The 57,671-nt window shown below is 39.8% G+C and carries 46 protein-coding genes (1 of these 46 running past the window's edge); 10 read left to right on the plus strand and 36 right to left on the minus strand.

The window, feature by feature from the left end; translation table 11 throughout:
- Positions 1–338 precede the first annotated feature (338 nt).
- Positions 339–572, minus strand: coding sequence for a hypothetical protein (locus R2Q78_RS21475; RefSeq protein WP_316794662.1), 234 nt, complete (start codon positions 570–572; stop codon positions 339–341).
- A 517-nt stretch (positions 573–1,089) separates the two neighbouring features.
- Here R2Q78_RS21475 and R2Q78_RS21480 point away from each other — a divergent pair.
- On the plus strand, positions 1,090–1,287 hold the full coding sequence (locus tag R2Q78_RS21480) for a hypothetical protein (protein WP_316794663.1): 198 nt from the start codon (positions 1,090–1,092) through the stop codon (positions 1,285–1,287).
- A gap of 283 nt (positions 1,288–1,570) precedes the next feature.
- Positions 1,571–2,308, plus strand: coding sequence for a ThuA domain-containing protein (locus R2Q78_RS21485; RefSeq protein ID WP_316794664.1), 738 nt, complete (start codon positions 1,571–1,573; stop codon positions 2,306–2,308).
- 4 nt (positions 2,309–2,312) lie between these two features.
- On the opposite strand, the gene R2Q78_RS21490 is transcribed toward R2Q78_RS21485, so the two are convergent.
- From R2Q78_RS21490 to R2Q78_RS21535, 10 genes are all read right to left on the minus strand, one after another.
- Positions 2,313–2,885 (minus strand): HPP family protein, encoded by a 573-nt coding sequence (locus tag R2Q78_RS21490; RefSeq protein ID WP_316794665.1) that lies wholly within the window; start codon positions 2,883–2,885, stop codon positions 2,313–2,315.
- A 159-nt stretch (positions 2,886–3,044) separates the two neighbouring features.
- A complete protein-coding gene (locus R2Q78_RS21495; protein ID WP_316794666.1) occupies positions 3,045–4,310 on the minus strand; it encodes an amidohydrolase family protein in 1,266 nt (421 codons plus the stop codon).
- A gap of 26 nt (positions 4,311–4,336) precedes the next feature.
- On the minus strand, positions 4,337–5,476 hold the full coding sequence (locus tag R2Q78_RS21500; RefSeq protein ID WP_316794668.1) for a TlpA disulfide reductase family protein: 1,140 nt from the start codon (positions 5,474–5,476) through the stop codon (positions 4,337–4,339).
- 11 nt (positions 5,477–5,487) lie between these two features.
- Positions 5,488–6,597 (minus strand): AhpC/TSA family protein, encoded by a 1,110-nt coding sequence (locus R2Q78_RS21505; RefSeq protein WP_316794670.1) that lies wholly within the window; start codon positions 6,595–6,597, stop codon positions 5,488–5,490.
- Positions 6,597–8,084 carry a PKD-like family lipoprotein gene (locus R2Q78_RS21510; RefSeq protein WP_316794671.1) on the minus strand — a complete coding sequence of 496 codons (1,488 nt, stop codon included), beginning with the start codon at positions 8,082–8,084 and terminating at the stop codon, positions 6,597–6,599. Before R2Q78_RS21510 ends, R2Q78_RS21505 begins: the two co-directional genes overlap by 1 nt.
- An 11-nt stretch (positions 8,085–8,095) precedes the next feature.
- Positions 8,096–8,860: a DUF4843 domain-containing protein gene (locus R2Q78_RS21515; RefSeq protein WP_316794672.1), complete on the minus strand. Its 765-nt coding sequence runs from the start codon at positions 8,858–8,860 to the stop codon at positions 8,096–8,098.
- Positions 8,861–8,876: 16 nt separating this feature from the next.
- Entirely contained in the window at positions 8,877–10,298 is a 1,422-nt protein-coding gene (locus tag R2Q78_RS21520) for a RagB/SusD family nutrient uptake outer membrane protein (RefSeq protein WP_316794673.1), read from the minus strand.
- 20 nt (positions 10,299–10,318) lie between these two features.
- A complete protein-coding gene (locus tag R2Q78_RS21525; protein ID WP_316794675.1) occupies positions 10,319–13,840 on the minus strand; it encodes a SusC/RagA family TonB-linked outer membrane protein in 3,522 nt (1,173 codons plus the stop codon).
- A 173-nt stretch (positions 13,841–14,013) separates the two neighbouring features.
- Positions 14,014–15,219 (minus strand): FecR family protein, encoded by a 1,206-nt coding sequence (locus tag R2Q78_RS21530; protein ID WP_316794676.1) that lies wholly within the window; start codon positions 15,217–15,219, stop codon positions 14,014–14,016.
- A gap of 83 nt (positions 15,220–15,302) precedes the next feature.
- Entirely contained in the window at positions 15,303–15,908 is a 606-nt protein-coding gene (locus R2Q78_RS21535; RefSeq protein ID WP_316794678.1) for an RNA polymerase sigma-70 factor, read from the minus strand.
- Between the two features lie 189 nt (positions 15,909–16,097).
- Between R2Q78_RS21535 and R2Q78_RS21540 the strand changes: the two genes are divergently transcribed.
- Entirely contained in the window at positions 16,098–16,589 is a 492-nt protein-coding gene (locus tag R2Q78_RS21540; RefSeq protein WP_316794679.1) for a hypothetical protein, read from the plus strand.
- Here R2Q78_RS21540 and R2Q78_RS21545 read toward each other — a convergent pair.
- Together R2Q78_RS21545 and panB are read right to left on the minus strand one after the other, a co-directional pair.
- Positions 16,586–17,272, minus strand: coding sequence for an RluA family pseudouridine synthase (locus R2Q78_RS21545; protein WP_316794680.1), 687 nt, complete (start codon positions 17,270–17,272; stop codon positions 16,586–16,588). The genes R2Q78_RS21540 and R2Q78_RS21545 overlap by 4 nt on opposite strands.
- Complete coding sequence (gene panB / locus R2Q78_RS21550) at positions 17,272–18,087, minus strand: 3-methyl-2-oxobutanoate hydroxymethyltransferase (RefSeq protein WP_316794682.1); 816 nt, start codon at positions 18,085–18,087, stop codon at positions 17,272–17,274. The genes R2Q78_RS21545 and panB overlap by 1 nt, the downstream gene beginning before the upstream one ends.
- A gap of 282 nt (positions 18,088–18,369) precedes the next feature.
- Here panB and carA point away from each other — a divergent pair, with 282 nt between their 5' ends.
- From carA to eno, 4 genes are all read left to right on the plus strand, one after another.
- Entirely contained in the window at positions 18,370–19,482 is a 1,113-nt protein-coding gene (carA, locus tag R2Q78_RS21555) for a glutamine-hydrolyzing carbamoyl-phosphate synthase small subunit (RefSeq protein WP_316794683.1), read from the plus strand.
- A gap of 97 nt (positions 19,483–19,579) precedes the next feature.
- A complete protein-coding gene (locus R2Q78_RS21560; protein ID WP_316794684.1) occupies positions 19,580–20,347 on the plus strand; it encodes an ABC transporter ATP-binding protein in 768 nt (255 codons plus the stop codon).
- A gap of 14 nt (positions 20,348–20,361) precedes the next feature.
- Entirely contained in the window at positions 20,362–21,453 is a 1,092-nt protein-coding gene (locus R2Q78_RS21565) for an ABC transporter permease (protein WP_316794685.1), read from the plus strand.
- Between the two features lie 92 nt (positions 21,454–21,545).
- Positions 21,546–22,841: a phosphopyruvate hydratase gene (gene eno / locus R2Q78_RS21570; RefSeq protein WP_316794686.1), complete on the plus strand. Its 1,296-nt coding sequence runs from the start codon at positions 21,546–21,548 to the stop codon at positions 22,839–22,841.
- Positions 22,842–22,913: 72 nt separating this feature from the next.
- On the opposite strand, the gene R2Q78_RS21575 is transcribed toward eno, so the two are convergent.
- From R2Q78_RS21575 to R2Q78_RS21600, 6 genes are all read right to left on the minus strand, one after another.
- A complete protein-coding gene (locus R2Q78_RS21575) occupies positions 22,914–25,019 on the minus strand; it encodes an alpha-L-rhamnosidase C-terminal domain-containing protein (RefSeq protein WP_316794688.1) in 2,106 nt (701 codons plus the stop codon).
- 176 nt (positions 25,020–25,195) lie between these two features.
- On the minus strand, positions 25,196–27,358 hold the full coding sequence (locus tag R2Q78_RS21580; RefSeq protein WP_316794689.1) for an alpha-N-acetylglucosaminidase: 2,163 nt from the start codon (positions 27,356–27,358) through the stop codon (positions 25,196–25,198).
- 207 nt (positions 27,359–27,565) lie between these two features.
- Positions 27,566–29,398 (minus strand): RagB/SusD family nutrient uptake outer membrane protein, encoded by a 1,833-nt coding sequence (locus R2Q78_RS21585; protein ID WP_316794691.1) that lies wholly within the window; start codon positions 29,396–29,398, stop codon positions 27,566–27,568.
- 103 nt (positions 29,399–29,501) lie between these two features.
- Positions 29,502–32,888, minus strand: a complete 3,387-nt coding sequence (locus R2Q78_RS21590) for a TonB-dependent receptor (RefSeq protein WP_316794693.1) — start codon at positions 32,886–32,888, stop codon at positions 29,502–29,504.
- A gap of 154 nt (positions 32,889–33,042) precedes the next feature.
- Positions 33,043–34,191 (minus strand): FecR family protein, encoded by a 1,149-nt coding sequence (locus tag R2Q78_RS21595; RefSeq protein ID WP_316794695.1) that lies wholly within the window; start codon positions 34,189–34,191, stop codon positions 33,043–33,045.
- Between the two features lie 96 nt (positions 34,192–34,287).
- A complete protein-coding gene (locus tag R2Q78_RS21600) occupies positions 34,288–34,872 on the minus strand; it encodes an RNA polymerase sigma-70 factor (RefSeq protein ID WP_316794697.1) in 585 nt (194 codons plus the stop codon).
- Between the two features lie 113 nt (positions 34,873–34,985).
- Between R2Q78_RS21600 and R2Q78_RS21605 the strand changes: the two genes are divergently transcribed.
- On the plus strand, positions 34,986–35,285 hold the full coding sequence (locus tag R2Q78_RS21605; RefSeq protein ID WP_316794698.1) for an FtsB family cell division protein: 300 nt from the start codon (positions 34,986–34,988) through the stop codon (positions 35,283–35,285).
- On the opposite strand, the gene R2Q78_RS21610 is transcribed toward R2Q78_RS21605, so the two are convergent.
- Together R2Q78_RS21610 and R2Q78_RS21615 are read right to left on the minus strand one after the other, a co-directional pair.
- Positions 35,282–35,893: a trimeric intracellular cation channel family protein gene (locus tag R2Q78_RS21610; RefSeq protein ID WP_316794700.1), complete on the minus strand. Its 612-nt coding sequence runs from the start codon at positions 35,891–35,893 to the stop codon at positions 35,282–35,284. The two genes, R2Q78_RS21605 and R2Q78_RS21610, sit on opposite strands and share 4 nt — an antisense overlap.
- 6 nt (positions 35,894–35,899) lie before the next feature.
- Positions 35,900–37,984 carry a hypothetical protein gene (locus R2Q78_RS21615; RefSeq protein ID WP_316794701.1) on the minus strand — a complete coding sequence of 695 codons (2,085 nt, stop codon included), beginning with the start codon at positions 37,982–37,984 and terminating at the stop codon, positions 35,900–35,902.
- Between the two features lie 82 nt (positions 37,985–38,066).
- Here R2Q78_RS21615 and R2Q78_RS21620 point away from each other — a divergent pair, with 82 nt between their 5' ends.
- The gene (locus R2Q78_RS21620; RefSeq protein ID WP_316794702.1) at positions 38,067–38,801 is read left to right on the plus strand and encodes a murein L,D-transpeptidase family protein; all 735 of its coding nucleotides are present in this window, start codon (positions 38,067–38,069) and stop codon (positions 38,799–38,801) included.
- A 66-nt stretch (positions 38,802–38,867) separates the two neighbouring features.
- Here the strand turns inward: R2Q78_RS21620 and fabG are convergent, their stop codons facing one another.
- From fabG to R2Q78_RS21670, 10 genes are all read right to left on the minus strand, one after another.
- A complete protein-coding gene (gene fabG, locus R2Q78_RS21625) occupies positions 38,868–39,611 on the minus strand; it encodes a 3-oxoacyl-[acyl-carrier-protein] reductase (RefSeq protein ID WP_316794703.1) in 744 nt (247 codons plus the stop codon).
- Between the two features lie 30 nt (positions 39,612–39,641).
- A complete protein-coding gene (locus R2Q78_RS21630; RefSeq protein ID WP_316794704.1) occupies positions 39,642–40,712 on the minus strand; it encodes an agmatine deiminase family protein in 1,071 nt (356 codons plus the stop codon).
- 21 nt (positions 40,713–40,733) lie between these two features.
- The gene (locus tag R2Q78_RS21635; RefSeq protein ID WP_316794705.1) at positions 40,734–41,609 is read right to left on the minus strand and encodes a carbon-nitrogen hydrolase; all 876 of its coding nucleotides are present in this window, start codon (positions 41,607–41,609) and stop codon (positions 40,734–40,736) included.
- A gap of 57 nt (positions 41,610–41,666) precedes the next feature.
- Positions 41,667–41,870 carry a cysteine-rich CWC family protein gene (locus R2Q78_RS21640; RefSeq protein ID WP_316794706.1) on the minus strand — a complete coding sequence of 68 codons (204 nt, stop codon included), beginning with the start codon at positions 41,868–41,870 and terminating at the stop codon, positions 41,667–41,669.
- Positions 41,871–41,999: 129 nt separating this feature from the next.
- Positions 42,000–44,384 carry a ribonucleoside-diphosphate reductase subunit alpha gene (locus R2Q78_RS21645; RefSeq protein WP_316794707.1) on the minus strand — a complete coding sequence of 795 codons (2,385 nt, stop codon included), beginning with the start codon at positions 44,382–44,384 and terminating at the stop codon, positions 42,000–42,002.
- A 109-nt stretch (positions 44,385–44,493) separates the two neighbouring features.
- Positions 44,494–45,468 (minus strand): ribonucleoside-diphosphate reductase small subunit, encoded by a 975-nt coding sequence (locus tag R2Q78_RS21650; protein ID WP_316794708.1) that lies wholly within the window; start codon positions 45,466–45,468, stop codon positions 44,494–44,496.
- A gap of 376 nt (positions 45,469–45,844) precedes the next feature.
- Positions 45,845–46,300: a septal ring lytic transglycosylase RlpA family protein gene (locus tag R2Q78_RS21655; RefSeq protein WP_316794709.1), complete on the minus strand. Its 456-nt coding sequence runs from the start codon at positions 46,298–46,300 to the stop codon at positions 45,845–45,847.
- Between the two features lie 110 nt (positions 46,301–46,410).
- Positions 46,411–46,905: a methionine-R-sulfoxide reductase gene (locus tag R2Q78_RS21660; RefSeq protein ID WP_316794710.1), complete on the minus strand. Its 495-nt coding sequence runs from the start codon at positions 46,903–46,905 to the stop codon at positions 46,411–46,413.
- Positions 46,906–47,043: 138 nt separating this feature from the next.
- Entirely contained in the window at positions 47,044–47,916 is an 873-nt protein-coding gene (sucD, locus tag R2Q78_RS21665) for a succinate--CoA ligase subunit alpha (RefSeq protein WP_316794711.1), read from the minus strand.
- A 206-nt stretch (positions 47,917–48,122) separates the two neighbouring features.
- Positions 48,123–49,067, minus strand: a complete 945-nt coding sequence (locus R2Q78_RS21670; RefSeq protein WP_316794712.1) for a hypothetical protein — start codon at positions 49,065–49,067, stop codon at positions 48,123–48,125.
- Between the two features lie 339 nt (positions 49,068–49,406).
- On the opposite strand from R2Q78_RS21670, the gene R2Q78_RS21675 reads away from it, so the two are divergent.
- On the plus strand, positions 49,407–49,841 hold the full coding sequence (locus R2Q78_RS21675) for a hypothetical protein (protein ID WP_316794713.1): 435 nt from the start codon (positions 49,407–49,409) through the stop codon (positions 49,839–49,841).
- A 1-nt stretch (position 49,842) separates the two neighbouring features.
- Here R2Q78_RS21675 and R2Q78_RS21680 read toward each other — a convergent pair whose 3' ends face one another.
- From R2Q78_RS21680 to R2Q78_RS21700, 5 genes are all read right to left on the minus strand, one after another.
- Positions 49,843–50,655: a DUF1080 domain-containing protein gene (locus R2Q78_RS21680; protein WP_316794714.1), complete on the minus strand. Its 813-nt coding sequence runs from the start codon at positions 50,653–50,655 to the stop codon at positions 49,843–49,845.
- 87 nt (positions 50,656–50,742) lie between these two features.
- Positions 50,743–53,142, minus strand: a complete 2,400-nt coding sequence (locus R2Q78_RS21685; RefSeq protein WP_316794715.1) for a glycoside hydrolase family 95 protein — start codon at positions 53,140–53,142, stop codon at positions 50,743–50,745.
- Between the two features lie 11 nt (positions 53,143–53,153).
- Entirely contained in the window at positions 53,154–54,959 is a 1,806-nt protein-coding gene (locus R2Q78_RS21690; protein WP_316794716.1) for a right-handed parallel beta-helix repeat-containing protein, read from the minus strand.
- Complete coding sequence (locus tag R2Q78_RS21695) at positions 54,956–57,202, minus strand: beta-galactosidase (protein ID WP_316794717.1); 2,247 nt, start codon at positions 57,200–57,202, stop codon at positions 54,956–54,958. The genes R2Q78_RS21690 and R2Q78_RS21695 overlap by 4 nt, the downstream gene beginning before the upstream one ends.
- A 140-nt stretch (positions 57,203–57,342) precedes the next feature.
- Positions 57,343–57,671, minus strand: the 3' portion of a protein-coding gene (locus R2Q78_RS21700) for a glycoside hydrolase domain-containing protein (RefSeq protein ID WP_316794718.1). It continues 2,599 nt past the right edge of the window; the window shows 329 of its 2,928 coding nt (coding positions 2,600–2,928); its start codon lies beyond the right edge, outside the window; it ends in the stop codon at positions 57,343–57,345.

A 57,671-nucleotide genomic window follows, 5' to 3' on the forward strand; every position in this document is an offset into this window, starting at 1 on the left:
TCTCATCTCACTCGCTCTACACAAAACCTTTCTCAATCAAAAATTCTGACCATTAGCGCTTCACTACGCTCTTAAAATCAGAACTACCACCCAAGAGTTCAGATCCCAACAGAAATTCATCTAATGCACTTAAAATCAGTCAAGTGGATAGTTTGCAAATTATTTATTGCACACTTTGAAGCGAAATGAGTGGGCAGCAGGTTTCAAAATTACCTGGCTACTATTGCCGAAACCTCCACAGAGGACAGATACCTGCTTTATTATTAACGCTCTCAACAGCGAACATAAAAAAATTAAAATGTCCGCTTTTCAATTACTATGTTTTTTCTGAGCGTTTATCACCTGTAAAACAATAAGGCCATCATTGAAACTATAAATCCTATTGCTAGCGAATATTTCATTATTTTCTTTCCGTATTTTGATGGGGAAAACAACAAAATCAATAAGCTAATCAATCCAAATGGATAAGAAATATAAAGAGCTCCATTGTAGGTCCATAGCCAAGCTGTAACAGCAAACCAAAGCGCAAATACAACGCCAGCAATATTTAAAATTTTATAAAATATATTCATTAATAAAAGGTTTTTCAATTATGCAAAGATTAGCTTCAGGGTTCGTCCACCCAGAACTAAAATAATTAATGCAATTGATCCGAATACCACTTCGAGTCTATACTTCAGTTTAGCATCCATCTTATATGCTAACGGTAGCAACAAACCGATGAGTAAACTTAGAAGATAAATATATGCCATAATTTTACTAATAACTTTGTAAGTTGGTATTGCTGTAAATGGTTTATAAGAACTAAATAAACCATCACGTAATATATGCAAGAAGAATTGAAAGCCATTATAAGGTATCACCGTAAGGAATTGAATCAGGCAGAGACTAAAGAATAGATAATATAGCATTTTCATAGTTTTATAAATCAGGAAAATCTTTTGACAAAGTACTTAATGGTTTTCCGCCTTCCAAAACATCTTTTGCAATTTATTTTGCTTCGAGATCTCTCATATTCGTTCGAGAGGACGAAACCTACGTATATTTGTACAATTGCGAACCAATGTTGAACATCAATTAGAAAAAGCTATGCAATCAGTAAGTACATTTTTTAAAGAAGAAAACGACATCTTTTATCGCAAAGGAGCAGAAAAAACTCGTCATACCGTAATCGAAAACCTGCTTACCAAACTTGGTGTTTCCGACGAAAAAGCCGCGGAAATAGCTGAAGTATCCATTGAATATGTCAGAGAAATCCGTTTGAGCTTAAACAGCAAAAATAAATAACCCCTGCCCTGTCGCCGGGTGATTCAAGAAATAGAAAAATTATAATAAAAGCCCTTTGGTATTTCCAAAGGGATTTTTCCATCCGAATATGTAAGTCTTCCCTTACTATGCTTCCGCTTCGCCTAAAGCCTTCCTCCGTATCACCTTAAGGGTTGCTGCGTTTCCAATCGAACCAACCCTTAAGCAAGTGTGCAGCAAACCTTAAGCAGAAGCGAACGGAAGATGGACAGACAGATAAAGATTTAAACGAATTTTACTAACTTGCCTTATAAAACAACACACAATGTATAGATCTTTAGCACTTTTCACGCTGGCAGTAGTTTGTCTATTATGTTTCAGCAACCCTGTTTCTGCGAAAAAGAAACGGATATTGGTATTTTCTAAAACCGCTGGCTTCCATCACTCGTCCATCGATGAAGGGATTGCCGCAATTCAAAAATTAGGATTAGAGAATGATTTTGATGTAGATACCACTAAAAATTCTGAACTGATCACCCCAAAAAACCTTAAAAAATATGCCGCAGTTGTTTTTTTGAGTACTACTGGCGATATATTTAATGATGCCCAACAAAAAGCCTTTGAAGATTATATACGTGCAGGTGGTGGATATGCAGGGATTCATGCCGCAACTGATACAGAATACGACTGGGCATGGTATGGAAAATTAGCTGGTGCATACTTTACCAGCCATCCTGCACAACAGGTAGCAGAACTGCAGGTTTTGAACAACAAAACCATTGCAACAAAGCACCTTCCCGAGGTATGGAAAAGAAAAGATGAATGGTACAATTTTAAAGACATCCAGAAAGGGCTAAAAGTATTGATCAACCTGGATGAAAAAAGCTACAAAGGTGGTATCAATGGCACTGAACATCCTGTAGCCTGGTATCATGATTTTGACGGCGGTCGGTCATTTTACACCGCACTTGGGCACGTGGAAGAATCTTATACAGACCCTTTATTTTTAAAACACATACTTGGCGGCATTCAATATGCTATGGGTGTTAAAAAAATGGAATAAACTTTTATTTGATCCTTCTGCTTTTAAACAGTGGTTTTGCCGGGTATTTTCTGTGTCTTTGATTGTTGAAGATCACGGCAACCATAAATAAAATCAACACCCCGGAAAGCACTGGTGATAACACGTACAGATAACCCATAGCCTTGATCTTTGCACCTCCTGTAACTGCTATTAAAGCAGTAGCACCACCAGGCGGGTGCAAAGTTTTTGTGATTTGCATAGCGACAATCGACAAGGATACTGCCAAAGCGCAGGCAAGCCAAAGTTCGGATGGACAAAGCTTCAGGACTGTGACGCCGATAATGGCTGACAGCACATGTCCGCCTATTAAATTGCGGGGCTGTGCCAGCGGACTATTGGGAATTCCATAAATCAATACCGAAGATGCACCAAAAGAGCCAATTAAAAACAGGTTGTCATTGGCCACCAGGTATTGGCTGTTTAGCAAGCCTATGAGACCAATTCCTACGAAAGAACCTATAAATGTAAGGATGTGTTCCTTCGTGTCGATCAGGGTTTCACGGTACAATACATACCTGGCCCTGCGGTAGTGTTTTCTAATTCTCTTTCTAGGCATTCGATTTATTGTTGCCGCAAAAGTAGGGATTAAAAAATATTTCCAGCACTATACAATATTCCGATTTCCTGAGCGTATTATATTACGAGAGCGTTAATTTAGATAAGCGGGAGTGGTCGGTATGATCACTTCCGCTTTTTTTATCACAGAATACCAGATTTATTTTCTCTGAAATACCATTTTACCTTTTTGGAAAACAGTATGAGGTTTAAACAGCGCCTCAAGATTCTGCTCGGGATTTGAATCCAGAATTAGCAAATCAGCCCTCTTCCCTACTCTTATGGCTCCTCGGTCTTTTAGTCCTGTTACCTCCGCACCATTTAATGTAGCTGCTTGTATCACTTCCAGATTCGTCATGCCACATTTTGAGGTCAGCAATTTCATTTCATCAAGCAAGGGCACAGGCTCGTCTTTTGTAGGGTAGATCCAATCTGTTCCGGTAACGATTTTTATACCCAACTGATGAGCCCTGCTGGTGATCAATACTGCATTTACCATCTTGTTATTTTCAGCATGAAAAACAGTGGGGTCCAGAAAGGTATTGTGCTTTTTCATCTCCAGAAGCAACTGATCACGAACTGCGCTGTCAAGTCTCAATCCTTTGTAAACTTGCGCCCATGCCGCACCTATCGATATGGTATCTCCTTTGATTTGCTGAAACACCAGATCATTTGCATGCGACATGCTGTTGACCCCTGCTATAGCTACATCCATCGGCTTGGACGGAAAGATGGCTGCATGTGCCCAGGCCAGCAAACCTTGTCTGTGTGCTTCTTCCGTGATTTCCCTGATCAGCTCTTTACTCAGGTCAGCATAGATCTTTATTCCGGTGACACCTGCTTTTTTTGCATCTGTGATGGCCTGTTTTACATCAGACTTCTGACTGATGGCCCTATACCAGGCTGAATTGCCAAGGTCTTTCTCTCCCTTTCTTCCGTTGCCCATCATTTTAAAATATCCCGGACCTGCAAATTGTGCGGCATAATAAATATCCGGGCCTAAAACTTTGTCGTTCTCTATGGCACTTTTGTAATAGGCCAGATACGGTGCATTGCCAGCCATATCCCTTACGGTAGTGATGCCATGCTTCAAGAGATTGACTAAGATGCTGTCAGTCGACAAGCGTGCCTTTTCTACATTGCTTAAGTCTGCCGTAGCCAGGTGAACATGGCTATCCATTAAACCCGGACTGATAAATTTACCGGTACAGTCAATCACTTTGGCGCCTGGGCTTACCTTCTTTAACTGGCCAAAGGATACCGATTTTATGATCCCATTCTCTATCAGTAGGGAGCCGATGCGCGGCTTTACTGCTGCATCACCATCAATAATAGTTGCATTCTTTAAAAGAACGGTGTTAATTTTCTGAGCATATAGCGCTCCATGCCACAATATCAGTGACACCAATATTTTTAGTCTGATCATTGGTGATTTATTAAAATTTAACTATCCTACTTTATAAATTTCTCAAGCGCCTGTTCCAACTCAGGGCCTCTTAAATTGGTGGCAATTATTTTCCCCTGTGGATCAATCAGAAAATTAGCTGGAATTGCTTTTACGTCATATAAGCGTTGTGCACCGACTTGCTTATCATTTAAGACCTGTGTCCAAGGCAGTCCATCTTCTTTAACTGCCTTTCTCCAGGCAGCCTCATCAGCATCCAATGATACTCCTAGTACTGTAAAACCTTTGGCCTTATAATTATCATAAGCTTTTACCACAGTAGGGTTTTCTTTACGGCAAGGGCCGCACCAGCTTGCCCAGAAATCAAGCAAAAGATATTTACCTTTAAAAGCATTTAAGTTTACTGGTGCTCCGTCCAGGTTTTTCAGTTCAAAACCCGGCGCCTGCTGCCCGATAGCTACCGCCTTGATTCTATCTAATTTTCGCTTAATCTGCTGAAGATAGTAGCAGTGCTGAATTGAGGGATCAAATTGTTTTAAAAATGCTTCGATTTTTGGGATGGAATCACCGGGCTCAGCATACAGACTTGCCATCACAGCTACAGGCATGCTGTTACGGTGTTTTGGAATTAAATTTAGTATCTGTTCACGTTGTTCCCTGTAAAGTTCGTCAATCCTCTTACCCGCTTTTTTTAATTTCTCCAGGTTTTCCGGGCTTTTTTCAACATTGTTATAGAGATGAAAAGCCTCATTATAGGGTTTGGCAGCAATGTCCAATTCCTTATTGGCAGAGAGGTTATCGTATAATTTATGATATACATCACCACAAGGAGAACCTTTTACCGTAATGATTTTCATGTCTTTACCCTTCACTGCCGCCTGGATTTCAATTTTTTGTGAACAGGCAAAGAAGCTGATGGTTGGATTATTCATTGAAGGGCCCAATTTACCAAGGGAGGGTGCGTACAGGTAATAATGTCTCATGTCACCTATTTCCATATCAGCTGCAATTTTAAAACTGCCAGCTATGGCATTCACTTTTGCAATTGTACTCTGATCAACATTTAATAGGATAAGTTCCTGATCACCAAGACCTTTAATGTCGCCCTGTATGGTAACTTTTTTTATTTGTGCCTGCGCTGCCAGCGTTAGAATAACAAGGCATAAGCCAGTTAGTAATTTCTTCATTTGTACGATTGTTAATTTAGATTTGCCTCCAATAATTCTTCAAGCTCCCGCTCAGAAATGTTCTGTGCGATAACTTTACCTGTTTTATCCAGCAGAAAAACAGTAGGCAGACTAGTAACACTGTATTTTTTTGCTACAGGGCAGTCTTTAATGCCAGTCAGTCCTGAAACCTGGTGCCAGGGAAGTCCATCCTTTTTTACAGCGGCATCCCACAGATCTTTTTTATCATCCATAGAAATAGACACCATATCAAAACCTTTGCCCTTATATTTTGCATAAATGGGTTTGATTTTTTGATTTGCTGCCCGGCATGGGGTACACCACGAGGCCCAAAAATCGACTACCACATATTTCCCTTTTAAGGACGACAGGCTAAAGGATTTGCCTGTTGCATCGGATAAAGTAAAGTCAGGCGCTTGTTGTCCCACCAGGAACTCAGCTTGTTTTTTTTGATAGAGTTCTGTTAACCTTGCATATACATCTGAATAGGCAAGCTCGGGAGAAAACAGGGCTTTCATTTCTTTGAGCTCCTTAAAATTCATCACGTCAAATTGTGGCCGCATGATGTGCAGCACAGCGAGGGAAGCAGGGTATTTTCGAATGTACTTCTCATCTATAGCCGATCGTTTTGCATTAAGTTCATTCAATGCCTCACCTTCCTTGATACGTTCCTCTTTGGATAATTTTTCGTACTGCTTGCCAAGCTCCCGCATCTGAGCAGAAAGCCCTGCTGTTTCAGCTTCATATGCTTGCTGAATGCGCATTTCTTTGCCTCCGCTGATGCTGTCTTTATCTTTCCAGTCAGGATACATCAGGATCTTATAGTTTTCGTTTTCAAGGAAAAAAGACAATGATTTGCGTATCTTTTTTATTTGTATGGATGCTGAAAGCGGATGTTTTACTTTCCCTTTAAAAGTAAACTTACCGTTGGTAACTACAGCGCTATCGAGCAGGTTCCGGCCCTTATCAAAACTATACAGATAGGCCATAGATGGCTGGTTTAACCCAGCCATCTGTCCTTTTATTTCAAATCCATCCTGCGCAAAACACGAAAAGCTGGAAAACCCGAGCATACAAATGAGAACCCTCATTTGTATGCGTTGTAAAATAGTAGTTCCCATTATTTCTTCATCTTGTAAGCAATGTCTACGATCGGATCAAACCCGTCATCTCTGCTATTAAATTTCCCTGTCTTTAAAACACCGGTAGCAGATAAATCGAAGGTATAAAACACACCGCCCTGAGCATTGTTCGTTGCAATACCTAAACGGTTTTCAACCGCAGGATTTATAGTTGTATTGAGCCACACCGAACCTCTTAACATATTAAGCGCCACCACAGTTTCGTCCGACGGGAAAGTATACAGGAATGTAGAACGCTTTTCTCCCATTTTGTATACATATAAAGCATTGTTTACAATGTAATACAGTAAAGGTAATTTACCTGATAGTGCAAAGGCAACAGGTGAACCATTAGCAGGAATATCTAATTTATCTACCGCTGTTGCAGGATAAACATTTAATCCGTTATTTAATGTCAGCGTATATAAACGATGTTCTCCTGCAGCATTTTTTCCAACGACATAAGTTAGGTCTCCTGCTCCTAGGTCTGTAAATCTGATCTCGTCCTGAAAGTTACTGACATCAAAAGGAGCATTTGCCGGTTTGGCCTGGAATGGCAATAGCTCATTCCCCGAATAGTTGTGGTATAAAAATCGCTTAGCCTGCTCATCAAATAAAACAGCAGGCACAGGAAAGCCACTTGTAACCGGCAAAACAAATTTAGCGGCTTTATAGTTGCCCAACATTGGCTGGTTAAATCCTGTGGGAAAATCTATAACCTGACTTCCACGGCTGATTTTATAAACCAGACCATTGCTATCCCACATATAGAAGAACTGACCATAGGTATCCCATGCATAATTTGTAAGATTCAGATTGGCGCCGGAAGCAAAGGCATATCTGGCATCATTGTGAATTTCAAAGGTATTATGATCGAGAAAATAAAGATTAGGTTCTGCAGTTTTTATAACGATGGGTTGGTACTTGACATCATTATCATTGTTACAAATTAACTTTTCAGGTTTCGCTGTAATCGGATATTCCGCAGAGGGCTGTAGGAAATCTTTCAAAATCTCATTGGCAGAGGTTACAATAGAAAGATTTGTCTTATTGTCTTTCCAGGTAAGGAGCAGCCAGCCTTCTGATGTCAGGCGCTTCACATTTAACGTAATCTTTTTATAGCCTTTTACCCCTGTCTTGGTATTTGTTACTTCTGCAACAAGAAAGTAATCACCCGTAGCCATATTGATGTTAAGCGCCAGTTTTGCTTCACTACCTACCTCTTTTCTGGCAACAGTAGAACCGGAAGTAGCCGGGTAATAATACCATTTATAAGTCAGGTTCTGGTTGTCAGCTGATGGTGATGTAGCATCAAAACTTAGTACTTCTCCAACATTTGCCAGATAAACATCCTTCAAGGAGCTGTTGATTTCCAGGTTTTTAACATCATCAGGTTTATAATTACCAAGATCTTTTTTAAGGCAAGAACTTAGCACAAGCATCGTCAATAGCGCGATACTGTAAGTAACTTTAAATATATTCTTCATCTTAATCTGAGTTAAAAGGAAATTTCAATACCATTTTCATCTTTCAATTTTTCAGGATGCTCTGTATTATACTTGGTTAAAGCAGTGCGGAGGGTATTCCTGAAAGTATTCATTCTGCCTACAGGGTAGGTTGCAGCAGGAAAATTCACCAATCCTGTTATGTCAATAACAAACCGGTGTTTAACCTCGCTATACACACCGAAATAGGTTTTTATATAGCTTTCCCAGTTATCTGGTTTCACTAAAATATCTTTAGCCGTAACCCTTAGAGCTACCATGTTCATCACCGCAGAATTATTGGTAAAACCTATGGTATCCCGGTCTGGCCCCAGTTCAAAATTCTCATTGGCCTTAACATTGTAAGCGAATGTTACAGGTTGTTTGGCCATATTCGGATTTCTGTAAACTACTACTCTTACGATGGTATTGAACTTCCCTGCGGGCATTAGAAAGCTTTTGTCCAGCAGATCGAAATCAGTACCTTCCTTTGCCGTACCTATTGAAGCATTACGTTCAAAAACAAAGGCCCTGTCTGAATTAGCCGCAGAACCACTAATCTGAATTCTGAGTCTCAGGGTATCTTTTTGCTTAGTACTTTTTTGCGGGGCATAGTCTATGATGAGATTTCCGGCAGTTGATAATGGAAATTTACTATAAAGGGAGTCCCTTCTCAAACTCAGATAAACTCTGGATTTTTCTGTGTATTGCTGCAGGCTTTCCTTTTTACAGGCAGCAAACATCAGGCAGCCTATAAATATGATTAATAATCTTTTCATTTTTAGTTTGGTTTAGTTATTGAAAAATCAGCTCATCTTCCGGCACCGGCAATACATATACCTTATTGTCTGCAATAACAGTACTTCCCGGAATAGTAGTAAACCTGTTGCGTTTATAATAGTAAAAGAGCTGTCCTTCACTAAAAAATTCCTTTTGATATTCTTTCGTTATCGCCTGTTGCAAAGCGGCCTTACTGCTTATCCCAACTAGAGGATCCAGTCCTCTGTGACTTAATACTTCGTTCATCAGATCCACAGATTCATTGATATCAGGGCTGCATTCTGCAGCGATATAATACATCTCGCTCACCCTCTCCACCGGCACTAAATTTTTAATCCAGCTACAATTAGAAGGAATAGATTCAAATTGTAAATACTTGGTATGCAGTAATTTACCATCCTTGCTTTCCCAAAGGTATTGCCTTCTGTAGTCTGTACTTGAGTTTTCAAAAACTGAATTGATTACTGCATCATCGTTATTGAGGGCTTGATTTTCGTAAGTTGTAGGAACGACAGAAAAGTATTCGTCTGTATAGACCTTCATATTCGTGATCTGAAGGGCAAATAGCTGTTCATTCCTGAAAAGACGGTCGCGACACGCACCTGTATTTGACACATCTTCACTAGTTACAAAAGTAAACTTGCCCGAAGCAATCACTTTTTTTGCATAGGCATAAGCCTCCGCAGGCTGGTTGTTGTACTGATAAACCCTGGCCAAAGTAGCCTGTACTGCCAAGTAATTCATTCTGTATTTTCTGTTTGCCGGACTAAAATCATTATAATCATTTGCGGCCCCACTTACGATAGGATCATTTTTCAGTAATTCCTCCGCTTGCAACAAATCATTTATAATGAGTTTTACCACTTCGTTTGCAGGCAATAATGGCTGCGACTCCTTGTTCAGCATGGTACGGTATGGAATAGACTTAGCTGTAGGGTCTGTAGCCATTACCGGCCCGAACATACGTAGCAAATCAAAATGAAGGAATGCCCTTAGTCCCAGTGCCTCGCCTTTAACAAGGTTATAGTTATTATCCTTAAAGATTCCTTTCTTTTCTTCAATACGTCCCAATATGTTATTTACGTTGGCGATACTGGCATAAGAAGAAAGCCAGATGGTACGGATTGTATTTCTAACACCAATACCTGTAGTCCCTTCATAATTGTAGTTTGCTGCATCCCAGTAAGGGCTGGTCTTGGTTGTTGACCTATACCGTTGGGCCAGCACATCGAGAAAGGACATTGTGAGCTTATCGCCGTATAGATCCCTTCTGGCCATTAATGTATAAATACCAGATAAGGCGTCCATAAAACCTGTTTCTTTTTCAAAAAGCAAGTCTTCCTTAATTCTTGATTTTGGCTGGACATCCAGGAATTTCTTACACGAAAAACTACTGGCAGCTATGATGAATAATGCGATTATATATTTTTTTGTCATGACTTTAAATCTTTATACGGTTAGAAACCTGTTTGGATAGAAAATGAAAAACTTCTTGCAAATGGATAATCCAATCCACGCTCCATTGCGATCGAACTCAGTCGGAAAAGATTGTTCATATAAAAACCAAGGTTAAGTTGTCTCAATCTTAATGATTTCAATTTGGACTGATCAAAACGGTACAACAATGACAGTGAAGTCATTTCCAGTGTGTTGTCATCCTGTACAAACCTTGATGAAGCATTTGTGTTGGACCCGTTTATAGCAATTGACTTGAAGTAGGAAATGTCTCCAGCGGTCTTCCAACGATCAGTTAATACTCTTCTATCCGCATTATCAACCAGGTTAACATTTTCTATTCTGTTCAGCAAAGTTTGGTTAAATTGTTGTCCGCCAAATCTATAAGAGAAGTAAGAGGTCAATTGAAAACCTCCGTAGTTCATGCTCGCCCCAAAACTACCCCTGTATTTTGGTGTCGCTACTCCAGCAGAAACCATGTCTTTTGCATCCCATCTAAAAGTTGAGGTACCGTCCTTTTTGAGAAAAAGCTCATTACCTGTTGCCGGATCGATCCCTAATGATGGGACTACCCATATTGCATCAATAGAACGTCCTTCTTCGTACCTTTGAAACGGCGCACCAGTACCCAGTGTCGAGTTTACTAATTTTTCATTCTGAGCCTTTAGCTCATCACTGATTTTTTTGATAGTACTGGTATTCGTTCCTATATTTCCCATGATCATCAACCCAAAATCTTTCAGATCAGCTGACCTGATGGCCTGATAACTTCCCCTGATTTCCCAGCCCTTGCTGCCCAATGAACCAAGGTTGCCTTTGTAAGTTTGAAAACCGGTAGACAAAGGCAAATTAAAATCGGCGATGAACTTGTCCGTATAGTCGTAATAATAATCCCCATTGATATTTAAGCGGTCATTTAGCATGGTGATATCCGCACCGACATTGTATTTCATGGTACCTTGCCAGGTCAGGTTTTCATTACCTATACTTAGCAAACTTGCACCTATCGTTGCTCCGTAAGCTTCATTTAGGAAATAGTTGTAGGTACGGAAGGCCATATATGGGTCAAACTGCTGTGCACCCGTTAAACCTAAGGATCCTCTTAATTTAAGCTGAGAAACTACTCCATTCTCTCTTAGCGATTCTAAGAATTTTTCATTATGTATGTTCCAGCCTGCACCTACCGACCAGAAAGGGGCAAACAATTTTTCTGAACCCAGGCTGGATGAACCATCCAGACGGTAAGAAAAATCCGCAAAATAACGGTTGTCGTAAGTATAATTGATGTTGCCTAAAAAGCCCAGCGTTCTGATAGTAGCTTCTGAACCCCCCGGACGGTCACCCACATACTTTCTGCCGTAAAATATATAATCGGTTAAAGCACTCGGCAATCCATTTACCTGCACTACGACATTTTCATTATTGGATTCATTTGCCCTAACGCTGAAAGTAGAATAGATTTGGCTTTTACCCAGGTTTTTGTTGTAATTCAGATCTAAATTTGCATCATAAACAAATCGCTTGCCATAACCGGCAGTATACCCCCCTCTTTGGAAAACATCTGTATTGAGTTGTTTAAAAGAAGTATGATCGGCAGGCAGGAAAATCTCGCTATCATCATTCTGAGAGGTAATGGATAGGCGTCCTCTAAGTGTCAGGTCTTTGCTAAAATTATAGGTAAGGGCGGTATTGTTAACCAGATTCCTGGTTTTGCTGAAATCCTTGCCATTTAGGGTCGTGTTGTAAACAGGATTGTAAACATTTCCGTAAACACTACCTTGTATAGCCGCAATAGGGCGTTGAAGGTAAAGGTTAATGTTTCCGTTCTCGTCATAAGGACTAAAATAAGGATTCATCCTTACATATTGAGAAAAAGAGCCCCATGGAGAGTTGCTTGCATTGGTATACTGTATGCTCAGCTTATTGCTCAATAAGAATTTATTGGTTCTGTAGTTAAGGTAGATACTTCCATTATAAGAGGTCCGGTCCGAGCCCTTCATTACACCGTTGTTCTTATTGTAAGTAAAGTCGATGCCATAAGTCATATTCCCTGTTCCGCCATCCATGGTCAAACCGTGTCTTTGTCCCAGTGTATTTCTCAAAGGCTCAGAAAGCCAATAGGTATCGCGTCCCCTAAGCATTTCTTTGTAGCGTTCATTATAAACCATTTTCAGGTTTTGGTCTATGTCGGTTATAGTAGAAGAATAAACCCCGGCTAGCACCTCGGCTTCCAATTTCTCTCTGGAGTTCAATAATTTATAATCATGCAAATCAGGAAGATTAGCCGTAAGATCAAGCTTATAGTTGAACCTCAACTCTCCCGTCTGCGATTTTAAACGCTCTACTACAATCACACCATTGGCACCTCTTGATCCATAAATGGCAGTTGCAGAAGCATCTTTTAAAATCGTTACGCTTTGGATCATGTTGATATCCAGGTCGCTGATCTGGCTGATTGGCACTTCAAAACCATCCAAAACGAATAGTGGAAGGTTAGGATTTACGGCATAGGTGTTTTTAATATCGTCCACACGTTTTCCGTAAGCATTATAATAGTCTTTATCATTCCTGAGGTTACTCTGACTCAATGCTGATACCTCTACGTTGGTTGGTAAACTTGATGCCCCTCTTAATCTGAGCTGAGAAATTTTATTAGGATCAGAACCATTCAGGATATCCTGAGGAATTTGTATGGCCGGATCGAGAACCGCCAACACACCTAATATGTTCTGGTTTCCTACTTTCCTGATGTCATCGGCTTTAATGGTATTGGCCGAACCTGTATAGGTTTTGGATGAGCGTTCGAAAATACCGGTTACAACCACATCTTTAAGTGCGGTGGTTGAAGACTTCATCTTAATGACAACTGCATTGTTAACTGCCTTCACCGTATATTCAACAGGATCATATCCTATAAAAGAAAAAACAAGGACATCTCCTTCATTGGCTGTGATGGCAAATGAACCATCCTTATCACTTCTGCTTGTTGTTTTGGTGCCTTTTATTAAAATACTGGTGTTGACCATCGGCAGATTATCCTCGTCCACTATCTTTCCCCTTACCTCTACAGCTTTTAGGTAGTTATATAGTTTATCAATCAGACCACTTTCTTTAGCCTTGATGGAAATGGCTTTGTCTTCAATAGAATATGCCAGTCCCTGCGCATCCAGAATTTTATTCAAGACATCTTTTAACGGAATGTTTTTAAAATCAACATCCACAGGCTTTGCCTTATCAATCTGCGCTGTTTCATAGAGAACAGTGTACCCGGTTTGTTTTCTGATCTCAACAAAGATGCTTTTCAAGGTCGCATTATCTTTTCTGAGGGTAATGTATTGCGCATTACTCTTGGCACTCAATTGCAATAAAAAGGCCGTCATTAATATAACGATCAGGTTAATTCGCATAAGCCATTTTCTTTTATCCTGTTGATTTATCCAGTGTATTACCGGACTCATCATACGGGGTAATTGTTTAGGTTTAACTAAAGGCACATCATGCCTGAATAGTTGATTAAAATTCATAAATTTGGTTGTTTTGGTTAGTTTCGATTGCCTTGAAACCTCGAAAATTTGCAGGCACTCGTATCGTAAAACATTGGTTTATTATTATGATGAATCAGCAAAATCAAAACATTTAGCCGGGGGTGGTTCCAACATCTCCGGTTTTTTTGCTTTGCTGAAATAAGGAAGTAAAGTTATTTCATAGCAATGATCCTCCCCCCTTCAATTTTAAAATGTACACTTCCGGTCAGTTCCAGTTGCCTCAATACTTTGGATACATGATCGAAGCGCGAGACACTTCCTCCAAAACGTTTGTTTTTATCTATGCCCTGGTAAACGACCTCTACATCATACCACCTGGAAACTTTTTTCATAATACTTTCTAAGGGCTCATCGTCAAATACGAACAGCCCATTCTTCCATGACATCACGCCATCGACATCGGCTTCCTGTACAGCAATTTTTCCATTTGCGTCAATTACAGACTGCTGACCAGGCTTGAGTATCCTGTTTTTACCATCTGAGGTCACCTGTACCTGCCCTTCCAGCAATGTTGTACTAGTTTGATCTTCGTCAATATAACTGCTGATATTGAAGTGCGTTCCAAGAACTTTCACTTCCTGCTGATGGCTTTTAACCACAAAAGGATGATTCTTATCCTTGGCAACTTCAAAGTAGGCTTCGCCGCTCAATTCTACATTTCTATTGATTAAATTAGAAAAAGTAGAGGGGAATTTTAACATTGAAGCGGCGTTTAGCCATACCCTGCTGCCATCCGGCAATATGATCTTATAAGTCCCTCCCTTTGGAGTAGAAACGGTGTTATAAACGGGGCCGTTTTGAGATACGTTTTTACCGGTCACCTCGTAAACCAACTGCCCATGTCCTGTTTTACGTATGATAATTCCTGCATCGTTGACCAACTCGCCATCGGCAGCTTCATTCAAGGTGATTACTTTTCCGTCGGCTAATGTTAATGTTGCCTTGTTTCCTCCCGGTGCGATGTCTTCTTCCGGCAGTTCCACAGTAAAATTCTTAAACTTTACTCCCGGATAATTATAGAAGAGTGTAGTCAGACCACCAACCATTAAAGCAATGCATGCTGCTGTCAGGTAAATAAATGCCTTTGTCTTATAGAAAGGAATTACACGACCTCTGTTGCCAGACTCTTTATTTAATTGGGCCGATATATTAGTGTACAACTCTGATATGTGCTGTTTTAGAGACTCATCAGGCAAACTTAGCTCATTGCTTTCTGACAAAGCTTTGCGAATTAGCCTCCGCAGATTTTGTTCATCTGTGGTATCAAAATAGCCCAATAAAAGCTCTATTTCCTCGACGGTACAGGTGTTATCCAGATACCGCTTAAACAGTTCATCGTATTTTATATTTTTTCCCAAGATATTTTCTTTTTCAGCCTAATACGTTTATCAGCTAAAAACACACTACTCAGTTTTAAAAAAAAATAAAAAAAGTTTAGCTTTTATAAACCTTTGAATAAAAAGGCCAAAAATAAAGCCGGAGCCAGGTTTCCTGACTTACGGATATAATCTCTTATGGCACTGGTAGCCTTGACAAGGTGATTACTGACGGTGGATGATGACACCCCCATTAATCTGGCCGCTTCTTCATAGCTTTTGCCTTCTACTTTGCAGAGCACAAAAGCTTTTCTTCGCTGAGGTGGCAGTGATGCAATGGCCTGATCTATAATTTCCTTATTTTCCTTGTTCAGTAAGTCCTCCTCTGTATGACTGTAAAGTTCAGTTGTTACCTGTCTGAATCTTTCCTGTAATTTTCTGTCCCTGGCAACTTTTCTGAAATGGTCATAGACCAGGTTTTCGGCGATTGTATATAGGTAAGATTTGAGAGATTGCGAGGGATTGATTTGCTGACGTTTTTCCCAGATTTTGAGAAAAAGATCCTGAATAATTTCATCTGCCATATCCTGATCCTTCAGTAGCCTGAGTAACCTGCCGTAGATCATCTCACTATAATGCGCATAAAATTTTCCAAATGCTGACTCGTCTCCCTCTTTTAGTTTAACGAGAATATCTTGTTCATTCCAGCTTTCAGATTGTTGTATTTGCATTTAATGCTCCGTTATTTCGACAATTATCCCCTAATTTAAAAAATCGCCCATTCAATATTATACATAATTTGTGAATTAAGCAGAATAATTGAGTAAAGCGATAGCATTTGGACTGCTTTTTTGACCATAGGATGAAAACCAAAACAATAAGTTCTTCAATTTGTTACTTTTAATTAAAATGGAAATACTATGAAGCCATCAACCTTATTAATCGCATTTATTGCTTTCTTCATCACATCCTGTAATAATGAGAACAAGAGTCCGGCGGTAAGTGACACTACGGAAATGATAGCTGAAGACACCACTTTCACCGCTACAAATCCCGTAATCAAAAAAACAACTGAGTGCTACCAGTTTGTTCAGAACAAAGATACTGTGTCAATGAAACTAAACATTGAAGGAGAAGAACTCACGGGAGACCTCAATTACAAATGGTTTGAAAAGGACAGGAACTCCGGCACATTTGCGGGGGAGATGAAAGGTGATACCATCATCGCGGAATATCTCTTTGACTCAGAGGGTATAAGGTCGGTAAGAGACATTGTTTTTATCAGAAAAGACGGAAAGCTCTATGAAGGCTTTGGTCATACTAGCGAGAAAGGCGGCAAAATGGTATTTACAGACAGGTCGCAACTTAAATTTGGCGATGCTGTTGTATTATCTAAGGTACCTTGTAACTAGAAATTTTCGAACTTCTCCCAGAAGCCATCAACCGGTAATGTCGCAAAAATATTTACCGGTTCTTTCTTTACAGGATGAATGAATTGCAGCCTGCGCGCATGCAGACAAATACTGCCTTTTCGACTTCCTCTTGGATAACCATATTTGTTGTCCCCTACAATAGGACATCCCATGGTTGATAATTGTACCCTGATCTGATGTGATCGGCCTGTCAGGGGGTCAACTTCAATGAGGTAATAGCCATTGAGTTCGCCGATTAATTTGTAGCTCAATTCACACCGCTGACTACCCGGCACTTCCGTATTGTAAGGCGTAACTACATTTTTCTGCGGATTTTTTATCAGCCAGTGTATGAGTGTCCCTGATGGTTTAGCCGGCTTGTTTCGAACAACCGCCCAATACGTTTTTTTTACCTCTCTGTTTTTAAATACTGCATTCATACGTTCCAGTGCCTTACTGGTTTTAGCGAAGAGAATGACCCCGCTTACCGGCCGGTCGAGACGGTGAACAACGCCCAGGAATGCACTGTTTGGTTTATTATATTTAATCGCAAGGTATTTTTTTACCTGCTCATCGAGAGGTTCGTCTCCTGTTTCATCAATCTGTACAATATCACCCGCACGTTTTTTTACCGCAATGAGGTGATTGTCTTCATACAATACGTCTTTATCAGTTACCGGCATTAATACTGTTCCTTTTCGTTAGGGAAATCCTTTGCTTTGACGTCTTTAATATAGGATTGAGCAGCATCTAATATACCATCATATAGATTTACATACTGACGAAGGAAACGTGGTTTAAACCCTTTGGTTAAACCAATCATGTCATTTACGACAAGTACTTGTCCATCACAGTCCTGTCCGGCGCCTATACCTATTACAGGGATATGCAGGCTTTCAGAAACTTCTTTGGCCAGTTTTGCAGGTATCTTTTCAAGCACAATCGCAAAGCAGCCCGCTTCCTGTAGCGCAAGTGCATCTATTTTTAGTTTTTCGGCCTCCACCTCGTCTTTGGCCCTTACGGTATAAGTACCAAACTTATAAATGGATTGAGGCGTAAGTCCTAAATGTCCCATCACTGGTATTCCTGCTGTTATGATACGTGACACTGACTCTACAACTTCAGTACCCCCTTCAAGTTTTACACCATGGGCACCTGACTCTTTCATGATGCGAATGGCTGAGTTTAGTGCTTCTTTAGAGTTGCCCTGATAACTTCCAAAAGGAAGATCTACTACTACAAATGCGCGTTTAGCACCCCTTACCACGCTTTGGGCATGGTAAATCATCTGATCCAGGGTGATCGGAAGTGTAGTTTCGTGTCCCGCCATTACATTTGAAGCTGAATCGCCAACCAATAATACGTCAAGACCTGCATCATCAAGAATGGTTGCCATGGAATAATCGTACGCAGTTAGCATTGCGATTTTTTCTCCGCGGTGTTTCATTTCCTGAAGTATGTGTGTAGTGATCCTTTTGACTTCTTTGTTTACAGACATGGTTTCTAGTTTTGTATGGCAAAATTAGTTTTTACATCTGAAACTTGATGAGTTTTATTGTTTTTGTGACATTAATGGAATTTTCATCAGGAGGGCTTCCTCATAAAAGAAAAGCAAATGAAAAAACCTCTTGATATAAAAGCATCAAAAACGTACCTTTGTACTCCGAAATGAAGGAGTTACTTAACAGCACATTTGTTAATTGCAAAAACAGCGTTAAAGCTGTAACAAAATCCTCATTTTTTCCTTTTTTTACAACAATAATTTCTCATAATCACTTACATGACTAATTACATCAAGTTACCTGCAATCTTGTTACTGGCTGATGGTACCGTTTATTATGGTAAAGCAGCTGGAAAAATTGGCACTACAACCGGCGAGATCTGTTTCAATACAGGAATGACGGGATATCAGGAGATCTTTACTGATCCGTCTTATTTCGGACAGATCATGGTAACTACCAATGCGCACATTGGAAATTATGGTATCCACAGGGAGGAGATCGAATCTGACAGCATTAAAATCGCAGGTTTGGTTTGTAAAAATTACAATATCGGCTTTAGCCGTAAAGAGGCGTCTGAATCTATCCAGGATTATTTCCAGAATGAGAACATTGTAGGTATCTCTGATATTGATACACGTGCACTGGTACGTCACATCAGACATAAAGGTGCAATGAATGCCATCATTTCTTCAGAAATCACTGATCTGGATGAATTGAAAAAGAAATTGGCCGAAGTTCCTTCAATGGATGGACTGGAGCTGTCTTCACAGGTTTCTACTAAAACTCCATATTTCTATGGTTCTCCTGATGCAACCTATAAAATTGCAGCGCTTGACTTAGGAATCAAGAAAAACATCCTGCGCAACTTTGCAGACAGGGATATATATGTACAGGTTTTCCCTGCCAAAACTTCTTTCGAAGAAATGGACAAATGGGGTGCTGATGGTTATTTTATTTCAAATGGCCCTGGTGACCCTTCGGCAATGCCTTATGCGATTGAAACCGTTAAAAATGTACTGGCTGCTGACAAACCACTATTTGGTATCTGTTTAGGACATCAGTTACTGGCAGAAGCAAATGGTATCGGAACAATGAAAATGTTCAACGGCCACAGGGGTCTAAACCATCCTGTAAAGAACATCATCAAAAATCACTGCGAAGTAACTTCCCAAAATCACGGTTTTGGTGTAATTCCTGAAGAAGTGAGAAATTCTGACAAAGTAGAGATCACACACATCAATTTAAATGACCAGTCAATTGAAGGTGTCCGCGTAAAAGGCAAAAAAGCATTCTCGGTACAATATCACCCGGAATCTTCACCTGGCCCGCATGATTCGCGCTACCTGTTTGATGACTTCATCAATATGATCAAAGGCGAGCTGGCCTGGTAATCCGGCTTTATAGCTCAAAACTATCATCTTACCGACATTTTAGAAGGTTTAGTCTAATAGCATTTTCTGTTCGGCTAAACCTTCTTACATTTATAACATGGATAAAACAAATGCCATTATCAGTGTAAAAAACCTGGTAAAAAAATATGACGATTTCACTGCAGTTCAAGGCATCAGCTTTGATGTTTATGAAAATGAAATATTTGGCCTTCTAGGCCCAAATGGTGCAGGAAAAACGACTACCCTTGAAATCATAGAAACACTTCGCGAAAAAACTTCCGGAGAAATTACGGTCGACGGGTTTTCGGTAGATAAAGATTCCAATAAAATCAAAAGGATCATCGGCGTACAGCTGCAGGCCGCGGGCTATTATCCAAACCTAAATCTTGTTGAACTCATGGAACTGTTCTCGGGTTTGTATGGGGTAGACATCAAACCAATGGAAATGCTGGAGAAGGTAAATCTTCAGGACAAGGCAAAGGCAAAGTACAAAGCGCTATCCGGAGGACAAAAACAACGCTTTTCGATAGCAACCACGTTAATTAATTCTCCGAAGATCATCTTTTTGGATGAACCTACTACGGGTCTTGACCCTCAGGCCCGCCGTAACCTCTGGGATTTGATTATCGACATCAGAAACAACGGTACCACGGTGGTGATTACTACTCATTATATGGACGAAGCTGAGCAACTGTGCGATCGCGTAGCTTTCGTAGAACGGGGTGAAATCATTGCACTTGACACACCGGATAACCTTATCGATAAACTGGTAAGCACCGGTTTTGAGCGTAAAAAAGAAGTTAAAAAGGCCAATCTGGAAGATGTTTTCATCAACCTTACAGGCAAAGAATGGCGTGAAGGATAATTAACAAGACAAACATGAGTAAACCATATAACCATACTAAAGCTACGCTGGCCCTTGCAAAAGCAAGTTTTCGTTCCATTATGCGCAGCCCTTCAGCCGTTGTTTTCACACTTGCATTTCCCTTAATATTTATTCTTGTTTTTGGATTTTTAGGTGGCGGTGGCATAAAAGTAGATGTTGCAGTAAGTCCGGGATCTGATCTAAAAAACCCTGTGATCAATGCGCTGGGACATAATAATGTGGTTCACCTGCTTACTGATAAAGATGCTCAGGAAATCAGGAGAGGCCTGGAAAAGGGAACCATTGATGCCGTTATCACGGTGCAAAAAAACAAAGCAGGTACTCCGGCTTATCTGGCAAACGTCCAGTATACTTCTGCTTCTATCGATAAAGGAAGCATTTTTAAATCTGTCATGAGTAGTTTACTCTATACGCTAAATACCCAAAACACAGAACCAGCTATTGCTAAACTACAAGAAAGCACGATTCAAGGCCGGGTATACCGGACGATTGATTTTATACTGCCGGGGCAACTGGGCTTTTCTCTTTTGAGCACAGGAGTATTCGGAACTGCCTTTGTATTCTTTGGTCTTCGTCAGAACCTGGTGATCAAACGCTTTTTTGCGACACCTGTCCGGAGATCCAGTATCGTATTTGGTGAGGGATTGGCAAGAATAGGCTTTGCTTTGTTGGGCGCCGTGTTCATTATACTCATTGGCCACTTTTTCTTTCATTTTACGCTCATACACGGCATAACTACAATATTAAATATGCTATTACTTTCAGTCATAGGTCTGATCGTTTTTATGGGTTTTGGATTCGTGGTATCTGGCATTGCCAAAAGTGAAAGTACCATACCCCCTATTTCAAATATCATTACGCTACCGCAATTTCTGCTTTCAGGTACGTTTTTCTCCATTGATGCTTTTCCATCATGGCTACAACCAATCAGCAGGGCGCTACCCCTAACCTATTTAAATGATGCCATGAGAAAAGTAGCATTCGAAGGTGCAGGATTATGGGATGTAAAGCAGCAAATCTTCATCATGGTGATTTGGGGAATAGGCATCTATGCCGTTGCGGTTAAAGTCTTTAAATGGGAATAGTGGTTTTTTTAAAATTTATTATAACTTTGGATATTGCCTTAGTAATTGTAATTTGTACACTAAGGCTTATTTACTAATAAAAACCAATAAAAATGAGTTTAATAATTGATGTTCGTGCAAGGCAAATCCTTGACTCCCGCGGCAATCCTACTATTGAGGTAGATGTAATTACTGAAAATGGAATTCTTGGCCGTGCTGCTGTACCTTCAGGTGCTTCGACCGGTATGCATGAGGCCGTGGAGCTAAGAGATGGTGATAAAAAAGTTTATATGGGTAAAGGCGTTTTAAAAGCTATAGCCAATGTAAATGACAAAATCGCTGATGAATTAAAAGGTATTGATGTATTCGAACAAAATGCAATTGATAACTTAATGATCCAACTTGACGGAACGGAAAATAAAGGCAATTTGGGTGCTAACGCAATCCTTGGTGTTTCTTTAGCTGTTGCTAAAGCTGCTGCACAGGAAAGTCGTCAGCCATTGTACCGCTACATCGGTGGTGTAAATGCAAACACTCTTCCTATTCCTATGATGAACATTGTAAATGGTGGTTCTCACTCTGATGCCCCTATTGCATTCCAGGAATTTATGATCATGCCGGTTGGTGCTTCTTCTTTCTCTGAAGCATTGAGATGGGGAACAGAAGTATTCCATAACCTGAAAGCAATTCTTCACGACAGGGGTCTTTCTACAGCTGTAGGTGATGAAGGTGGTTTTGCCCCTACTTTCGGTGGTACTGAAGACGCTGTTGAGACTATCTTGCAGGCTATTGAAAAAGCTGGTTATAAACCAGGTGAGCAAATCGCTCTGGCATTTGACTGTGCAGCTTCGGAGTTCTATAAAGACGGAAAATACGACTATACTAAATTTGAAGGTGAGAAAGGCGCTATCCGCACAAGTGCAGAGCAAGCTGACTACCTGGCTTCATTAACTGAAAAATATCCGATCATCTCGATCGAAGATGGAATGGGCGAGGATGACTGGGATGGCTGGAAATTATTAACTGAAAAAATCGGAGACCGCGTTCAATTGGTTGGTGATGATTTATTCGTTACTAACGTTAAAAGACTACAAACAGGAATCAATACAGATACAGCAAATTCAATCCTTGTAAAAGTAAACCAGATCGGTTCATTAACTGAAACCATCAATGCGGTTACTTTAGCTCAAACAAATGGCTATACTTCTGTAATGTCTCACCGTTCTGGTGAAACTGAAGATGTTACTATTGCTGATTTGGCTGTAGCGCTAAACTGCGGACAGATCAAAACCGGTTCAGCTTCACGTTCAGACAGGATTGCAAAATACAACCAGTTGTTACGTATTGAGGAAGAACTAGGTGCTGCCGCGCGTTTCATCGGTAAAGATTTCAAATACGCAAGAAAATAAAAACTGACTGATCTATATGTTGGTCAGCATTTATAATAAACCCCGGTGTTCTAAGAGCATCGGGGTTTATTTTTAATTGATGTTGGCAACGATCTTCTTTGGCCCGTAAATCAACTTTCCTTTCCAGTCAGCTACAGTTCCTCCCGGCACTTGCAATGTCATTACCTGATCTTTTATGGAAATCAAAATATCGCCCTGAGGAGTTGGCACTGTAGATGTTATCCATTGAAGATAACCGGGCTTGGGATCAACTGAAAATCGCTTCCAGCCATCTTCAAGTGGCCTTACACCAAGAATCTCTGAGGGTAAAAAAGCTGCAGGACCCGCGCTCCAGGCATGGCATAAACTTTTTGCGTAGGGTCTGCCGTAAAATGAATACATTTCATCGCCTGTCTGGGCGGGATCATAAGCTTCCCAAAATGTAGTTGCTCCATATCTGATCATAGTACCCCAATAGTCTTTTACTCCATTAATGAACGGTTCTGAAGCACCCAACCGGCTTAATGCCATGTATTCAAATCCCGCCATATAAGGTGTACCCACTTTAGCGATCGAATTATCCTGCAATACATTGGCTATCTGAAGATGGGATGTTGTGTCTGCCAGTCCTGAAACAACTGCCATAATATTGGCATGTCTCGATATTACTTTCGGTTGATAAGGATCGTCCATCCAGGCGCCTTTAGCACTGTTCCAGGCATTTTTTGTTAGCTGAGATTTTAATACTCGGGATTTTTCCAGCCAGATATTAGCCATTTGCTGATCACCCATCCTGGCAGCAAGTTCTGCTGCACTTTTTTGTGCCCACCACCAAAGCATTTGTAATGTTGTCTTTTTGTTGACTTCCACCCAGTCAATAAATAACCAGGTATCTTTTGGATCAATAAAGCCCAAAGCATCACATTTTTCATTCAACACGGTTAAGGCTTCTTTTATCCTTGGCCATTCCCGCTTCAAATGCTCGGAATCTGCAAAATACAACTGATATAAGTTTTGGGAAATAATCCACCACAAAGAATAATCGATGATCCCATTAATATTTTGCTGTTTGATCCCTGCTCTTCCAAGTACGAGTAAACTTTTTCTTACCAATTCTTTATCTGCAAAAGAATAAGCATTTGCCTGCATGCTCATGGCAAGATCACCTGCCCAGGGAAGGCGGTCCCGTTTTACACCATCAATTAAAAAATCATGCATACAAAGTCTCAGCGTATACGCGCTATTCATCCAGATTTTTGTCAGCAATGAGTCTGAACTTGCAAATGCTCCTTTATAAGTTGCTGGATGGAACAATGCATTACATGTAATCTTAAACGGACTTTCTGAAGAAACTTTTACATAACGAAAGGCAAGTGGAACCTGGGAGCGCCATTGATCTTTACCTGCAGGCACCAACGCCAATGTTTGCTCCAGCACTTTGTTTGCAGTATCCGTGGCTTCTGCAACAGACTCGCCCACATAAATCCCCGGCTTAACTGCTGCTTTTATATAAATATAACCAAGCAATTCTCTTTTAAAATCATAAAGATCTTTTTTTAGCAATACAGGAGTTAGTTTGACTTCACCTAAACCATTGCTATTGTGAGGAGGTATTCCGTCTAAGTTTTGCGAATAAGCATATGCAGGTTCCCATAAAGCTTTATCAGCTTTCCAATACCATTCTCTGTTTGTTGTAGAAAAAGGCCCATCCTTTATTAGCAGGCAAGCAGGTTCTCCATTAGTTAACAGGTCAAACCGGAGCTCCTTAATCAGCATTTTATTGGGTAGAATAATACTGTGAGTTTCTGATTTAGCATCAGCCTTGTAAATCAATTTACCTTCTGCAAAAACACTTACTTTACCAACTGCATAAAACTGGAGATTTTTGACCAATCCACCTTTGTCAGTTACCATTTGAAAAGATGACGCCCTAAATGGGGAATGATAAACTCCCGGATATCCAACTTTCAGCTCCGCCTCCTTAACCGCTGCGCGTAATACACTTAACCTCCAGCTTTCCAGTTCAGCGTAACCATATATCCATGGCGTACCATTTATTACTTCTGATTGCGGAAACTGTATATTACTCCGGTAAGCTGGGTCAATAATTGCATAATTAGATAAAGAATGGGCTTGTGATTGACCGAATGTTTGACTGCTCAAAATTATAAGAAATAAAATGGCAATTGTTTTTTTCATCCCTAAATATCTATTTTATTCATCACTTTTTATTTACCTCAGAAAATATTGATTTCTTTGACGGAAACAAGTATTACAAATACTCAAAAAAAGGCGGGTGTACTCCCCAGCACACCCGTAACCTAACTCAAAATACGACAGACCTCATCTGTGTACGTTTTCAAATCAACGCTGGTTTATTTTAATATCTCGGCAATTAGTTTATTCACTTGCTGATCTGATATTACCTTCGGTAAATGCATATTGCCGTCATTTACCCAATCAGTTTCCATTTCAAAATAGTTTACAGGAGCAACTGATCCACCAGTCATTCTAGCCAACTGATCATTTGTAAATGTTTTCCAACGCGATAAATATAGAGTGCTCATTAAGCCTCCCCACTCCTTGTGAGCATAATCGTGTAAATCAGTGCGGGGATTAGTATCAGGTCCCCAATATGTAATTTGAGCCTTTGCATTCTTTAAAGCATTAACCTTATCAGCAGAAGTTTTACCAAATGCACGAGCCTGCTCCAACCACCTGTTCAATGAAAAGTACTTAGTACTGCACAATATAGAGTCCTGTTGCAAAATCATGGTTTGAAATTTCGAACTTATTACTTTAAATGCATCTGAATCTCTAGCTTCAATAGCATTCATCATAGCCTGGTAAACGACATCTCCTTTATTTGCCTGTACCTGCCTTACAAAATCTATTTTGTCGGTATTGTAAGTCTCAACATGTTTAAAATCATCGGATGCAGAAACAAAAAGTCTGACCGCCTCAGCGAAGCGTGATGTATCATAGTTTCTTTTTCTGGTTCCCCAGGAAGACACAGTTTTAATTCCTATAGCTGGTCTTGCACAGAAAATAGATTCAGATGGCCCTTCCTGCTGAACTTTAGGACTGCTATAAGCGGTTTCTAATAATAGCTGCCAGGCGACTTCCAGCGTTGGACTACTCTTCCCATAACGGTAAGCCACATAACGTTTTATCCATTGCTTAACATCAACATGTTCATTGTGCCAACCCAATTCCATCATCAGGTCAAATGTTACCGGATTATTGTTTATACCTTCTGGAATTATTCCAATCCCTTTTAGGAACTGACCATATTCACTATTTTTAGCTCGATATACTTCATCTGCAAAGCGCTGAAGCTTGCCATAGATTCCGTTTTTTTCTCCAAAATTACTCACATTGCTCCATACAAATGGCGTCCCTTCGTAGCCTTTACGTTTTTCCCAGTTATTGGTATTTTCACCAAAAAGCTCGATAACCAGAGTTTTGCTTTTATCAAGTCCATTCAAAAGACTTGTAGCCGGATTAGATTGCCAGCCTTGCAATACCCATGTACTCGATGGGTAATTCTGTTGCATTACCTTCTGGATTCTGCTCGCTGCTAAGGTCACATCAACTCCCTTTGAACTGCCGCCTTCGTGAAAAGGATCACCACCAAAATAACGGAGGTTTTTACCATACAGTTTTTTCATTTCAGCATAATAGATGTTTGCTATTTTATCGAATGAAGGATCAGTCGGAATTAAAAAATCCGGGCGGGTAAAGCCACCTACCCATTTCCCCTGGTCTATTACTTTGATGTCTATCTTATTTTTTAATGATGTAGGTATCATCCCATAAAAACCGTGCATCACAGGCTCAATACCAAGCTCATGCATTCGTTTTATGATCTTTTGCTGCAATATTACCTGCTGATCAATCAAATCTTGGCTAACCGGGCCTCCCCAACTCTCCAAATTGCCCATTAACCACCATGCTCCGAATGCAGGTCCGGCAATGAAATTCTTCGCTTCCTGATCAGTATAACCCAGCTTCTTTAAAGTGTTTTGCCAAACACCTTCCATTCCAACAGGTGCAAGCATCAGATTTACACCGTTTAAAGCCATCCAATCCAGCTCACGTTCCCAATCTTCCCATCGGTAAAAGCTCATAGAATAACTAATGGTACAATAATTTAATGCATACCTAAAAGGATAAGGCGAAACAACCCTTTCTATCTTTTTGATCTCCGGGAGTTTTGGAAGTGGCGAAAGTTGATCGCCCATGTGTGACATACTGCGGTTGCAATAGTATTTCAAATACCAGTTCAGGCCTTCAGCGGCGGCATTGACGTCAGAAGCTGCAATATGTACTTTATTATTCCTGGTAGATAATTCAAACACATCCCTTCCCTTGTCGGTGGGAATTGTTGAAAAGGCAAGTTTTGTAACCAACCAGGGTGCTCGTCTTGATGCAATGTTTTCAACTGCTTTGAAAGTTTGGGACATCACCGGATTCCCGAGCCCCATTGACGCGCAAATTAATATGCAATGGGCGATCCTTAAAAAAGAAATTTTCATTAGTTTGTTCTATTTGTTAAATGCTCCGATATTGGCTGCTTTACCGGTATTCCATGCTGAATTTACTACAATTTTAATCTACCTTAATGTCTTTAAGGGTTTTAATCATAACAAATTTAAAATTAGAGATAGGGATTAATACAAATCATGTTGAAATATGTACCAGCCTTGAAGGTTAATACATATTTCAACTGATTTAGTGACTGATTACCAGCCTGGGTTTTGCACCAGCTTGTGGTTTACATTTACGTAAGTCTGATTAATGGGATATAAATAGCTTTTCCGCTCAAAGAAAAAGGGTCTCCCTACTAAAACATAATCTTTGTAAAAAGTTGCTGCTGTTGTTCCCTGAGAATACATCCCTCTCATACCGTTTTTATCATCAGCATAATATTTCGTACCCTGTTTCCAACGTTTAATGTCATATAAGGAATGACCTTCAAACATTGTTTCTATCAATTTTTCTCTTCGTACAGCTTCTATCAAATCGTTTCCTGTTAGACTGCCATTCGCTTGAGCCAGACTTGGGATACCTGCTCTACTTCTTATGTCATCCATATACTTGGTTGCGTTGCCATCCAGACTTCCGGTGTACTCTGCACAGGCTTCAGCATAGTTTAGGTAAAGCTCACCCAATCGTATAATAGGATAAGGATATGCTACTACTGAAAACACTGTCGAGGTAACATTAGAAGTGGGGGTAATTCCTTTCTTAATAGCATAACCTGAATATAAATGGTCACTATTGAGATTAGCCATCCCGTTTAATTCGCCTGCGCGCAACATTAATTTTTTGGTCACTCCCCCTATTTCATAATTTCCTCTATCAAATCCTATATAAGCGTAAAAACGAGGTTCCCTGTTCCGGTGCAACTTAATAGTCTCATCGCCCGGGGTTATTGTAAAACGATTGGCCCAATCAAACGTAGGATCTTTTTCCGGAGGAAGGCCATTTTTAGTGTAAAACCTTTCTACAGTCGACAGCGTAGCACCAACTCCTCCGAATGGGCTGCCGGTCTTCCATCCGCGTGGAATAGCGTGTGCGTGAAAGGAATTTGCCCAGGTAGCATCTTCTTTTCTTCCTGAATATCCCCAAATTAGCTCTGAATTCCAGGGATCGACCATTTGCCACCTGGTGTTCATTACAGCTTGTTCAAATGGATCGGAAATGGCGGTTTTGTTATACACGTATAATTTTCCACCTGTCGACTCAAATAGGTCAATCGCTTTTTTAGTTTCATCCATTGCTTTTTTCCACTTCTCCTTATTGTAGGTTTGTGAAATAAGCTGGGTTCCATCAGCATTTTTAAAGTCTGCATAGAATTCAGAATTGCCATTAAACAAAGGGCTGGCGGCAAACAGATACATACGTGCTTTTAAAGCCTGTGCTGCAGATTTGGTAGGTTTCCCGAGTTCCGATGCAGGATACGAGGCCGGCAGACCGCTTTGGGCTTCATCAAATAACCCACCAATAAATGCAACGCATTCATCGTAAGGCCTCCTTGCTGCGAACATGTCATCTCCGACAGCATTTGCAGGTACACTTTTCTGCTGCAATACAATTGGTCCATAATTTTGAAGCAGCACAAAATGAAAATATGCAATCAGAAACTTTGCTTCAGAAGTCCAGGCTTGCTTCTTAGCCGCAAATTCAGACTCACTTATCGTTAAAGGTTTAACCGACTCTAAGTTTTCAAGAAAGATATAACATTGGCGTATCCCTTTATAACATTGTTGCCAGATATCCAACACAGGATCTGAAGCACTGATATTGCCCTGCTGTACCCTCAAAAATGAAAAATATTGTAAACCCCAATGATATGACCCGACGGTTTCATTTGACATTAGCCAGGAGAAATTTGTTCTGTCTTCATTGCTGATAGGCAAGTAACTATAGCAAGAAAATAAGAATCCTTCAGCGGTATTTTCGTTCTTAAACGCATCGCTGATTTTAGGTACGTCACCAGGTACTATATCAAGGTATTTTTGACAACCCGAAAAGGTATAGATGACTGCGATTAATAATAATATTTTTTTCATCTTTTTAAATTTTGTTTCAATATTGATAAGCCATTTTGGTTTACTCTTTGCTGCATAAGGTGTTGAAAAACCATGACCATTACATTTTTTGATTTATTAATGATTAAAACTGAAATTGAACGCCAATTGATCCAATTTTTAGATTCGGATATGAAAGTCCTCTTCCCCCGCCCAGTTCCGGATCCCACAATTTAAAATCAGAAAAGGTCAGTAAATTTTGTCCGGATAAGTACATTCTCGCGAACTTATATGTATATCCTATTTCAACATTTTTTAAACGTATAAACGCCCCGTCTCTTAACCAAAAGGTAGAAGGCTGAAAATTGTTATGATTATTTATACTGCTGATTAAGCGGGGATATGAAGCATTAGGGTTTTCCGGAGTCCAGTAATCTTTGGCAATGAAATCAAGCAGACCTGATTGATCTGAATTAAAAGGATGGATTCCTGATATAACCAGACTTGTTTTAGCTGCTCCCTGAAAGAAAAATGAGAAATCAAACTTCTTGTATTGTGACGACACACCAAATCCGTAGATGATCTGTGGGACAGTTGGATTTCCAAACTGCATTCTGTCGTTGTCATCAATTTTATTATCGCCATTCAGATCTTTATATTTTAAATCACCAGGTTTTAAATCGTTATTATAGGTAGAAACAGGGCTATTCACTATATCAGCATCATCCTTGTAGAAACCATCCGCTATTAATCCAAAAGGTCTGTTTAAAGGTTTGCCTAGCTCAGAAAGATAAGCATATGGAAGTTTCGGTTCATCTCTGTCCAACAGAGTATTCTTCGTAAACGTAAAAGTACCTCTAAGATTTACATAAAAATCGGGGGTAAATTGTTGCTGGTAACTCAGATTCCCATCGAAGCCGCTATTTTTCACTTTCCCAACATTCGCAAAAGGATTAGTACCTACAATTCCAGTCTCTGCAGCTATTACGCGACGTTGCATAAAGATTTTATCCCGTGTTTCGGAGAAAAAATCCACGGTCAGGTTAAGTTTTTCAAATAAACCTAAATCTACACCGACGTTATACTTTTCACCTTCTTCCCAGGTAGCACCCTTTGCCCCAAATCTGGTAATGCTTGCCCCCGTCCCCGATGTTTGCCAATCACTCCCAAATACGTAGCTCCCTGTTGATAAATTGACATCATCCAAATATGGAAAGCGGGCACCGGAAATTTGGTCGTTTCCAACCAAGCCGTAAGATCCGCGTATTTTAAGACTGTTGACTACCTTGGCAAGTGGCTTCCAGAATGTTTCATTTGAAATTAAATAACCGGCAGCAACCGATGGAAAGAAACCAAAACGCATTCCATTTTCAAAGTTATCTGAACCATTATATCCGAAATTACCTTCTATGAAATAGCGTGATTTATAGCCATAAGTTACACGTCCGGCGATCCCCTGGTTTCTATAAGGCAACAAAGGAAAAATAGCTGTACCTGCAGCATTTATTGTGTTATCTCGGGATAAGAAGGCTACCATACCAGACACATCGTGATCCGCAAAAGACCTCGCCCAGTCTGCGACCAGATTGATGGTCATCAGCCGCTCGCCACTTGAACTTGAACTGGTGCTTAGTGCAGTTGTTCCTCGCGTTATCGCATTGTAGGTATAATTGTACTTCCCCTGATCTTCAGTAAACGATTTCACCTCGGAGTAAAAAGGAACAAAGGATCTCGTAATCGCATTTGCCGAGTTATTTTTATAAGAGACAAGGCCCTTTAAATTTAATCCAGGTAATAGGAATTTCATATTCTGATTGAGCTCAAAACTTGCCGTATTGGTTACTGTAAACCTTTTGGTATAACCGCTAACCATTACAGCATAAGGATTTTGATAAATATTTCCACCACTTCCCACGGGGATCGGCCCGCCATTTAGGTTACCAAAAAGGATATAGTCCTGCGCTGGCGATGGTAATACTGGTGCAAACAGTGCAGGGGGCGAAAAAAAGATAGAATTGTAAATGGTCGCCGTGCTGCTTGATGAGCCTGAATAATCTGCCAGCTGGGAATTTATACGAACGACCGCTTTAGTGTTATCGGTTAAATTTACACCAACGTTTGCCACGATATTGTATTCCTGTTGAGCTATGTTATTGTCGAATCTCCCCAGAGGATCTTTTTTCAACATCCCATTATCATTATTAAAAGTTCCGCTGATAAAATAATCGGCTCTTTTACCGCCTCCCGTAACATTGATATTTCCGTACTGGTTCATCGCAAAATCTTTAAAAAGATAATCCTGCCAGTTTACATTGGGATACGCAATAGGATCCAGATTATCTATAGTCCCCTGTATTTTTTCATCTGAGAATCTTGGTGTTGCAGTAGGAAGTCGGTTCAAAATAGCATAATTATATGCCGTCATGTAATCTACCGCATTAGCCATTTTAACCAGCTTTGTGGGTGTCGAAATGGTGTTGTCCAGTCTTACATTAATTCGAGCTTTATCCATATCTCCGCCCCGTTTTGTTGTAATCAGCATTACTCCGTTCGCTCCGCGTGCGCCATAAAGTGCCGTAGCAGACGCATCTTTTAAAACAGAGAAATTATCGATCACCTCCGGCGCGAGGTTATTCATATCACCAATACTGGATTCAACACCGTCGATAAAGATCAAAGGTGAAGTATTGCCGGTGAAAGTCGAAATCCCCCTGATCCAAAAATTAGATCCATCTGCACCGGGCTCTCCACCACGCTGTACAGCTACTACACCTGCGATCCTTCCGGCAAAGGCATTACTGAGCGTACTTGTGGGTATCTTAAGGTCTTTAGGAGAAATTGATGAGATCGCCCCGACCACACTCACCTTTTTTTGCTTTCCGAAACCCACAATTACCACTTCATTCATTTCAGATGTGGTTTCCGTCAACACGATTTCAACATTGTTTAAAGCCTCAACTTCTCTGGTTACATAGCCTATATATGTAACTGAAAGGACACTTTTATCAGACTTTACATTAATGATAAATTCGCCATTATTATTGCTTTTCACAACATTTGAGGTTCCTTTTTCTGTAATTGAAGCACCGGATACAGGAAGGCCCTTTTCATCTAAGATTTTTCCTCTAATCTCAACTATCAATTGCTTAGGTACAATTTTCAGATTAGAAATTCCCTTGTCTTTTACTACTACAGTTGATGACTCAATCACATAATCAACGGGCTGCCCCGCAAAGCAAAGATCCAGTGCTTTCGACAACGAAACGTCCTTTACATTTATAGATACATTTTTCGCTTTTCGAATTTTGCTGGTATTGTATATAATATCAAACCCACTTTGTTCACTAATTTTTACTAAGATGCGCTCCAATGAGACATTTTTCTCTGCGATTGTAATGCTATTCTGTGAAAATGCTGTTGCACTCACCTGCGTAACGAGGCAAAAGATTAAAGCGATGGTAAGTTTCATGGTCAATAAAATCTTATACTTCATACAGGAATCCCTGTACGAATTAAAATCGTAAAATTTCATACATTTGTTTTGTTTAGGTTTATCGATGCTCTGAAGACCAGATGCACCATGTTTGTTTGGTTAATTATTGCAAGATAATTTGAGTAGATAAACTAAATTTCTCCGGAGGTGTGTCCAGCACTTCCGGTTAGTTAAGTTTGACTCTGAGTAAAACTTATGGCATAACTGTAACCCTCCTTCCAACAACTTTAAATTTAACATCTCCAGTCAATCGCAAAACTTCTAACGCTTCGCTTAGGTTTTTGGATCTTGACACCCGACCGCCAAAACTCAGACCATCCACATTGCCAGAATATTCAACTTCTATATCATACCACCGTGACAATTTTCTCATGATGGTCTTTAGATCATCGTCCTTTAAAATAAACTTGCCGTTTTTCCAGTCTATCGCATTCTGAACATCTACTTCTTTAACCACGATATTTTTCTCTATTAATGTAGCCTGCTGTCCCGGTTTAAGGTAAGTAGCATTTACTTTTACACTCCCCTGTAACAGAGTAGTTTTAATATACCCATCGTCGTCATAGGCTGAAATGTTAAAATGAGTTCCCAACACTTTTACTTCCTGATTATCTGAACTTACAATAAAAGGCCTTGACGAGTCGTGACTTACCTCAAAATATCCCTCTCCCTTAAGTTCAATCCGTCTTTCTTTACCATTAAAAGAAGAAGGATATCTCATAGAAGAAGCTGAATTCAACCAGACCTTAGTCCCGTCCGATAAAGTAATTTCATACTTTCCACCTTTAGGTGTCAATACGGTAAGGTATTTAATTCTATTGTCGCTCTCATCACCTTTGAAATTAGATTTGGAATAAACCAAAGATCCATCCCCTGTCTTTTCTATGCTTAATCCCGTTTGTTTTGCTATAACTCCGTTACCAGCTTTGTCCAAATCAATTCTTGATCCGTCATCCAGAATCAAAATAGCTTTATTAGTACCCGGCAATATCTTGCTTGCGTAATCTATATTGTCAGCTGCTTTCTTTAATTGAATTTGATTAAACCACAATGTCATTCCAACAACAATCAAAATTGCTGCTGCTGATATCCATTTTAACCTGGACAAAATGACAATTCGTGTACCACGCTTATCTACTTTTTCAATATCCCCTTCATCCAATCCAGCCTTTATCTTTTCCAGGATAGCAAACTTCAGCAGTTCTTCTTTTTCTGGAGCAACAAATACTTCTCCTTTAGTCTGCAACTTTTCATAATACAACTCTACCAAAAGCTGATCTGCTTCTGAAGCAGTACCATTTATATAGTTATCTATAAGAAATAAAAATTGTTCTCTTTCCATGTTATAAGTATATGTACCAAAATATAGGTTATACCCTACGGGATTTTTAAACTTTTTTCAAAAAGCAGACAAATTGATTTAAAAAGGATCTGAAACCTAAAAATTAGAGGTGCCGTAATAAAATATAACTGTAAGACAAAGCTCAATGCTTAGCCCCTCCCTTATCAGTTTAAGTGATTTTGTCATTTTCTTTTCGACAGTCTTTTCCGAGATTTGAAGTACTTCAGCAATCTGTTTGTAGGTAAGGTTTTCTTCCCTGCTCATCTTGAATATTTCCTGGCAATCCTCAGGCAAACGGTCGAGGAGGTGCTGAATCAGGTGCTGCTGCTCTTTAAAGAGCAGAGGATTTTCAGTAAAAATCTCCGTAGTCACTTCCGCAAGCCTTTTATAAAATTGCTGATCGGTCTTCTGGGCCCGAATCGCCTTCAGTACCGTAAAACGGGCAGCCTGATGCAGGTAGGCCTTTAATGATATTATCTCTACATTATTTCTTCGCTGCCAAAGACTGGTAAATACCTCCTGTAATGCATCTGAAGCTCCTTCTTCATCCTGAAGAATTCTATAAGCAGAGTGATAAAGTGATTTCCAATATCGGTTGTATATCTCATTAAAAGCAGTCTGATCCCCATTTTTCATCATGGCAACCAAATCACTATCAGTAAGTATTACATCCTCCCTCATTGTTATAAAAAACGAATCTAACAAATATTTTACATTTTTTGAGTTTGCTCAATTTTTAATAATCCAAATATAATTTGTTTGTAACTGGCGAAACGATTTCTATATTTGTTATCATGAATCGTTTACTCGAACTTATACGCAATAAATACTTCCTTTCTGTAGCCGCTTTTGTGGTATGGATGCTATTCTGTGACAAGAACGATGTAATCGCGCAATATGAGTACAGATCAGAGGTCAATAAACTGCAGGAAGAAAAGGACTTTTATACTAAAGAAATCGCGACTGTTAAGAAAGACCTCAACGAACTAAACACCAACCTAAATACTGCAGAGAAATTTGCCCGCGAAAAGTACTTCATGAAAAAAGACAATGAAGATGTTTTCGTAATTATCAAAGAAACCCCAATGGACTAGAATCCGAATCTCGGAAGTGTAAGTTTATACCTTACGACAACTATCCTTAAAGCAAAAATAAAAGCCATAACAGCGATCTGAGCAACATCATCTTTGAGGTTAAAATACAATAAAGCATAATACAGTACCCCGCCGAGGATACAGGCAGTAGCATAAACTTCCCTTTTAAAAATCAGCGGAATCGTATTCAGCAAAGTATCACGGATTATCCCTCCAAAACAACCTGTAATTGTGCCTAATGCAATGCAAATACCAGGACTAAGCCCAAAAACTATCCCTTTCTGAATTCCCAGCATAGTAAACAGGCCCAGCCCTAAAGAGTCGAATAAAAACAATGTCACCTTAAACTTCTTAATGTGTGTTTTGAAAAAGATGGTGGCAACGGAGGTGAGCAGGATCAGCAGGCAATAATTTACATCCCTCATCCAGGCTACTGGCGTATCCCCCAACAGCAAATCGCGGACAGTACCACCACCAATAGAAGTCACAAAGGCAATGATCAATACTCCGAAAGGATCTAGTCGCTTCTGCATTGCCGCAAAGGATCCTGATATTGCAAAGGCAATAGTTCCCAGGATTTCTATGGCTTCTAATGTACTGATCTGCATAAATTCTTATATTTCGCCATTTCTCTTTCTAAAAAACCATTCTAAGGTCAGTAAGGCCATGATGAATGCAAATAGCCATTTAAAGTTAATCAGCTCTTCGTACTTTCTATCTTCATAACTCAACGTTTTGATCTGATCATTACTTTCTATCGCATTCGCTATTTTAAGCAGGTCCTGAGGCATATATAACTTCCCATTGGTCGCCGCCGACATCGTATTTAGCAACTGATGATTAGCTGTAGTCTGCTGATATTCTGCCAGTAGCGCATTGACATAAAAAACACCTTGCTCTGTATATTTTTTTCCACCTAAGGTAGTGCTTGCAGTATAAGTGTAAGTACCTGCGGGCAATGTTCCTGCATCCAATTGATAGGCAGACTCGGTCCTCGAAAAAAGAAAGTTATACGTTTTTCCTTCGCCATTCTTTAGCTGTATACTGACATCGGATGTATTAACAGAAACATAGCTATCATTGTATAGCACAGCATTGATCAGTATATTTTCGTTTTCATCAAATGTGCTCTTTGCGGTATATACCTTAAACTTGCGTTTATCATCCTTAACAGAAAGATATTGAACCGAACTGCTCACCAGCGTATTAAAAACAGTCGAAGTCTGTTCTTCCTGAGCTTCTGAGAGTTTCCACCTCCATAATCCTTCACCTATCAGATACCCTATTTTTTTACCGTTATCATTCATAAAAAACAATTGCGGTGATTCGGTTTTGATTTTACCTATACGCTGTTTCAGTGCGACAATAGCATCTCCGCGGGCATTCAATTGCCCAAATGGAGCTTGCAAAGGATCAAATCCTTCTATCAGCTTTACGTTTGCAGGATCAAGGTTGAATGCCGTAAAATTAGGGTTAAATGACGGAAAAGCTTCCTGCATAGTTTGATTGCTCCCGCTATAGTTTACGGAGCTTTGTAATTGATTAAAGATATTTAAATTACTCTGAGCACCTAAAATGTACCATAAAGGAGCATTACTTTGCTTGACTTTGTTCATAAAGCCTGATGCGTCATTTTGCAAAGAAGGAAGTTGATACATGATGATCAATCCATAGTCATTGGGGTTAATCGCATTCAGATCATCACCCAGAAGTACTTTTAAATCATAATGTTTATTCATCATGATGGACTGTTTTAAAGCGGCAATGTCGGGATGTGGAGCAGAAGCCGCAATCAATACTTTCTGCCTGGCATCTATCACATCAATAAAAATATGCTGTACATTGTTCCGATCTGAAATCTCATTTGCAATCGGCTTTACAACGATCGTATATTTTTGAAGTCCAAGCTTGGAAGCTTTGAGTTTTATGGGTATGGTTTTAGCAAAAGCATTTGATGTGATCTGAAACTTATCAGTATATATGCTCTTTCCATTCTCGACCACTGAAATTGTGCTTTCCGCACCCTTCGCCTCAAATGCCTGAACCTGGGCTTCAATTGTGAATTCATTATCCAGATAAGCCAGGCTATTATGATTTACATTGGAGATCATCAGGTCTTTCTTAGGCACAGTGTCTCCAAGTCCTATAGTATAAACAGGTGCTTTTAATTTATTCAGATCATATAATGGGCTTCCTCCACGATTAAAAATCCCATCAGACGCCATGATCACCGCACCAACATTACGGTTTACCAACTCGTCATTCAGCTTGTTTATAAATCCTGCGCCATTGCTTAACTTTCCCTCATTCTTGAAATCAAACCCACTTTTAACACTATCGCTAAAGCTGTATATTTTAACATCATATTTATCAGAAAGGCGGCTTGACAAAGCCTTAAGATTCTTTTCATACTGCTGTTTATCAAAACCTGCCGCTACAATACTACCTACTGAAATGGAATTATCTTGCCCAATGACGATAACAGGCTTTTCAAGCGTATAGGAGATGTTGCGCACCAAAGGAAAAAACAATAAAAAACCGATCGCCGTAATCACTATCGCTCTGCACACAGCAAGTCCGTAACGCAGTTTTTTATCCAGATGTTCGCTTCTGCTATACAATAGCCAGGAAAGCCCAATACCGGCAAGCAGACATCCCGTTAGTGTGAGTAAAGTATACAAATTAAGTGATTCGCTCATATGTGTTTGGGTAAAGATGCTAAATTTTAAAATAAACTGCGAAGCATTTTATCTAAGTTTGTTTTAGAAATTAACGTGTATTATGAAATGGTTTTTAAAGCTCCTCTTATTGTTTTCCATGACCACAACAACAATAGCCCAAACAGATTTTAAAGCGCATCAATTGACATTTGAAAGGGTCAGAACAGCTTATAAAGAAAAATGGCCGGTCCTGAAGACGGAGTTGGAAACTGCAGGTATAAAAGAAGCCTTTAATCTTTACATCGTCGCTTATAAATATGAATCAAGATTAGAAATATGGGTTAAAGACAGGAATAAAAAGCAATACCAACTATTTAAGGCATATAGCTTTTGTGCCAACTCAGGAACACTTGGACCAAAGATAAAAGAGGGTGACCTTCAAACTCCGGAAGGTTTTTATCATGTTAATGCATTCAACCCCAAAAGCAATTTCTACCTGTCATTGGGGGTAAATTACCCTAATGGTATCGATCGTTTAAGGAGTGGCAAAGAAAAACCAGGAGGAGACATTTACATTCATGGAAATTGCGTTACAGTGGGTTGCATTCCATTAACCGACGAAAAAATTAAAGAAGTTTACGTCCTTGCTGTAGAAGCAAGAAATGCAGGGCAACAGCAAATCCCTGTTCATATCTTCCCTTTCAAAATGAATACAGCAAACCTCAACAAACAGTTGCCGAGGTTTCCTCAACAGAAAAATTTATGGGAGACATTAAGAGTTGGATATGATTACTTTCAAAAAAACAAACTAATACCAACGGTAACCGAACTTAACGGTAAATATATAATCAAATAAAAAAGGTCATTTGAAAAGGTATATTACCATTTCAAATGACCTCTTTTATTACAAATACTTTATCAGTTATAACATTCCGCCGCAAACAGACAATACTTGCCCCGTTACATAGGCGCTCATGTCTGAAGCAAGGAATAAACATGCATTTGCTACATCTTCAGTCTCTCCTGCCCTTTTTAAAGGAATACCTTCTTCCCAACCCTGAACTACCTTAGGATCTAAAACGTCAGTCATCTCTGTACGGATAAAACCTGGGGCAACTACATTGGTGCGGATGTTACGTGAGCCCAATTCTTTTGCCAGTGATTTAGAGAAACCAATAATTCCAGCTTTTGAAGCAGCATAGTTTGCCTGACCTGCATTACCTTGCACACCAACGACTGAACTCATATTGATGATAGAACCTTTACGCGCTTTCATCATTACCTTAGACGCAGCCTTAGATACATTAAAAACAGATTTAAGGTTCACATTGATGACCTCATCCCACTGTTCTTCGCTCATACGCATTAACAAGCCATCTTTAGTGATACCAGCATTGTTGACAACGATGTCTAATCCACCGAAATCGGCAACGATCTCATTGATGAGTTGCTCAGCCTCGCCAAACTTAGATGCATCTGAACGATACCCTTTAACTTTTGTTCCAAAGCTTTGGAGTTCTGTTTCCAGTGCCTGACCTTTCTCCACTGAAGACAAGTAGGTAAAAGCTACATTAGCACCTTGTTCAGCAAATTTTTCCGCTATTTTGCGGCCTATTCCTTTAGAAGCACCAGTGATCAGTGCTGTTTTTCCTTCTAATAATTTCATGTATACTATTTTGTTTGGTTATCTATTGGTTTATTTCTGTAAAGCAGGTTCCTGCTGACTCAAACAATGGAAACTTCCGAGTCCCCATATGATATCTGTGGAATCTATACCCACTACTTTTCTATCAGGGAATACTTCCTGAATGATCTTTAGTGCTTTCTCATCATTTACATCCCTGAACGTAGGCACTACAACTGCTACATTTGCTATATAAAAATTAGCATAAGAGGCTGGTAAACGGGTATCTTCATGGATCACCGGACACGGCATAGGCAATTCAACTATGTTCAATGGTTTTCCGTTTAACAACCGCAATGTCTTTAGCATTTCCAGATTTTCTTGTAAGAGCAAATAGTTTTCATCCAAAGGATTACTTTCTACTACTGTCAATACGGTATCTTCATTTACAAAACGTGTGATGTCATCAATATGTCCATCTGTATCATCTCCAACAATACCATCGCCCAACCAAAGGATCTGCTCCGCACCATAGAACTCCATCAGGTATTGCTCAATCTGCTCTTTACTCAAATGAGGATTCCTGTTTTCATTCAACAAACAAGCAGTAGTTGTCAAAATTGTTCCTGCTCCATTAAACTCTACCGAACCTCCTTCCATCACAATATCCGGATGGTAAACAGGTAAATCAAAATGCTGTGCTATTTTTGTTGGGATGACATCATCAAGATCATATGGAGGATATTTATCTCCCCATGCATTATAACCCCAGTCTACTACCGCTTTTTCTCCTGATTCCCTACCCAGTAAAAAAGCCGGACCGTGATCTCTGCACCAGGCATCATTACTTTCATTAAAATAGAATTCGATCTGATCCAGATTTGCCCCTACTTTTTTAAGTTCCTCAGTCGCAAAGGCTTTTGTACCTTCATCATTGATGTTGATCCTTACCTTTTCACCCTCTGCTACAATTTTTATAAACTGACAGTAAGGTTCATATATGGTCTCAATTTTACCTGGCCATGAAGCCTCTTTATGAGGCCAGCTGAGCCATGTAGCTTCGTGCTTCACCCATTCGGCGGGAAAACTATAGCCCTTCTTTTTAGGGCTGTTATTAAATATTACTTCGTTAAATGAGGACATTTCTAAATCTTAAATACGCTCTTAATCTTCGTCAATATATCTTTTTGTGATGGGCTGATAGGAATCGATCCTGCGATCTCTAAGGAAAGGCCAGTGCTTGCGATAGAAATCAGAGTCGGATAAATTTAGTTCTACCACTTCCGTCTCTTCCTGATCATGGGAGCCAAGGTAAAGCAGTCTTCCCTGAGCATTTGTCGCAAAGCTTCCTCCCCAGAATTTCATTGCCCCATTCTGCTCAAAACCTACACGGTTTACGCTCACAACCGGGACTCCGTTTGCCACAGCATGTGAACGCTGAATGGTTTGCCATGCATCATATTGATCCTTATTTGTTTCTTCATCCTGATCTGTCGCCCAACCAATAGCCGTCGGGTAAAACATAATATCCGCACCCATTAACGCAGTAATACGTGATGCCTCAGGATACCACTGATCCCAGCAAATCAATATGCCGATTTTAGCAAATTTGGTTTGAAATACCTTATAACCTAAGTCGCCTGGTGTAAAGTAGAATTTTTCGTAGAAAGCCGGATCATCCGGGATATGCATTTTGCGGTATTTACCCAGGTAAGAGCCATCAGCATCCAAAACTGCAGTAGTATTATGATAAAGTCCCTCGGCACGTTTTTCAAATAACGAAGCAATAATCACAACACCCAATTCTTTTGCAATCACTTGTAAAGCATCAGTTGACGGGCCTGGAATCGATTCAGCAAGATCAAAATTATCATAGTCTTCGACATCGCAAAAATACAGAGAGGTAAAAAGCTCTTGCAAGCAAACGATCTGAGCACCTTTTGCTACTGCTTCTCTTACTTTTAAAATCGCTTTATCTAAATTCTCCTGTTTATCTTTAGTGCAGCTCATCTGCACCAAGCCAACTTTTACTTTCTTCATCGGTCTTAAAATTTGTGTCCAAAGTTAGCCAAAAAAAATAAAAGATTAGGCCGATAACTAGGAGGCCACGCTATCTCTATACTCCTGCTGCAATTCGAATAAACATTTTGCACACAGGCAGCCATCATAAAGTTCGCTAATGTATTGAACCTCATTTAGATTGAGTTGAACCACGCTACACTGGCATTTTGTGTAAGAATTGGCCTTACACTCTATGGGTGCACCACAACGCTCGCAGGGTATAATCTCGTGTTTAGCCATTGGCGCAAAGATACGTTATGTAGCAGATATACTATTTCACCTGTAAGTAATTATTCACAACCTTACAGATAAAAAAAGAGGCTGATCATGTGAATGATACAGCCTCTTAGAATTAATTACTGGTTCAGTTTAACCTGAACAGCTGATACAACCTTCTTCCATTGTACAAACCGGCCCTTCTATAATCTCTTCAGCACTTTGGCTTTGAGAAATATGTTCAGGAATCACCGGTTCCATATTTTTACCGGCCTGATTCTCTACTGTAAACTTAACAGCTTGTGAAGCAGCTTGAGTACGCAGGTAATACATACCTGTTTTCAAACCTTTTTTCCATGCATAGAAGTGCATTGAAGTTAGTTTTGATGTATTCGGCGCGTTGATAAACAAGTTTAATGATTGCGACTGGCAAATATAAGCTCCCCTGTCAGCAGCCATATCTATAATACTACGCATTTTGATCTCCCAAACTGTTTTGTACAGTTCTTTGATATAATCAGGGATCTCTGCGATGTCCTGGATAGAACCGTTAGCTAAAATGATCCTGTCTTTCATAGCCGGAGTCCACAAACCTAAAGCAACTAAGTCTTTCAGCAAGTGTTTATTTACTACGATGAACTCACCGCTCAATACCCTTCTGGTATAAATATTAGAAGTATACGGCTCGAAACATTCATTGTTACCAAGTATCTGTGAAGTAGATGCAGTTGGCATTGGCGCTACCAATAGTGAGTTATATACACCATCTTTTACTACTTTTTCACGCAATACTTCCCAATCCCATCTTCCGCTGTCTGGTGTTACATTCCACAGATCGAACTGGAATTTACCTTCAGACAAAGGAGAACCTTTGAATGTCTGATAAGGACCGTTCTGAACTGCAAGATCATGAGATGCAGTCATTGCTGCAAAATAGATCGTTTCGAAGATCTCTTTGTTCAAAATACGGGCACCTTCACTTTCAAAAGGTAAGCGCATTAAAATAAACGCATCAGCTAATCCTTGTACACCCAAACCAACTGGCCTGTGACGCATGTTAGAATTTCTAGCCTCTTCTACTGGATAATAGTTATAATCGATGATCTTGTTCAGGTTGATGGTAGCCTGATAAGTAACATCATATAATTTTTGGTGATCAAATTCACCGTTAATTACGAATCTAGGTAAAGCAAGTGAAGCAAGGTTACAAACAGCCACCTCATCTTTAGAAGTATATTCTATGATCTCAGTACAAAGGTTAGAGCTTTTAATTGTACCCAGGTTTTGCTGGTTTGATTTGCTGTTTGCAGCATCTTTATACAATAAGTAAGGCGTACCTGTTTCAATTTGTGAATCAAGGATAGCAAACCACAATTCCTGAGCTTTGATGGTTTTACGTGCTCTTCCTTCTTTTTCGTAACGCTCATATAAAGCATCAAATTCTTCACCAAAGCAATCTGCTAATCCAGGTGCTTCATGCGGACAGAATAAGCTCCAATCGCCATTTTCTTCTACACGTCTCATGAATAAATCACAAACCCAAAGTGCGTAGAACAAATCACGCGCACGTAATTCCTCTTTACCATGATTTTTACGCAGGTCCAGGAAGCTAAATACATCAGCATGCCAAGGCTCTAAATAAATTGCGAATGCACCTTTACGTTTACCTCCACCCTGATCTACATAACGTGCTGTATCGTTAAATACTTTAAGCATTGGCACGATACCGTTACTTGTACCATTGGTACCACCGATATAAGATCCGGTTGCGCGGATATTGTGAATACTCAGACCTATACCGCCTGCACTTTGTGAAATTTTAGCAGTTTGTTTTAATGTATCATAAATTCCTTCAATACTGTCGTCCTGCATAGTCAACAAAAAGCATGACGACATTTGAGGCTTAGGAGTAGCTGCATTGAATAATGTAGGGGTAGCGTGTGTAAACCAACGCTCACTCATTAAGTTATATGTTGCAATAGCACTATCGATATCAGCTTTGTGAATACCTACAGCTACACGCATAAATAAATGCTGAGGACGCTCTACAATTTGACCGTCAACTTTCAACAGATAAGATTTCTCTAAAGTTTTGAACCCGAAATAATCAAAACCAAAATCTCTGTCGTATATAATTGTACTGTCTAATATATCAGCATTCTCCTGGATTACTTCCCAAACATCATCAGCGATTAGCGAAGCAGGCTTTCCAGTTTTATCATCAATATATTTATACAACATCTCCATCGTTTTAGAAAACGACTTCGTAGTGTTTTTATGTAAGTTAGATACAGCAATACGTGAAGCCAGCAAAGCATAATCAGGATGCTTGGTGGTTAAAGAGGCTGCGGTTTCAGCTGCAAGATTATCCAGTTCGGAAGTAGTTACGCCATCATATAAGCCCTCAATCACCTTCTTGGCAACATCAATAGGATCTACAAGTTCAGCATTAAAACCATAGCATAACTTCTCAATACGAGCCGTTATCTTGTCAAACCGTACCGCTTCTTTGCGGCCATCTCTTTTTATTACAAACATATTTTTCAGGTATTTATGGTGCGTATTGAATTTGTGATGAGCAAGTCCAGCATCGGCACCGAATTTTAACTATTTATCTAATTTCCTTATTGTCTAACCTCAATAAGGTCTAAAAATCATCATCTAATGAGAATGCAGAGGCTTTGTCTTCAGTAGAAGTCAATACACCACTTTTCTGATAGTCACCTACCCTTTTCTCAAAGAAGTTTGTTTTTCCTTGTAGAGAAATCATCTCCATAAAGTCAAACGGATTGGTTGCGTTGTATATTTTAGTATAACCCAACTCCTGAACCCATCTGTCGGCCACAAACTCAATATACTGAGACATCAGTTTTGCATTCATACCAATCAGCGCTACAGGAAGTGCATCGGTAATAAACTCTTTCTCAATTTCTACCGCATCTTTAATGATGCCATGCACCTGTTCCTCTGTCAATTTAGTCTGCAGCATGCTGTACAATAAACAAGCGAACTCACAGTGCATACCCTCGTCTCTTGAAATCAGCTCATTACTAAATGTCAGTCCCGGCATCAGTCCACGTTTTTTCAGCCAGAAGATAGAGCAGAAACTTCCGCTGAAGAAAATTCCTTCAACTGCAGCAAATGCCACCAGACGCTCTGCAAAATTACCTCCTTCTATCCATCTTAATGCCCATTCTGCTTTTTTCTTTACACATGGTACAGTTTCAACAGCATGGAACAAACGGTCCTTTTCATCAGGATCTTTAATATAAGTATCAATCAATAGTGCATAGGTTTCCGAGTGGATATTTTCCATCATGATTTGAAAACCATAAAAACAACGTGCCTCAGGCAGTTGTACTTCGCTCATGAAATTTACAGCCAGGTTTTCATTCACAATACCATCACTGGCAGCAAAAAAAGCAAGAATATGAGAAATAAAATGTCTTTCACCATCATTCAGGTTATCCCAGTGTTTCTGATCATCCGAAAGATCTATTTCTTCAGCAGTCCAAAAACTAGCTTCACTTTTCTTATACATCTCCCAGATTGCCGGATATTTAATCGGTAAAAGAACAAATCGGTCTTTGTTTTCCTTTAATAATAACTCTTCTTCTTGCATAAGCCTCTTTTTATTTGTGAATGATTGAACTTTAAAACCTTTGTTAAATCACACAGTCGGCGAAACCATACTTAATTTTTAAAAGATTAAAAGACTCGGAATTCTTCGGCAACCTTAAGCAACTAAATATTAAACCTTTAACTAAAAATCTATGTGTGATTTATTAAAGAATCTTACTTAAACAAATATAAAGCATGAGGGATTTTTTATCGAACAAAGTTGTTAACAAGGTGTGGGATAACTGCTTTAAAAAGATCAGATTTCAGTCATAATCAACCAACAAAAAAGCTAATTATTTCTTTTTTAGGGGATAGGGAATTTTTTTAATTGTTAATAATTTAAAAAAACTGACTTTACCTCCTGAAAAGTTAAGTTATTATTCAGTTTCCGGAAGGTAGCTGATTTCTACTCTAGCAACACCTTTTCCGAAGATACCAATCTCCTTTGCCGCCGCTTCTGACAGGTCTATTTTAAATTTTTTAGAATGAGGCCCACGATCGTTGATCTCTACATCGACGGACTTCCCATTTTCCGGATTTGTTACTGTTACTATAGTCCCAAAAGGTAAAGTAAGGTGTGCGGCGGTAAGTTTCTTGCGGCGATAGCGTACGCCACTTGTCGTTTTCCGTCCTTCAAATTTTCTGTGATAATATGTTGCCAGAACCGTTTTAGAAATTAGTTCTGATTCGTCTTCATCAGATACCTTTGTGTTATTTAATGCTGTTTTATGAACATTATTAGCAATCGTGCCTGCCCCCTGATCTCCCGTAGTCTCCTGCGCAAAACCGACAAAAGACATTAGCATACCACATAACAATAAACAATACTTCATATTTACTTTAGTTGGTGAATCCTGCAAACATAAGTAAACTAAGTGGTTATAAACAAACAATGCCCGACAAGTTATCATCGGGCATTATAGCAATATCATTCTTAAACAAATTATTTCTTATCTGGCACAAAATTCATGGAGATTGAATTCACACAATGCCTGGTATTCTTATTTGTAAAACCTTCACCTGTAAAAACATGCCCGAGATGTGCTTTGCAATTTGCACATACAATTTCTATACGCTGTCCGTCTGCATCAGGAATTCTTTCAACTGCACCTTTTATCTCATCATCAAAGCTGGGCCAGCCACAGTGCGACTCAAACTTGGTTTCAGAACGGTATAATGCAGCATCACAACGTCTGCAAGTATAAGTTCCTTTTGTTTTATTGTTCAGCAACTTTCCTGTACCAGGATACTCTGTACCTTTACGTACAATTACATCCTCTTCCTCTTTGGTTAATTTATTCCATTCCATATTGCTCTTCTTTATGACTACATTTTGTTTAACGGTTTCTTTTGGGTTGGGCTTCTGTGCACAGGCCACCAAACTCGTGATGACTAACAAACCCATCAACACAAATGTTTTATTGATCAAAGCTCTCATTTTCTATAAAATTAGTTAAATCAATATACGTTTAAAGATCAGGTTTTGGTTTCATACCCAAGTAATAATTATGTCATTCCAAAAAAAAGCTCCGATGATTAGATCACCAGAGCTTTTGCATTATACAAGAAGATCTTATTATTTCTTTAATAGCTCAGCCATAGCTGCACCGATTTCTGCAGGACTTTCTACAACACGGATTCCGCATTCAGCCATGATTTTCATCTTAGCAGCTGCAGTATCATCAGCACCACCGACGATAGCACCGGCGTGACCCATTCTACGTCCCGGAGGAGCAGTTTGTCCGGCGATAAAACCAACAACAGGCTTAGTACCGTTTTCTTTAATCCAATGCGCCGCTTCTGCCTCCATACCGCCACCGATCTCGCCGATCATGATGATACCTTCTGTTTCAGGATCGTTCATTAACAATTCAACAGCTTCTTTAGTAGTAGTACCGATAATCGGGTCACCACCAATACCGATTGCAGTTGTGATACCTAATCCCGCTTTTACTACCTGATCAACAGCCTCGTAAGTTAAAGTACCTGATTTAGACACTACACCTACTGTACCTTTTCTGAAGATAAAACCTGGCATGATACCGATTTTAGCCTCATCAGCAGTAATTACACCTGGACAGTTAGGACCGATCAAACGGCAGTCTCTGTCAGAAATATATTCTTTAACCTGAATCATATCCTTAGTTGGGATACCTTCAGTAATACAAACAATTACTTTAATTCCAGCCTCAGCAGCTTCCATAATAGCATCTGCTGCGAATGCAGGTGGAACAAATATGATAGATACATTAGCACCAGCTTTATCAACTGCATCTTTAACAGTATTAAATACCGGTTTGTCTAAGTGAGTCTGGCCACCTTTTCCCGGTGTAACACCACCAACAACGTTTGTTCCATACTCAATCATCTGAGAAGCATGATAAGTACCCTCATTTCCTGTAAAGCCCTGAACTATAACTTTTGAATCTTTATTTACTAAAACACTCATGTATCTTTAATTTTTGTGCAAACTTAAGATAAAACTGCGAAGCATTCATGAAAACAAATAAAAAAAATATAATAAATCTGAATAATTGTTCTTAAAAACAATTTTATCGATCTCTCTGCTACGAATAAAAAAACTACAAATAATTCAGCAGAAACTTAAGATAAAGCCGTGAGGCATCATGAAAACAAATAGTTTTCCACCACTCCCTATTTCTTGGGTTCGCTAACCGGTTGCTGCAGTTCGCCAGTTTCAAACCAAATTTCGTCTTTGCTGACGTTTAATATTTCCTTAGAAATATTAATCTCCGCTTTAGGCCCATTAACAGTGGCTTTTTCAAGTCTTTGCTTTTTACCATTAATGTTTAAATTGCCTATGACAAGCTGCACTTTTGGTATGTCTTTATAGTAAATTGTAGGTATATTAAGAACACGGTTTTTAGCTCCATAATTTATAGCAGGACCATATTGCTCTAAAAAAACAAGAATTCTGGGAGTCATTTTCATTGTTTTACCTGGAAAGGCCATTGTTCCGATCAGCCATTTTTTTCGGGTCTCCAGATTTTCAACTGACATAGCAAACCAAGTATGCTCATATTCGGTTAGCGGGTATTTTTTCTCCCAATTTAAACTCTGGCTGGGTATCGGTTTACCTTCTGTATATCCTGATTTGGATAAAGTTATACGGTACCGGCCTTTATTCCACAACGCTTCATTTCTGATGCTGGTATGACCAGAATCAATCTCTGTAAAGCCTTTTGTCTTTATTAAGTTTATGTCGGCGTCCTTCCCCCATCTGGTAAATACTGCGCCTTGGCCAAATACGGTATCCTTTGCATTTTTTAATTCAATGGGAATGCCATTTGTATGCGTTGCAAGAGCGAGATGGAAGCTTTTTCCGTTAAAATCAGCATTTAACGCTGAAATACAATAATGGTAACCATCTGGTATAGTCGTCTTGATTTCGATATCAATGCTTATTTTCTTAACATCTTTAGTGTCAGCACTATCAATTGAATACCTGGAAAATACTGGAAAAAATGGGGATGTGGCAATACTATCTGGTTTCCTCAGCTGCTGTGCAGAAAGATATTGCGAAGTAAGCACTAGCAGCACTATTGTAACCAGATAAAGCTTAGTGTAAAGTCTCGTCATAACATGCTTCTTAAGATATTTAAAAATAAAGCCAATTATAGCTAATATTTGAGACTTTACAAATCTGGCATGCGTTATAATTATTCAATAGATTAATTGAGGTTAAAACAAGCGGTGCCTATTATGGTGGCCCTCCAGCTGTCTGCTGATTGGGCCTGTTATTCCAGGCGGCTATGCGGGCATTCGCGAGGGAGTAAAACTCTCGCTAAATCCCGACTGGTTCCCGGCTCTATCCCCGGACAGAGCCACTACGGTTACAGCGATAAGCAAAACAATTTCATGGGTTTAGTTTTTTAGAATTAACCGTATTACTTAAGTAATACGTAGCTTTACTAACATATGCAACCACTTAAGATATATTTCAGAATAACACATACAGGCAATGGCAAGTATTTAAAAACTAAGAACGAGGTAAGCAACCTGATTGTTGACGTCATTGATAGAAATCCAACCAAATCTGCCACAGAGCTAAGGGAGCTCGTGATTCAGGACTTTAACAGCAACCCTAAGGCCCAAAAAGTGCTGAGCACCAACGACCGCTTTTTTATCAGGACCATAACAGACGTTGAGGCCATCATCACTTTCCTACCTCAGGAAAGAAAACCTGAAGAGCAGTTCTATACACAGTGGCGATATATCCAGAACTCGGAACCTTACAGATTGGTACAATACCTCGATGAAAACAAAATTGTGGTTTACAGCGAAAGAACCAAGGTAATCCACACCGTGAAATTAGACAAGGACATTGTGATCATTGCCGACGAAAATCTCTAATCTATTTTTTTGATTTAGATAGGTCTTTGATCCAGATGTTTTTAAAATCCACAGGTTGACCTTCACTTTGCAGCGCAATAAAACCACTGCTCAGTAGTTTACCATCTATCTTAATTTTAGGATCATAGCCGTTAGCAGTACCTCCGCCAATTTGTGGTTTGGAGTATTCCAAAACAGTATCTCCATTGATGATGTGCTTGATCAGGGAGTCGCCCAATACAATCAGTTCGCCACGTACCCATTGTTCACCGTCATAGGTTTTTGAAGTCGAGTTCAAGCAGTGAGATGCCGCGATCTTACCTTTGTAAACTACATTGGTACCAGGAGAGCACATGTTACCTGTAGGGCGCGGCCTGCCATCACCCAACCCTGCCAAAAGCTGCATTTCAATTGAAATAGGCCAGTCCTGCTCCTTAAGTATTGTTCTCGGATCCTGCGAATGGAACATGACCCCGCTATTTAACAAGGTATAGTCAGGGGCTCCCTTCTGAAGTTTTCCGACAAAACGATATTCAAATTTAAGATGATAATAAGAGTAAGGGGTTTTATAATATAAATGTCCGAACTGATCATTGAAATCACCGTATTGATCATATCTGATTTTGATGATGCTATCTTCTACCCTGAAAGTATTTCCAAAATTATCGCCTACGTCGTGGTGATGGATTTTCACAAACCAATCGTTGATGTCTTTACCATTAAACAACGGTTTCCATCCTTTTTTATCATTTTGAACGGTATTGTTTTGTTTCAATCCGCCACAGCCGGCGATGATAAGGCAGGTTAATACAGCAGCGTAAAAGGTATTCTTCATTTTTTGGTGTTTGGGTTTGATTTGAATTGCAAAATACTGATTTAGTCTTTAACTTATGTAGTATAATGGATTTATTACTCAACTACTTTAAAAAACGACATCATAACTCTGTTTCGCTTTTGTATCCAATTTTTTCACCTGTCCTGCATATCTCACTTCACATGTCCCGCCATTGCGTGAGTATACTTTTGCGCTAATCAGCTTTCCGGCTTTCCAATCCATATCGACTACAAAGCCACCTCTGGCAACAAATCCTTTAACTGACCCAGATTGCCATTCTACAGGAAGCGCCGGCAAAAGTTCAACATACCCCTGGTGACTTTGCAAAAGCATCTCTGCAATACCTGCTCCTCCGCCAAAGTTCCCATCAATCTGAAACGGGGGATGTGCACCAAACAAGTTTGCATAAACTCCACCGCCGCCCATCTTAATAGCTGCGTCTTTACCTACAAAACGCATGAGCTTCTTTACCGCATCATATGCTCTTTCGCCATTTTGCATTCTTGCCCATAAATTAATACGCCAGGTAATCGCCCATCCAGTTCCATCGTTCGTCCTGACCTGCAATGATCTTTTAACTGCATTTGCAAGCACAGGATTAGCCGAACTGGTGATGCTGGTGCCCGGATATGCAGCAAATAAATGTGACAGGTGTCTATGTCTTGGATCCTGATCTTTCCAATCGTGGTACCATTCCTGCAAGTTGCCGTCCTTGCCTACCTGATAAGGATATAGCCTTTCCATGGCGTCCTTTACTTTTTTCTGAAAATCCGGATCTAGCCCAAGTACAGCTGCTGATTTCAGGTAATCCGTAAACAGCTCCCTGATCATTCCCAGATCAGCAGTACTTCCATATAAAGTCTGGCCTCTGTATCCTTTATCAGTAATGTAAACATTCTCAGGAGAGGTAGAAGGCGCAGTAACCAGATTTCCCTTTTTATCTGGAGTAAGAAAATCCAGGCAGAACTGAACCGCACCTTTCATAAGCGGATATGCCTGTTTCTTCAAATAAGTCTTGTCAAGGTTAAACGCATAATGCTCCCATAGATGGGTCGACAACCATACACCTCCCATTGGCCAGTTTGCCCAACTAGGGTCTCCCTCACCCGAATCACCTACAGGATTAGTCATTGCCCAGATATCACTGTTGTGATTACATACCCAGCCGCCTGCATTAAAATAGTTTTTTGCAGTGGCTGCTCCCGTCTTAGACAAACGCTCAATAAAATTAAATAAGGGTTGGTGCATTTCACTGAGATTTCCAGTCTCAGCTCCCCAATAGTTCATTTCAGCATTGATATTCGTCGTATAATTGCTGCTCCATGGCGGTCTTACCGACTCATTCCATAAGCCTTGTAAATTGGCAGGGATACCATCTGGCCTCGATGAACTGATCAATAAATACCTGCTGTACTGATAAAATAAGGCAATCAAACTGTTATCTGTTTTACCTGTAGCATAGCGATTGAGTCTATCTACAGTTTCCAGCTTTTCGTTTTCAGTATCTCCAAGCTGAATAGAAACCCTATCAAAATATTTCCTGAAGTCCTTTGTATGTGTATCCTTAAGCTTCTGATAATCCTTATTCAAAACATTTTTGAAATATCCATTTGCTAAGGCAGTTTCATCTTTACCGTTCAGACCGGGATGCTTATCAAAGCCATTAAAACTGGTGGCCATCGAGAGTACCAATATAGCTTCAGTGGCATTGCTGATTCGAAGCGTAGAATCTGATGCAGATTGCTGTCCATCTGTTTTCAGCACCTTTAATGCGGATGCAAAACGCATCGCATTGAGTGTATCGTTAACTACAGCATTAGGTATATTACCTCTATAATTGGGCTCGGTATGAACAGGTGCCCATCCCTTCATTGTCAGCACATTATTTTTGCCTTGACTTGCGGCAATCAGCTTGCTATCAAAATTGGTTGTAAAGTTCAGTTTATTCTTCCCCGTTGCTGTCAACCTGAAGATCACCACTTGATCAGGTTGCGATATAAAGGTTTCACGGGTATAAATTGTACCATCTATCTGATATGTAACCTTTGAAATCGCATTTTGTATATCCAGTTCTCTTTTATAATTGGTTGCTTCTCCCTTATGATCAAAATTGAAAAACAGATAACCCAAAGGCATGTATGCCTCAGAATAAGGTCCCTGCATAAAATGCTGTAAGCTATCTGCTTTTTTATAATTTTCCGCAAAAAGTGCATCCCTTACCGGCTGCAGGTAGGTATGTGCATTTGGATTTATTTTGGTTGCATCTACAGGTTTGCCAGACCATAATGTAGCTTCATTCAGCGAAATTCTTTCTTGCGTTATACCACCATAAACCATGGCGCCCAACCTGCCATTCCCCAATGGCAAAGCCTCTTCAAACTGACCCGCAGGTTTTGTATACCACAGTTTTAAAGCTTTGTTTTCTTGCGCCAGCGCAGGAGTAAACAATGCGCAAATCAGATAAAAGGATAATATTTTTGCTTTCACTATTCTAAGGTTTATTTAATTTGATACGGAATATCGGATTTAATATCCGTTTTAACCATTTTTTTAGCTTCTATTCCAGAGGCGGCAGTTTTATCAAAGAGGTTTCCATTGATTCTCACCTTTGTACAACCGATCAGATTGATCGCAGGCCTGGTATTTCTGGCAGGTAAAAAATCTGTTAACGCTATCTTATTATTCGTAAAGTAGAGTCCACTTGTACTCTGTGCAGACAATATCGGACTATCGTAAATTTTGAACGTATTTCCCTCTATCCTGATGTTTTTATGCACCCAGTAATTTGGCAGCATTTCATGATTTTGAGGATTAATACTGATTACGTAATTATTAGGCGCAGAATTAAACCCGCATTCTATAAATTGATTATTACGTATGGTAAGGTCGGTCACCGGTCCGGATTCGTACCAGCCTTCTGCATCATTCTCGATTAAAATTGCATGCATTCCGGTACGGTAGTATACATTGTTTTCAATTAACACCTTACGGCGTGTTGTGATCAGCGTACCGCGGGATATCGTACCCTCGAACCTCGAATTTTTTATAGTAACTGATGGTGTCCAGGTCACATTTTCAAGCGCATCACCTGCTTTTAGTTCTGCTGAAAAAGGCTTCTGCATTTCGACCAGCATTTCTCTTTCAGAAATTAGTTTGGCCGACTTAATAACCCCTTGTTCAAAAATCTGTAAAGACTTACTATGCACGTAGGCCACAGTATCTCCCGGGATAAAAGCATCGAAACCATAACTCTGATGGTGCATAAACCGCAGCTTCAGACTAGTTGGCGAAACAACTTCAGTCACCCTTAAATGAGTACCGTGCACATTCACCGGATCGTCATGCATGCCATTAAACCTGCAGTTATTGATGGTGATCTGGCCTTTACATCCCGAAAAATGCATACCATCTGCCGAAGAAGCAATCACCCTTCCGCTGCCATTCTCAGGCTCCACATAAACACTGTCGTAAGTCAGGTTTTCCGAAAATTGAGAAACAATACCCAAACCATGCATCGAATTCATGTGAACGTTTTGCAACCTGATGTTTTTAGAACGGTAATTGAATGCCCCAACATAATCACGGTAACGATCCCTTATCGTTAAAACATCTCCCGGCTGCGCTTTAAACTTTGAAAAATCACCCGAGAATTTTACCTGCAGCGGTCCTAGTATCTCTGCTTTGCTTTTCATAAATGGATCCCAGGTGCTGTAAAACAACATTCCCTGGTCTGGCCTCACCAATACAGCGTGGTAGTTCTTGGTGATCCACTTTTCTCCATACCATTCCAGGCGGTTATTGATGATCGCGAACTTAGAATCAGGGTGTACATTAGCAATCACCGACGTCCCTGTAACTTCCTTAATGGTCATCTCAGACATGCCCGGACGTTCATAGTTCATGGAAACATTACGAATTGCAATGTTGTCACTGCCATCCATCACCCAGGTAATCATCTTCCCGTGAAATATAAAAACCGAACCATTTCCTTCAATAGTGACATTTTTCAGCCCCTTTAAAAACAAACCTACTTTTTGCTTCTTTACCGGAAACTCCTGTTCGGATGAGGTGTTGGATATATAATAGTTGGTTTCTGTTGCCTGATCAGGCCAAAAATCATACCTCCCTTTTGGGAAATTAATTATTGTACGTTCCTGACCTTTCGCGGTTTCGATTGCTTTTTTTACCCCTTCAGTGGCATCGGCAAAGCTATTGGGTGCCACACCGTATTTGGTGACATCTACGGTTTGGGCATTCATGTGCAAACTTCCGCCTAACAGCAGGTAAGTTAAAAATCTTTTCATTTGGCTACATTTAAAATTGTTTGATATTGCGGCACAGCTTTTACGTTTTTAAACATAGTGCCTTTTTCACTTATCTCTTTTACCAGTGATGGTGCCACTCCTGTAATTTTATTGTTCCAATCCTGAAGTTTAATGGCGATCTCTTCCCCTTTCATAAATCGTTCAAGTCCGATGTTCCAGGTTGTTCCGTTATAAAGATTATCTGTGATGTGTTTTCCATTTTGAAACAACAAAGCACTTCCGCCAAGATAATTAACATTCAGAATTAAACTTGCAACGTTGGCTGGCAAGCTTTTTGGCAGCTGAACCATGGCGTTTACCTTTTCAGGATAGGCGATTGTTACTTTAGGCACGTATGTAGCGGTTTTAATTGTATAGCTATCAAATACCTTTCCGGCTTGAGGTTTAAGACCAGTAAAGGCATTTAATGACTTTGGATAAACCTGAACATTAAAGTTTTCATTACCTAATTGTTGCAGCGTAACCTTACTATCTTCTATCAGTACATCTGCATCTGAAACGATCAGCGCATCCTGACCTTTTAATTTTAAACGCCATGAGTTTTCTGCTTGTTTGCGGCTAAGGAACACCAGTGAAATTGTATTTCCTGCTTTATCTTTTACGATGAGTGCTTTGTTGTTTCCAGCTTTCAGCTGCACCATCCCGCCTGATTTTTCGGTCGCCCATCCTTCAAAACTTTTGCTAGCTATACTCGCTGCATCAAAAGCAAGTTGCGGATTCACACCTGGCAATTCCTGAAAGATTATAGTCGTGGTCTTGCCATTTACAAATCTGGCAAGCGGCTGTGCAGTCACATATTTAATCAAGGACGTACCTACCTTCATATTAAAAGGTAAAATTGCCGTCGTTTGTCCTTGTAAAAGCAAAGAAGGAAAGGTGATAGTTTCCTGATCCAGTTTTACTTTCACGCTTACTTTTTTATCTGGCATATTTACCCGTACCTGTGTATTGCCCATAAACAGGAACCCACTGCCATTGTTGGCACGAACGATATATCTCAGATTTGTCGTATCCAACTCATTACGTACCGGATTTTCCGCTTCGAAAACCTGCATAGCTGCAAGATCAGTTCCGAAATCATTAATAAAGGTGTGCAGAATTTTTAAATACTTGTAAGAAGGTCTTAGCAACCCGAATTCGTCTATTGGCGCTTGAAAATCATAGCTAAATGGATGACCTGGTTCTTCCAGTCCGGGAGTTTGGGTACCACCATGAAACATGTAATAACCCATCAGGTTCATCCCCCTGCCAACCTGGTTTTGTACATGAGCTTCGATTACTTCTGGTTTTACAATGAATCGATTACTAAAGGTCATCTGACTACCTGCACCCTGCTCACACATGCCTTTTGGAAACATGTTTACATCATAAAACACTTTGCCAAGGGCATCCGTCATGATCCACTGATCATTTCCATAAAGAAAATCCTTAGTAGGTTTTCCCCCTGCTCTTTCCCAGCCACGGTAAGCGTAAGCACCCTGCAAAGGAATTACTTCCATTTTCTTATCGTCGAAGATGGTATTGGCTGTGATGCTCCAAAACACAGGAGTGATGTTGGCCGCCAGTGCCATCTCTTTTAGCTTGGTGATGTGTCCCGCCTGTCCAGATGCATATTCATTCTCAAGCTGAGTACCGATGATCGGCCCGCCATCTTTAAAATACAATCCCTTAGTTTGCAGGCCAATCTGTTGGAAAAGCTTAACTGATTCAGCAATGTATTCAGGATTGTTGCTTCTATGACCTTTCATTTTTTGAATCCAATCCGGGAAACCACCATTTAGCTGTTCACCGTGACTCCATGGCCCAATGCGCAACCAAACGAGCATATTGTGACGAGCACACAATTCGACAAATCTTCTAATGTCACGGTTATTTTTCCAGTCCCATACTCCTTTTGGATTTTCATGTTCATTCCAAAACACGTAGGTAGCCACAATAGACACCCCGCCACTTTTCATCTTAATGATTTCCTTTTCCCATTGTTGTGGCAGCACCCGGTTGTAATGCAGCTCTCCCATGACGGGAAACCAGGGTTTGCCATTCTTCTCAAAATATTTGTTATTTACTGATAAGGTGACTCCCGCAGGGTTTTGACCTTTGAAAGGCAGCACAATTTTTTCCTTAACAGCTTTAGTGCTGGCATCAATTTCATACACCTGGGCATTTGCTATGTAAGCCAGACACATACAAAGTGCTGCCAGTATTAATTTAAGTTTAAACATATTTGTGTGTTTTGTTCTTTATTCATTTGTGCTTTGATTAATAGCATGGGTATTCCCATAAATTAAATATAAGGCCTCCTAAAAATCCAGGCAATAAACAATACCCTTGTTTTAATGGACAATCCTATGAAAACATCATTCTATTTTTTCTTATTAATAATCAGCAGATAACCCTTAACAGGATCTACCGCTATGGCTTCATTTAAACCAAAGCTTTTTCCCTGTTGAAAATTCTCTATTGCCGGGCACACAATTCTATCTTCAGGTTCCCAGCCTATTTTTTTCCAGTCAATATTTAAATTTACAGCAGTAGCATTTTTATTCCAGCTAGCCAGTGAGATCAAGATTTTGTCGTGCTTAAGGTATACAGTCGCTAAAACACCCGGATCGCTGGTACGTACTGGTGTTCCTTTTTCCCAATACCCCATCATTTTAGCATCTGCAATCCCAAAAGAATCCCACACTTTCC

Origin of the sequence: Pedobacter frigoris (assembly GCF_032678645.1) — a bacterium.
GTDB lineage: Bacteria > Bacteroidota > Bacteroidia > Sphingobacteriales > Sphingobacteriaceae > Pedobacter > Pedobacter frigoris_A.

Bases quoted from the DNA above. Each gene is read 5' to 3' on its own strand.
- R2Q78_RS21475 (WP_316794662.1), bottom strand. From the start codon at position 572: ATGAATATATTTTATAAAATTTTAAATATTGCTGGCGTTGTATTTGCG.
- R2Q78_RS21480 (WP_316794663.1), top strand. From the start codon at position 1,090: ATGCAATCAGTAAGTACATTTTTTAAAGAAGAAAACGACATCTTTTAT.
- R2Q78_RS21485 (WP_316794664.1), top strand. From the start codon at position 1,571: ATGTATAGATCTTTAGCACTTTTCACGCTGGCAGTAGTTTGTCTATTA.
- R2Q78_RS21490 (WP_316794665.1), bottom strand. From the start codon at position 2,885: ATGCCTAGAAAGAGAATTAGAAAACACTACCGCAGGGCCAGGTATGTA.
- R2Q78_RS21495 (WP_316794666.1), bottom strand. From the start codon at position 4,310: ATGATCAGACTAAAAATATTGGTGTCACTGATATTGTGGCATGGAGCG.
- R2Q78_RS21500 (WP_316794668.1), bottom strand. From the start codon at position 5,476: ATGAAGAAATTACTAACTGGCTTATGCCTTGTTATTCTAACGCTGGCA.
- R2Q78_RS21505 (WP_316794670.1), bottom strand. From the start codon at position 6,597: ATGGGAACTACTATTTTACAACGCATACAAATGAGGGTTCTCATTTGT.
- R2Q78_RS21510 (WP_316794671.1), bottom strand. From the start codon at position 8,084: ATGAAGAATATATTTAAAGTTACTTACAGTATCGCGCTATTGACGATG.
- R2Q78_RS21515 (WP_316794672.1), bottom strand. From the start codon at position 8,860: ATGAAAAGATTATTAATCATATTTATAGGCTGCCTGATGTTTGCTGCC.
- R2Q78_RS21520 (WP_316794673.1), bottom strand. From the start codon at position 10,298: ATGACAAAAAAATATATAATCGCATTATTCATCATAGCTGCCAGTAGT.
- R2Q78_RS21525 (WP_316794675.1), bottom strand. From the start codon at position 13,840: ATGAATTTTAATCAACTATTCAGGCATGATGTGCCTTTAGTTAAACCT.
- R2Q78_RS21535 (WP_316794678.1), bottom strand. From the start codon at position 15,908: ATGCAAATACAACAATCTGAAAGCTGGAATGAACAAGATATTCTCGTT.
- R2Q78_RS21540 (WP_316794679.1), top strand. From the start codon at position 16,098: ATGAAGCCATCAACCTTATTAATCGCATTTATTGCTTTCTTCATCACA.
- R2Q78_RS21545 (WP_316794680.1), bottom strand. From the start codon at position 17,272: ATGCCGGTAACTGATAAAGACGTATTGTATGAAGACAATCACCTCATT.
- panB (WP_316794682.1), bottom strand. From the start codon at position 18,087: ATGTCTGTAAACAAAGAAGTCAAAAGGATCACTACACACATACTTCAG.
- carA (WP_316794683.1), top strand. From the start codon at position 18,370: ATGACTAATTACATCAAGTTACCTGCAATCTTGTTACTGGCTGATGGT.
- R2Q78_RS21560 (WP_316794684.1), top strand. From the start codon at position 19,580: ATGGATAAAACAAATGCCATTATCAGTGTAAAAAACCTGGTAAAAAAA.
- R2Q78_RS21565 (WP_316794685.1), top strand. From the start codon at position 20,362: ATGAGTAAACCATATAACCATACTAAAGCTACGCTGGCCCTTGCAAAA.
- eno (WP_316794686.1), top strand. From the start codon at position 21,546: ATGAGTTTAATAATTGATGTTCGTGCAAGGCAAATCCTTGACTCCCGC.
- R2Q78_RS21575 (WP_316794688.1), bottom strand. From the start codon at position 25,019: ATGAAAAAAACAATTGCCATTTTATTTCTTATAATTTTGAGCAGTCAA.
- R2Q78_RS21580 (WP_316794689.1), bottom strand. From the start codon at position 27,358: ATGAAAATTTCTTTTTTAAGGATCGCCCATTGCATATTAATTTGCGCG.
- R2Q78_RS21585 (WP_316794691.1), bottom strand. From the start codon at position 29,398: ATGAAAAAAATATTATTATTAATCGCAGTCATCTATACCTTTTCGGGT.
- R2Q78_RS21590 (WP_316794693.1), bottom strand. From the start codon at position 32,888: ATGAAATTTTACGATTTTAATTCGTACAGGGATTCCTGTATGAAGTAT.
- R2Q78_RS21595 (WP_316794695.1), bottom strand. From the start codon at position 34,191: ATGGAAAGAGAACAATTTTTATTTCTTATAGATAACTATATAAATGGT.
- R2Q78_RS21600 (WP_316794697.1), bottom strand. From the start codon at position 34,872: ATGAGGGAGGATGTAATACTTACTGATAGTGATTTGGTTGCCATGATG.
- R2Q78_RS21605 (WP_316794698.1), top strand. From the start codon at position 34,986: ATGAATCGTTTACTCGAACTTATACGCAATAAATACTTCCTTTCTGTA.
- R2Q78_RS21610 (WP_316794700.1), bottom strand. From the start codon at position 35,893: ATGCAGATCAGTACATTAGAAGCCATAGAAATCCTGGGAACTATTGCC.
- R2Q78_RS21615 (WP_316794701.1), bottom strand. From the start codon at position 37,984: ATGAGCGAATCACTTAATTTGTATACTTTACTCACACTAACGGGATGT.
- R2Q78_RS21620 (WP_316794702.1), top strand. From the start codon at position 38,067: ATGAAATGGTTTTTAAAGCTCCTCTTATTGTTTTCCATGACCACAACA.
- fabG (WP_316794703.1), bottom strand. From the start codon at position 39,611: ATGAAATTATTAGAAGGAAAAACAGCACTGATCACTGGTGCTTCTAAA.
- R2Q78_RS21630 (WP_316794704.1), bottom strand. From the start codon at position 40,712: ATGTCCTCATTTAACGAAGTAATATTTAATAACAGCCCTAAAAAGAAG.
- R2Q78_RS21635 (WP_316794705.1), bottom strand. From the start codon at position 41,609: ATGAAGAAAGTAAAAGTTGGCTTGGTGCAGATGAGCTGCACTAAAGAT.
- R2Q78_RS21640 (WP_316794706.1), bottom strand. From the start codon at position 41,870: ATGGCTAAACACGAGATTATACCCTGCGAGCGTTGTGGTGCACCCATA.
- R2Q78_RS21645 (WP_316794707.1), bottom strand. From the start codon at position 44,384: ATGTTTGTAATAAAAAGAGATGGCCGCAAAGAAGCGGTACGGTTTGAC.
- R2Q78_RS21650 (WP_316794708.1), bottom strand. From the start codon at position 45,468: ATGCAAGAAGAAGAGTTATTATTAAAGGAAAACAAAGACCGATTTGTT.
- R2Q78_RS21655 (WP_316794709.1), bottom strand. From the start codon at position 46,300: ATGAAGTATTGTTTATTGTTATGTGGTATGCTAATGTCTTTTGTCGGT.
- R2Q78_RS21660 (WP_316794710.1), bottom strand. From the start codon at position 46,905: ATGAGAGCTTTGATCAATAAAACATTTGTGTTGATGGGTTTGTTAGTC.
- sucD (WP_316794711.1), bottom strand. From the start codon at position 47,916: ATGAGTGTTTTAGTAAATAAAGATTCAAAAGTTATAGTTCAGGGCTTT.
- R2Q78_RS21670 (WP_316794712.1), bottom strand. From the start codon at position 49,067: ATGACGAGACTTTACACTAAGCTTTATCTGGTTACAATAGTGCTGCTA.
- R2Q78_RS21675 (WP_316794713.1), top strand. From the start codon at position 49,407: ATGCAACCACTTAAGATATATTTCAGAATAACACATACAGGCAATGGC.
- R2Q78_RS21680 (WP_316794714.1), bottom strand. From the start codon at position 50,655: ATGAAGAATACCTTTTACGCTGCTGTATTAACCTGCCTTATCATCGCC.
- R2Q78_RS21690 (WP_316794716.1), bottom strand. From the start codon at position 54,959: ATGAAAAGATTTTTAACTTACCTGCTGTTAGGCGGAAGTTTGCACATG.
- R2Q78_RS21695 (WP_316794717.1), bottom strand. From the start codon at position 57,202: ATGTTTAAACTTAAATTAATACTGGCAGCACTTTGTATGTGTCTGGCT.